61 protein-coding genes and 2 riboswitches (2 of these 63 only partly in view) are annotated in these 53,954 nt (G+C 76.7%); of the genes, 27 read left to right on the top strand and 34 right to left on the bottom strand.

From position 1 onward, the window contains the following. Both ACI79I_RS04095 and ACI79I_RS04090 read right to left on the bottom strand, forming a co-directional pair. On the bottom strand, positions 1 to 62 hold the start of the coding sequence (locus ACI79I_RS04095; RefSeq protein WP_456990991.1) for an ABC transporter permease. 820 nt of this gene lie to the left of the window's left edge; 62 of the gene's 882 nt are visible here — the first part of the coding sequence; the start codon lies at positions 60 to 62; the stop codon falls past the left edge of the window. Further along, on the bottom strand, positions 59 to 982 hold the full coding sequence (locus ACI79I_RS04090; RefSeq protein WP_456990990.1) for an ABC transporter ATP-binding protein: 924 nt from the start codon (positions 980 to 982) through the stop codon (positions 59 to 61). Before ACI79I_RS04090 ends, ACI79I_RS04095 begins: the two co-directional genes overlap by 4 nt. Positions 983 to 1,059: 77 nt before the next feature. Here ACI79I_RS04090 and ACI79I_RS04085 point away from each other — a divergent pair, with 77 nt between their 5' ends. Then, positions 1,060 to 1,644, top strand: coding sequence for a hypothetical protein (locus ACI79I_RS04085; protein ID WP_456990989.1), 585 nt, complete (start codon positions 1,060 to 1,062; stop codon positions 1,642 to 1,644). 43 nt (positions 1,645 to 1,687) lie between these two features. On the opposite strand, the gene cobA is transcribed toward ACI79I_RS04085, so the two are convergent. From cobA to ACI79I_RS04030, 11 genes are all read right to left on the bottom strand, one after another. Further along, the gene (cobA, locus tag ACI79I_RS04080) at positions 1,688 to 2,947 is read right to left on the bottom strand and encodes a uroporphyrinogen-III C-methyltransferase (protein WP_456990988.1); all 1,260 of its coding nucleotides are present in this window, start codon (positions 2,945 to 2,947) and stop codon (positions 1,688 to 1,690) included. 73 nt (positions 2,948 to 3,020) lie between these two features. Further along, entirely contained in the window at positions 3,021 to 4,073 is a 1,053-nt protein-coding gene (cobT, locus tag ACI79I_RS04075) for a nicotinate-nucleotide--dimethylbenzimidazole phosphoribosyltransferase (RefSeq protein ID WP_456991058.1), read from the bottom strand. Between the two features lie 44 nt (positions 4,074 to 4,117). Beyond that, positions 4,118 to 5,197: an Rv2231c family pyridoxal phosphate-dependent protein CobC gene (gene cobC / locus ACI79I_RS04070; RefSeq protein ID WP_456990987.1), complete on the bottom strand. Its 1,080-nt coding sequence runs from the start codon at positions 5,195 to 5,197 to the stop codon at positions 4,118 to 4,120. Further along, complete coding sequence (locus ACI79I_RS04065; protein WP_456990986.1) at positions 5,190 to 5,537, bottom strand: cobalamin biosynthesis protein; 348 nt, start codon at positions 5,535 to 5,537, stop codon at positions 5,190 to 5,192. Before ACI79I_RS04065 ends, cobC begins: the two co-directional genes overlap by 8 nt. Then, positions 5,534 to 6,373, bottom strand: coding sequence for an energy-coupling factor ABC transporter ATP-binding protein (locus ACI79I_RS04060; RefSeq protein ID WP_456990985.1), 840 nt, complete (start codon positions 6,371 to 6,373; stop codon positions 5,534 to 5,536). Before ACI79I_RS04060 ends, ACI79I_RS04065 begins: the two co-directional genes overlap by 4 nt. Beyond that, complete coding sequence (gene cbiQ, locus ACI79I_RS04055) at positions 6,370 to 7,104, bottom strand: cobalt ECF transporter T component CbiQ (RefSeq protein ID WP_456990984.1); 735 nt, start codon at positions 7,102 to 7,104, stop codon at positions 6,370 to 6,372. The genes ACI79I_RS04060 and cbiQ overlap by 4 nt, the downstream gene beginning before the upstream one ends. Further along, positions 7,101 to 7,460: an energy-coupling factor ABC transporter substrate-binding protein gene (locus tag ACI79I_RS04050; protein ID WP_456990983.1), complete on the bottom strand. Its 360-nt coding sequence runs from the start codon at positions 7,458 to 7,460 to the stop codon at positions 7,101 to 7,103. The genes cbiQ and ACI79I_RS04050 overlap by 4 nt, the downstream gene beginning before the upstream one ends. After that, the gene (locus ACI79I_RS04045) at positions 7,457 to 8,182 is read right to left on the bottom strand and encodes an energy-coupling factor ABC transporter permease (protein WP_456990982.1); all 726 of its coding nucleotides are present in this window, start codon (positions 8,180 to 8,182) and stop codon (positions 7,457 to 7,459) included. Before ACI79I_RS04045 ends, ACI79I_RS04050 begins: the two co-directional genes overlap by 4 nt. Then, the gene (locus ACI79I_RS04040) at positions 8,169 to 9,554 is read right to left on the bottom strand and encodes a cobyrinate a,c-diamide synthase (RefSeq protein WP_456990981.1); all 1,386 of its coding nucleotides are present in this window, start codon (positions 9,552 to 9,554) and stop codon (positions 8,169 to 8,171) included. The genes ACI79I_RS04045 and ACI79I_RS04040 overlap by 14 nt, the downstream gene beginning before the upstream one ends. Further along, a complete protein-coding gene (cobO, locus tag ACI79I_RS04035) occupies positions 9,551 to 10,150 on the bottom strand; it encodes a cob(I)yrinic acid a,c-diamide adenosyltransferase (RefSeq protein WP_456990980.1) in 600 nt (199 codons plus the stop codon). The genes ACI79I_RS04040 and cobO overlap by 4 nt, the downstream gene beginning before the upstream one ends. A gap of 16 nt (positions 10,151 to 10,166) precedes the next feature. Beyond that, on the bottom strand, positions 10,167 to 12,206 hold the full coding sequence (locus tag ACI79I_RS04030) for a putative cobaltochelatase (RefSeq protein WP_456990979.1): 2,040 nt from the start codon (positions 12,204 to 12,206) through the stop codon (positions 10,167 to 10,169). A 57-nt stretch (positions 12,207 to 12,263) separates the two neighbouring features. Then, positions 12,264 to 12,390: riboswitch (cobalamin riboswitch) on the bottom strand. Between the two features lie 104 nt (positions 12,391 to 12,494). On the opposite strand from ACI79I_RS04030, the gene ACI79I_RS04025 reads away from it, so the two are divergent. From ACI79I_RS04025 to ACI79I_RS04010, 4 genes are all read left to right on the top strand, one after another. Then, on the top strand, positions 12,495 to 12,941 hold the full coding sequence (locus ACI79I_RS04025) for a hypothetical protein (protein ID WP_456990978.1): 447 nt from the start codon (positions 12,495 to 12,497) through the stop codon (positions 12,939 to 12,941). Continuing rightward, positions 12,938 to 13,231, top strand: coding sequence for a transcriptional regulator (locus ACI79I_RS04020; RefSeq protein WP_456990977.1), 294 nt, complete (start codon positions 12,938 to 12,940; stop codon positions 13,229 to 13,231). The genes ACI79I_RS04025 and ACI79I_RS04020 overlap by 4 nt, the downstream gene beginning before the upstream one ends. 48 nt (positions 13,232 to 13,279) lie before the next feature. Next, positions 13,280 to 14,341, top strand: a complete 1,062-nt coding sequence (locus tag ACI79I_RS04015; protein WP_456990976.1) for an AbrB family transcriptional regulator — start codon at positions 13,280 to 13,282, stop codon at positions 14,339 to 14,341. Positions 14,342 to 14,488: 147 nt separating this feature from the next. Then, positions 14,489 to 14,731, top strand: coding sequence for a hypothetical protein (locus ACI79I_RS04010; protein ID WP_456990975.1), 243 nt, complete (start codon positions 14,489 to 14,491; stop codon positions 14,729 to 14,731). Between the two features lie 4 nt (positions 14,732 to 14,735). Here the strand turns inward: ACI79I_RS04010 and ACI79I_RS04005 are convergent, their stop codons facing one another. Both ACI79I_RS04005 and ACI79I_RS04000 read right to left on the bottom strand, forming a co-directional pair. Then, positions 14,736 to 15,467, bottom strand: coding sequence for a class I SAM-dependent methyltransferase (locus ACI79I_RS04005; RefSeq protein ID WP_456990974.1), 732 nt, complete (start codon positions 15,465 to 15,467; stop codon positions 14,736 to 14,738). A 111-nt stretch (positions 15,468 to 15,578) separates the two neighbouring features. After that, positions 15,579 to 16,115: a type II toxin-antitoxin system PemK/MazF family toxin gene (locus ACI79I_RS04000; protein WP_456990973.1), complete on the bottom strand. Its 537-nt coding sequence runs from the start codon at positions 16,113 to 16,115 to the stop codon at positions 15,579 to 15,581. A gap of 155 nt (positions 16,116 to 16,270) precedes the next feature. On the opposite strand from ACI79I_RS04000, the gene ACI79I_RS03995 reads away from it, so the two are divergent. Continuing rightward, positions 16,271 to 16,468 carry a hypothetical protein gene (locus ACI79I_RS03995; RefSeq protein WP_456990972.1) on the top strand — a complete coding sequence of 66 codons (198 nt, stop codon included), beginning with the start codon at positions 16,271 to 16,273 and terminating at the stop codon, positions 16,466 to 16,468. Positions 16,469 to 16,478: 10 nt separating this feature from the next. Here the strand turns inward: ACI79I_RS03995 and ACI79I_RS03990 are convergent, their stop codons facing one another. Next, positions 16,479 to 17,069, bottom strand: a complete 591-nt coding sequence (locus ACI79I_RS03990; RefSeq protein ID WP_456990971.1) for an MSMEG_1061 family FMN-dependent PPOX-type flavoprotein — start codon at positions 17,067 to 17,069, stop codon at positions 16,479 to 16,481. A gap of 33 nt (positions 17,070 to 17,102) precedes the next feature. Here ACI79I_RS03990 and ACI79I_RS03985 point away from each other — a divergent pair, with 33 nt between their 5' ends. After that, positions 17,103 to 17,489, top strand: a complete 387-nt coding sequence (locus ACI79I_RS03985; protein WP_456990970.1) for an acyl-CoA thioesterase — start codon at positions 17,103 to 17,105, stop codon at positions 17,487 to 17,489. Here the strand turns inward: ACI79I_RS03985 and ACI79I_RS03980 are convergent. From ACI79I_RS03980 to yczR, 4 genes are all read right to left on the bottom strand, one after another. Continuing rightward, entirely contained in the window at positions 17,486 to 18,994 is a 1,509-nt protein-coding gene (locus ACI79I_RS03980) for a cobyric acid synthase (protein WP_456990969.1), read from the bottom strand. The two genes, ACI79I_RS03985 and ACI79I_RS03980, sit on opposite strands and share 4 nt — an antisense overlap. Continuing rightward, the gene (locus ACI79I_RS03975; RefSeq protein WP_456990968.1) at positions 18,991 to 19,656 is read right to left on the bottom strand and encodes a lysophospholipid acyltransferase family protein; all 666 of its coding nucleotides are present in this window, start codon (positions 19,654 to 19,656) and stop codon (positions 18,991 to 18,993) included. The genes ACI79I_RS03980 and ACI79I_RS03975 overlap by 4 nt, the downstream gene beginning before the upstream one ends. Positions 19,657 to 19,758: 102 nt before the next feature. Next, complete coding sequence (locus tag ACI79I_RS03970) at positions 19,759 to 20,400, bottom strand: ANTAR domain-containing protein (protein ID WP_456990967.1); 642 nt, start codon at positions 20,398 to 20,400, stop codon at positions 19,759 to 19,761. Between the two features lie 370 nt (positions 20,401 to 20,770). Continuing rightward, entirely contained in the window at positions 20,771 to 22,222 is a 1,452-nt protein-coding gene (gene yczR / locus ACI79I_RS03965) for a MocR-like transcription factor YczR (RefSeq protein WP_456990966.1), read from the bottom strand. A 61-nt stretch (positions 22,223 to 22,283) separates the two neighbouring features. Between yczR and ACI79I_RS03960 the strand changes: the two genes are divergently transcribed. The 9 genes from ACI79I_RS03960 (at position 22,284) to ACI79I_RS03920 (ending at position 31,123) form a co-directional block, all read left to right on the top strand. Then, positions 22,284 to 22,493: a hypothetical protein gene (locus ACI79I_RS03960; protein WP_456990965.1), complete on the top strand. Its 210-nt coding sequence runs from the start codon at positions 22,284 to 22,286 to the stop codon at positions 22,491 to 22,493. Positions 22,494 to 22,607: 114 nt separating this feature from the next. Beyond that, positions 22,608 to 24,068 carry a glycosyltransferase gene (locus ACI79I_RS03955; protein ID WP_456990964.1) on the top strand — a complete coding sequence of 487 codons (1,461 nt, stop codon included), beginning with the start codon at positions 22,608 to 22,610 and terminating at the stop codon, positions 24,066 to 24,068. Next, positions 24,065 to 25,294 carry a hypothetical protein gene (locus ACI79I_RS03950; protein ID WP_456990963.1) on the top strand — a complete coding sequence of 410 codons (1,230 nt, stop codon included), beginning with the start codon at positions 24,065 to 24,067 and terminating at the stop codon, positions 25,292 to 25,294. The genes ACI79I_RS03955 and ACI79I_RS03950 overlap by 4 nt, the downstream gene beginning before the upstream one ends. Then, positions 25,291 to 26,355, top strand: coding sequence for an ATP-grasp domain-containing protein (locus tag ACI79I_RS03945; protein ID WP_456990962.1), 1,065 nt, complete (start codon positions 25,291 to 25,293; stop codon positions 26,353 to 26,355). The genes ACI79I_RS03950 and ACI79I_RS03945 overlap by 4 nt, the downstream gene beginning before the upstream one ends. Next, complete coding sequence (gene wecB, locus ACI79I_RS03940) at positions 26,352 to 27,503, top strand: non-hydrolyzing UDP-N-acetylglucosamine 2-epimerase (protein ID WP_456990961.1); 1,152 nt, start codon at positions 26,352 to 26,354, stop codon at positions 27,501 to 27,503. Before ACI79I_RS03945 ends, wecB begins: the two co-directional genes overlap by 4 nt. Beyond that, the gene (locus ACI79I_RS03935) at positions 27,500 to 28,234 is read left to right on the top strand and encodes an HAD family hydrolase (RefSeq protein ID WP_456990960.1); all 735 of its coding nucleotides are present in this window, start codon (positions 27,500 to 27,502) and stop codon (positions 28,232 to 28,234) included. Before wecB ends, ACI79I_RS03935 begins: the two co-directional genes overlap by 4 nt. 265 nt (positions 28,235 to 28,499) lie before the next feature. Further along, complete coding sequence (locus ACI79I_RS03930; RefSeq protein WP_456990959.1) at positions 28,500 to 29,015, top strand: hypothetical protein; 516 nt, start codon at positions 28,500 to 28,502, stop codon at positions 29,013 to 29,015. Between the two features lie 353 nt (positions 29,016 to 29,368). Further along, complete coding sequence (locus ACI79I_RS03925) at positions 29,369 to 29,935, top strand: hypothetical protein (RefSeq protein WP_456990958.1); 567 nt, start codon at positions 29,369 to 29,371, stop codon at positions 29,933 to 29,935. Positions 29,936 to 30,403: 468 nt separating this feature from the next. Further along, positions 30,404 to 31,123 (top strand): PIG-L deacetylase family protein, encoded by a 720-nt coding sequence (locus ACI79I_RS03920; protein ID WP_456990957.1) that lies wholly within the window; start codon positions 30,404 to 30,406, stop codon positions 31,121 to 31,123. Here ACI79I_RS03920 and ACI79I_RS03915 read toward each other — a convergent pair. Next, positions 31,110 to 32,174, bottom strand: coding sequence for a cobalamin biosynthesis protein (locus ACI79I_RS03915; RefSeq protein WP_456990956.1), 1,065 nt, complete (start codon positions 32,172 to 32,174; stop codon positions 31,110 to 31,112). The genes ACI79I_RS03920 and ACI79I_RS03915 overlap by 14 nt on opposite strands. Between ACI79I_RS03915 and def the strand changes: the two genes are divergently transcribed. The 3 genes from def to cobM all read left to right on the top strand — a co-directional run bounded on the left by def (position 32,173) and on the right by cobM (position 34,794). Continuing rightward, positions 32,173 to 32,730 (top strand): peptide deformylase, encoded by a 558-nt coding sequence (gene def / locus ACI79I_RS03910; protein WP_456990955.1) that lies wholly within the window; start codon positions 32,173 to 32,175, stop codon positions 32,728 to 32,730. The genes ACI79I_RS03915 and def overlap by 2 nt on opposite strands. After that, the gene (gene cbiE, locus ACI79I_RS03905) at positions 32,727 to 33,944 is read left to right on the top strand and encodes a precorrin-6y C5,15-methyltransferase (decarboxylating) subunit CbiE (RefSeq protein ID WP_456990954.1); all 1,218 of its coding nucleotides are present in this window, start codon (positions 32,727 to 32,729) and stop codon (positions 33,942 to 33,944) included. The genes def and cbiE overlap by 4 nt, the downstream gene beginning before the upstream one ends. A gap of 109 nt (positions 33,945 to 34,053) precedes the next feature. Next, positions 34,054 to 34,794, top strand: a complete 741-nt coding sequence (gene cobM / locus ACI79I_RS03900) for a precorrin-4 C(11)-methyltransferase (protein ID WP_456990953.1) — start codon at positions 34,054 to 34,056, stop codon at positions 34,792 to 34,794. Between the two features lie 43 nt (positions 34,795 to 34,837). Here the strand turns inward: cobM and ACI79I_RS03895 are convergent, their stop codons facing one another. Then, positions 34,838 to 35,932, bottom strand: coding sequence for a cobalt-precorrin-5B (C(1))-methyltransferase (locus ACI79I_RS03895; RefSeq protein WP_456990952.1), 1,095 nt, complete (start codon positions 35,930 to 35,932; stop codon positions 34,838 to 34,840). Between the two features lie 26 nt (positions 35,933 to 35,958). Here ACI79I_RS03895 and ACI79I_RS03890 point away from each other — a divergent pair, with 26 nt between their 5' ends. Further along, entirely contained in the window at positions 35,959 to 36,684 is a 726-nt protein-coding gene (locus ACI79I_RS03890; RefSeq protein WP_456990950.1) for a cobalt-precorrin-6A reductase, read from the top strand. A 3-nt stretch (positions 36,685 to 36,687) separates the two neighbouring features. On the opposite strand, the gene ACI79I_RS03885 is transcribed toward ACI79I_RS03890, so the two are convergent. Further along, complete coding sequence (locus ACI79I_RS03885) at positions 36,688 to 37,080, bottom strand: hypothetical protein (protein WP_456990949.1); 393 nt, start codon at positions 37,078 to 37,080, stop codon at positions 36,688 to 36,690. 116 nt (positions 37,081 to 37,196) lie between these two features. On the opposite strand from ACI79I_RS03885, the gene ACI79I_RS03880 reads away from it, so the two are divergent. Together ACI79I_RS03880 and ACI79I_RS03875 are read left to right on the top strand one after the other, a co-directional pair. Next, on the top strand, positions 37,197 to 37,847 hold the full coding sequence (locus ACI79I_RS03880; RefSeq protein WP_456991057.1) for an HAD hydrolase-like protein: 651 nt from the start codon (positions 37,197 to 37,199) through the stop codon (positions 37,845 to 37,847). A 65-nt stretch (positions 37,848 to 37,912) separates the two neighbouring features. Next, positions 37,913 to 38,404, top strand: coding sequence for an FBP domain-containing protein (locus tag ACI79I_RS03875; RefSeq protein WP_456990948.1), 492 nt, complete (start codon positions 37,913 to 37,915; stop codon positions 38,402 to 38,404). A gap of 328 nt (positions 38,405 to 38,732) precedes the next feature. Here ACI79I_RS03875 and ACI79I_RS03870 read toward each other — a convergent pair whose 3' ends face one another. The 6 genes from ACI79I_RS03870 to ACI79I_RS03845 all read right to left on the bottom strand — a co-directional run bounded on the left by ACI79I_RS03870 (position 38,733) and on the right by ACI79I_RS03845 (position 45,357). Next, on the bottom strand, positions 38,733 to 39,959 hold the full coding sequence (locus ACI79I_RS03870; RefSeq protein WP_456990947.1) for an MFS transporter: 1,227 nt from the start codon (positions 39,957 to 39,959) through the stop codon (positions 38,733 to 38,735). A gap of 60 nt (positions 39,960 to 40,019) precedes the next feature. Continuing rightward, positions 40,020 to 41,189 carry a pre-mycofactocin synthase MftD gene (gene mftD / locus ACI79I_RS03865; protein WP_456990946.1) on the bottom strand — a complete coding sequence of 390 codons (1,170 nt, stop codon included), beginning with the start codon at positions 41,187 to 41,189 and terminating at the stop codon, positions 40,020 to 40,022. A 94-nt stretch (positions 41,190 to 41,283) separates the two neighbouring features. Further along, complete coding sequence (locus ACI79I_RS03860) at positions 41,284 to 42,852, bottom strand: precorrin-2 C(20)-methyltransferase (protein ID WP_456990945.1); 1,569 nt, start codon at positions 42,850 to 42,852, stop codon at positions 41,284 to 41,286. Beyond that, positions 42,849 to 43,469 carry a precorrin-8X methylmutase gene (locus ACI79I_RS03855; protein WP_456990944.1) on the bottom strand — a complete coding sequence of 207 codons (621 nt, stop codon included), beginning with the start codon at positions 43,467 to 43,469 and terminating at the stop codon, positions 42,849 to 42,851. The genes ACI79I_RS03860 and ACI79I_RS03855 overlap by 4 nt, the downstream gene beginning before the upstream one ends. Further along, complete coding sequence (cobG, locus tag ACI79I_RS03850) at positions 43,469 to 44,617, bottom strand: precorrin-3B synthase (protein WP_456990943.1); 1,149 nt, start codon at positions 44,615 to 44,617, stop codon at positions 43,469 to 43,471. Before cobG ends, ACI79I_RS03855 begins: the two co-directional genes overlap by 1 nt. Positions 44,618 to 44,652: 35 nt before the next feature. Next, the gene (locus ACI79I_RS03845) at positions 44,653 to 45,357 is read right to left on the bottom strand and encodes a DUF4383 domain-containing protein (protein WP_456990942.1); all 705 of its coding nucleotides are present in this window, start codon (positions 45,355 to 45,357) and stop codon (positions 44,653 to 44,655) included. A 117-nt stretch (positions 45,358 to 45,474) separates the two neighbouring features. On the opposite strand from ACI79I_RS03845, the gene ACI79I_RS03840 reads away from it, so the two are divergent. From ACI79I_RS03840 to ACI79I_RS03830, 3 genes are all read left to right on the top strand, one after another. Then, positions 45,475 to 45,804, top strand: a complete 330-nt coding sequence (locus ACI79I_RS03840; RefSeq protein ID WP_456990941.1) for a tetratricopeptide repeat protein — start codon at positions 45,475 to 45,477, stop codon at positions 45,802 to 45,804. A 29-nt stretch (positions 45,805 to 45,833) separates the two neighbouring features. Beyond that, positions 45,834 to 46,289 carry a thioredoxin gene (trxA, locus tag ACI79I_RS03835; RefSeq protein WP_456990940.1) on the top strand — a complete coding sequence of 152 codons (456 nt, stop codon included), beginning with the start codon at positions 45,834 to 45,836 and terminating at the stop codon, positions 46,287 to 46,289. A 108-nt stretch (positions 46,290 to 46,397) separates the two neighbouring features. Then, on the top strand, positions 46,398 to 46,778 hold the full coding sequence (locus ACI79I_RS03830) for a YunG family protein (RefSeq protein ID WP_456990939.1): 381 nt from the start codon (positions 46,398 to 46,400) through the stop codon (positions 46,776 to 46,778). 2 nt (positions 46,779 to 46,780) lie between these two features. On the opposite strand, the gene ACI79I_RS03825 is transcribed toward ACI79I_RS03830, so the two are convergent. Together ACI79I_RS03825 and ACI79I_RS03820 are read right to left on the bottom strand one after the other, a co-directional pair. Continuing rightward, entirely contained in the window at positions 46,781 to 47,563 is a 783-nt protein-coding gene (locus ACI79I_RS03825) for a PIG-L deacetylase family protein (RefSeq protein ID WP_456990938.1), read from the bottom strand. Positions 47,564 to 47,670: 107 nt separating this feature from the next. After that, the gene (locus tag ACI79I_RS03820) at positions 47,671 to 48,369 is read right to left on the bottom strand and encodes a methyltransferase domain-containing protein (protein ID WP_456990937.1); all 699 of its coding nucleotides are present in this window, start codon (positions 48,367 to 48,369) and stop codon (positions 47,671 to 47,673) included. A gap of 41 nt (positions 48,370 to 48,410) precedes the next feature. Further along, positions 48,411 to 48,477, top strand: a riboswitch (cobalamin riboswitch). A gap of 52 nt (positions 48,478 to 48,529) precedes the next feature. Between ACI79I_RS03820 and cobN the strand changes: the two genes are divergently transcribed. Together cobN and ACI79I_RS03810 are read left to right on the top strand one after the other, a co-directional pair. Next, complete coding sequence (gene cobN, locus ACI79I_RS03815) at positions 48,530 to 52,135, top strand: cobaltochelatase subunit CobN (protein WP_456990936.1); 3,606 nt, start codon at positions 48,530 to 48,532, stop codon at positions 52,133 to 52,135. 61 nt (positions 52,136 to 52,196) lie between these two features. Then, positions 52,197 to 52,454 carry a hypothetical protein gene (locus tag ACI79I_RS03810; RefSeq protein WP_456990935.1) on the top strand — a complete coding sequence of 86 codons (258 nt, stop codon included), beginning with the start codon at positions 52,197 to 52,199 and terminating at the stop codon, positions 52,452 to 52,454. A 45-nt stretch (positions 52,455 to 52,499) separates the two neighbouring features. Here ACI79I_RS03810 and ACI79I_RS03805 read toward each other — a convergent pair whose 3' ends face one another. The 3 genes in view from ACI79I_RS03805 to ACI79I_RS03795 are tightly spaced (at most 24 nt apart) and all read right to left on the bottom strand, a layout consistent with a single transcriptional unit that may run on beyond the window. Next, the gene (locus ACI79I_RS03805) at positions 52,500 to 53,255 is read right to left on the bottom strand and encodes an adenosylcobinamide-GDP ribazoletransferase (protein ID WP_456990934.1); all 756 of its coding nucleotides are present in this window, start codon (positions 53,253 to 53,255) and stop codon (positions 52,500 to 52,502) included. Beyond that, entirely contained in the window at positions 53,252 to 53,773 is a 522-nt protein-coding gene (cobU, locus tag ACI79I_RS03800; protein WP_456990933.1) for a bifunctional adenosylcobinamide kinase/adenosylcobinamide-phosphate guanylyltransferase, read from the bottom strand. The genes ACI79I_RS03805 and cobU overlap by 4 nt, the downstream gene beginning before the upstream one ends. A 24-nt stretch (positions 53,774 to 53,797) precedes the next feature. After that, positions 53,798 to 53,954: the end of a histidine phosphatase family protein gene (locus ACI79I_RS03795; protein ID WP_456990932.1), read on the bottom strand. 395 nt of this gene lie beyond the right edge of the window; the window shows 157 of its 552 coding nt (coding positions 396-552); its start codon lies off the right edge, out of view — the gene reads right to left on this strand; it ends in the stop codon at positions 53,798 to 53,800.

The following is a 53,954-nucleotide window of genomic DNA, read 5'->3' as shown; positions in this document are numbered from 1 at the left end:
AGGCCGAGCCGGACCGCGTACGCGGCGCCGACCCGCCCGCTGTCCTCGACGCTCCGGGTCACCGGGTCACCTCCGCCAGCTCGGCCCGGCTGCCGGACTCGTGCCGGGCGACCATCTCGATGTAGGTGTCCTCCAGGCTGGCCCGGTGCACCTCGAGGTCGGCGATCTCGTCGCCGTACTGCTCGAACAGCCGCCGGACGAAGGCCGTGGAGTCCTCGGTGGCGTGCACGAACCGCTCGCCACCGCGGGTCCAGCGCACCTCGCTGGTACCGGCGACCTGCCGGGTCAGGGCCTCGGCGCTGCCGTCGGCGACGATCCGGCCGTCGGCGAGGATGAGGATCCGGTCGGCCAGCCGCTCGGCCTCGCCGAGGTCGTGCGTGGTCAGCAGGATGCTCGTGCCCTCCAGGTCGGAGAGCCGGTGCACCAGGTCGTGGAAGTCCCGGCGGGCCTGCGGGTCGAAGCCGGCGGTCGGCTCGTCGAGGAAGAGCAGCTCGGGGCGGCCGATGATGCCGACCGCGACGTCCAGCCGGCGCCGGCGGCCTCCGGAGAGGGTGGCGATCCGGCGGTCGGCGTCCGCGGTGAGACCGACGGTCTCCAGCAGCCAGTCGACGTCGTAGGGGCGGGGCCGTTCCGGCGTGGCGTAGGGCCGGTAGTAGCCGCCGAGCTGGGTGAGCAGCCGGCGCGGCGTCCAGCGGGCGTGGTCCCGCCAGGACTGCAGGACGACGCCGACGCGGGCCCGCCACGCGTCGTCGGCGGAGGCCGGGTCCACGCCGAGCACCTCGATGTGGCCGGCCGAGCGCAGCCGGAAGCCCTCCAGCACCTCGATCGTGGTCGTCTTGCCGGCGCCGTTGGGTCCCAGGAGGCAGACCACCTCGCCGGCGTGGACGTCGAAGTCGACGCCGGTCAGGACCTCGTGCTGGCCGTACCTCATCCGCAGGCCGCGGACCCGGACGGCGGGCCGGTCGTGCGCGTCCCCGCTCATTCGCCACTCCCTCGGGGCTAATCGGTGCGGCGATAGTAGGTCTACTACATCGACAGTACAACTGCTTACATGTCGGCATGGGGTTGCTGCAGAGCGTGGTGCGGTCGGAGGCCGGCATCGCCCGGGCGCTCGCCGACGGGGTGCGCGGTCGCGACGACGTCCGGCCCGGGGAGGTGGCGCTGCCCTACGCCGGCCGCTTCGGCCTCGTGGTGGGCGTGCTGTGCGTGCTGGGCGCGCTCGAGACCGTGGTGGTGCACGTGCTGCTGCCGTGGGAGGTCGCGCGGTGGGTGCTGCTGGCCGTGTCGGTCTACGCGCTGGTGTGGGTGCTCGGCTTCGGCCTCTCGCTGCGCCAGCACCCGCACGTCGTCCGGGACGGCGAGCTGGTGCTGCGGTTCGGCCACCTCCGGTCGGTGGCTGTGCCACTGGCCGGGCTGGCCGCGGTGCGGCGCAGCGTCGAGACGGGGCACCGGCGCACCGTCGTCCGCGACGGCGACCGGCTGGTGGTCTCGGTCATGGGTGACACGAACGTCGAGCTGCGCCTCGACCCGCCCGTGCACGTCCCGGGTCAGGACGACCCGGTCGCCCGCGTGGCCCTGTACGCCGACGACCCGGCCGCGGCCGTCCGGGAGCTGCGGACCCGCGTGGTCAGCGGGGCCGGCTGACCGCCCCGGGCGTTCCCGCGGGAACGCCGTCCCCCGGCGGCCGTCAGCGAGGGGCGCCGAGCTCCGCGGCGAGCCGCACCACCTCGCCGACGACCCAGACGGCGGGTGGCCGGATGCCCTCCTCGGCCAGCGTCCTGCCCAGACCGGCGAGGGTGGTGCGCACCGTGCGCTGGGTGGGCGTCGAGCCGTCCGCGACGACGGCGACCGGGGTCTCCGGGTCGCGGCCGTGCTCGACGAGCGCCGCGGCGATCGCGGGGGCGGTGTCCACGCCCATGAGGACGACGAGGGTGCCGCGCAGCCGCCCGAGTGCGGCCCAGTCGACCAGCGACTGCGGGTGCCCGGGCGGCACGTGCCCGGAGACGACGGCGAACTCGTGGGTGAGCCCACGGTGGGTGACCGGGATGCCGGCCAGCCCGGGGACGCCGATCGCGCTGGTCACCCCGGGGACCACCTCGACCGGGACGCCGGCCGCCGCGCAGGCCTCCAGCTCCTCCATCCCGCGGCCGAAGACGAACGGGTCGCCGCCCTTGAGCCGCACCACCCGCTTCCCGGCCCTGGCGTGCTCGACCAGCAGCGCGTTGATCTGCTCCTGGGCCATGTACCGGCCGCGGGGCAGCTTCGAGGCGTCGATGACCTCGACGTCGGGCGGCAGGGAGGCCAGCAGCGACTGCGGCGCGAGGTGGTCGGCCACGACGACGTCGGCCTGCGACACCGCCTGCTGGCCGCGCACGGTGATCAACCCCGGGTCGCCGGGGCCGCCGCCGACGAGGACGACGGTCCCCGGCCGGCCCTCGGGCACGGCGCGGGCCGCCCGGTCGCGGATGCTGCCGTCGGTCAGCCCGGCGACGACCGCGTCCCGGACGGCGACGGCCCGCTGGGGGTCCCCGCCGCCGTGGACGCCCACGACGAGGTCCCCCTGCCGGCCGACGGCGGGGGTCCAGACGCTGGACGCCGACCGGTCGTCAGCGCGGGCGCAGAAGACGCGGGCCCGTTCGGCCTCCTCGGCGACCGTGGCGTTGACCGCGGGGTCGTCGGTGGCGGCGACCGCGTACCAGGCGCCGTCGAGGTCGCCGGGCCGGTAGGAGCGGCGCACCCAGGTGACCGCCCCCGGACCCACGAGCGCCTCCAGGGCCGGGGTGACCTCGGGGCTGACCACGGTCACGCGGGCCCGGGCCTCCAGCAGGCCGGCGACGCGGCGGTGCGCGACCTGGCCACCGCCCACGACCACGACCCGGCGGTCGAGCAGTCGCAGGCCCACGGGATAGACCACCCCGGAGGCCGGGTCGACGGGGGTGGCGTTCACGGTCGCTCCTCGCCGGCGCCCGTCGCGACCGGGGACGGCGTCCCCACGATCGTGCGGCTACTCGAGGGCGCGCTCACCGGGCCTTCTCCGTCACCCCGGCGGAGTCGAACGTGGCCACGTCGCGCAGCGCCGCCGCCGCGCTGGTCACCAGCGGCAGCGCCAGCAGGGCGCCGGTGCCCTCGCCGAGGCGCAGGTCGAGCCCGAGCAGCGGCCGCAGACCGAGCGCGCGCAGGGCGATCGCGTGCCCGGGCTCGGCCGAGGTGTGCCCGGCCAGCGCGTGCTCCAGCGCGGTCGGGCACAGCGCGGCGGCGACCAGGGCGGCGGAACCCGCGATCACGCCGTCGAGCAGCACCGGCACGCGGGCGGCCGCGGCGCCGAGGACGAACCCCGCCAGCGCGGCGTGCTCCAGGCCGCCCACCTCGGCGAGGACGCCCAGCGCCGCCTCCGGGGTCGTCGGCCGGACCGGCACGCGACCGACCGCGCGGGCGACGACCGCGACCTTGCGGGCGAGCGTCGGGTCGTCGACGCCGGTGCCCCGGCCGGTCGCCTCCGCGGGGGTCGCGCCGGTGAACGCGCAGACCAGCGCGGCCGACGCGGTCGTGTTGGTGATGCCCATGTCGCCGGTGACCAGACAGCCGTGGCCGGTGGCGAGGTCGGTGGCGACCTCGATCCCGACCTCGACGGCCCGCCGGGCCTCGTCGGGGGTCATGGCGGGGCCCACGGCGAGGTCTGCGGTACCGGGACGCACATTTCGGGAGAGCAGCGCCGGGCCGGGCTCGACCGCGTAGCCGGTGGCGACCCCGACGTCCACGACCACCACGTCCGCGCCGAGCTGGGCGGCGAACGCGTTGACCACCGCACCCCCGTGGGCGAGGTTGACCACCATCTGCGCGGTGACCTCCTGCGGCCAGGGCGTCACCCCCTGGGCGTGCACGCCGTGGTCGCCGGCGAAGACCGCGACCGCGGCCGGGGTGGGCAGCGGCGGCGGGCACGCGCCGGTGGTGCCGGCCAGCTGTGCCGCGACGTCCTCGAGCACGCCCAGGGAGCCCGGTGGCTTGGTCATCCGGTCCAGCCGGTCGCGGGCGGCGCGCTCGGCCGCGGCGTCGCGCGGCGCGATCGCGGCGATCGTGTCGGCCAGCAGGGTGCCCGCGAACGGGGCCGGGTCGGTGCTCAGGGGATCTCCTCGGGCAGGCGGGGCGCGGCCCGCGGCGTCGGTGGCGCGGGAGGGATCGCCTCCAGGATCGCAGCCAGCTCGGCGGCGAACGCACGCGAGGTGGCCGGGGCGCGGACGGCGACGCGCAGGTGGTCGCCGTCCAGACCGGGGAAGGTGTCGCCCCGGCGCACCGCCCACCCCCGCGCGCGCAGCTCCGTCCGGACGCGCTCGCCGTCGGGGACCCGCAGCAGCACGAACGACGACCGGGGCTGCCCGAGCACCTCCACCCCCGGTGGCAGGGCGTGCAGCAGCACCTCGCGGTGGTCGATGAGGTGGTGGGCCGCCGCGACGGCCTCGGCGCGCGCCTCCGGGCCGGTGCACGCGACGAGCGCGGCCAGGGCCGGGGTGCCCAGCGGCCAGGGCGGCTGGGCGGCGGCGAGGGTCGCCACCAGGTCGGCCGGGGCGAGGCAGTAGCCCACCCGGAGCCCGGCCAGGCCCCAGGTCTTGGTCAGGCTGCGGACCACGAGCAGCCCCGGCAGGTCGCGGCGGCCGGCCAGCGACTCGGGCTCGCCGGGCACGGTGTCGGCGAACGCCTCGTCGACCACGAGCACCCGACCGGGCCGGGCCAGCGCGGCGACGTCCTCCGCGGCGTGCAGCACCGAGGTCGGGTTGGTCGGGTTGCCGAGCACGACCAGGTCGGCCTCGTCGGGCACGGCAGCCGGGTCCAGCCGGTACCCCGGCGTCGCCAGCAGGTGCCGCTGGACCGGGTGCCCCGCGGCGCGCAGCGCGGCCTCGGGCGCGGTGAACGACGGGTGGACGACGACCGCCCGCCGCGGCCGCAGCGCCCGGGCGACCAGCGTGAACGCCTCGGCCGCTCCCGCGGTGAGCAACACCTCCCCGGGCGGGCGGCCGTGGGCCGCGGCGACCGCGGCCCGGGCGGGGCCGGCGTCGGGATAGGCGGCGCTGGCGTCGAGCGCCTCGTGCAGCACCGCCCGCAGCCACGCCGGCGGGGTGCCGGTGCGGACGTTGACGGCGAGGTCGACCAGGCCGGGGGCGAGCTCCGCGTCGCCGTGGTGGTCGAGGTCGGGTTCACGCATCGGCCACCGCCACCGTGACCCGGCCGACCACCGTGCGCCCGACCAGCAGCGTCCCCCCGCCGAGCAGGGCCGCGGCCTCGGCGACCGACGGTGTCCCCACCGCGGCGGCCACCCGCGCCGATGGCGAGGGCACCGGGACGGCGGCCAGCGCGACGGCGGGGTGCGCCGTCAGCTCCCAGCCGCGCCCGGCCGCGGCCTCCACCAGGCCGGGCTCGCCGGCGCGGGCGTCGAGCGTGGCCAGCCGGACGCCGTCCGCGCCGGCGGGCAGGACGGCGTCGACCGCGGCCAGGACCTCCGCGGCGGCGACCCCGGGGCGCGCGCCGACGCCGACCACGATCACGGTGCGGCTCCCTGGGGCAGGGCGGCCAGCAGCTCGTCGGCGTCGCGGGGGAGGGCGCCGTCGGGGAGCAGGCCCAGCGCGCGCAGCCGGGCGCCCACCGTCAGCGCCCAGGGCCGGTCCAGCCGGGCACGGGCGAGCAGGGCGTCGTCGGCGAGCACCTCGGCGGGCGGGCCCTGCACCACCGCGCGGTCGACGACCACGGCCACCTCGTCGGCCCAGCGCAGCGCCAGGTCGACGTCGTGGGTGCTCATCACCACCGTCGAGCCGTTCTGCCGCAGCCGCTCGAGCGCGGCCAGCGCCTCGACGACCGCCGACGGGTCGAGCCCGGCGGTGGGCTCGTCGAGCAGCAGCACGCAGGGACGCATGGCGACCGCGCCGGCGATCGCCACCCGCTTGCGCTCCCCGTAGGAGAGCTGGTGGGTGGGCCGGCCGGCCAGCTGCGTCACGCCGAGCAGGTCCAGCGCCTCGGCCACCCGCGCGCGGACGGCGTCGTCCGGCAGCCCGAGGTTGAGCGGGCCGAACGAGACGTCCTGGGCCACCGAGGCGCTGAACAGCTGGTCGTCCGGGTCCTGCAGGACGAGCTGGACCTCCTGCCGGTGCGCCCGCAGGCCGCGGCGGCTGTGCTGCAGCCGCTCCCCGTCGACGGCGACCGTGCCGGCCGTCGGCACCAGCGCGCCCGACAGGCACCGCAGCAGCGTGGTCTTGCCCGAGCCGTTGGCGCCGAGCACCGCGAGCCGCCGTCCGGCCGGCACGGTCAGCGAGGCGCCGTCGAGGACGCGGCGTCCCCGCTCGTACCCGGCCACCAGTCCCGTGGCGGTCAGCGTGCGGTGGCTCATGCGAGCAGCCCGACCGAGACCAGGGCCGCGAGCCCGGCGGCCGTCCCCGCGAGGAAGGCCCGGGACGACGGGAGCGGCTCCGGGAGCACCCGCAGGCCGGTCTCCATGCCGCGGCCGGCGAGGCCCTCCTGCATGCGGCGGGCGCGGTCCCAGGAGCGGGTCAGCACGGCGGCGGCCAGCGCCCCGGAGGACCGGGAGGACCGCCGCCACGTCGAGTAGCCCATCCGTGCCGCCTGCGCCTCCCGGACCGCGCGCAGGCTCCCCAGCAGCACGAACAGCATGCGGTAGGTGACCGCGGCGACCTCGACCACCGCCGCGGGCACCCGCAGGCTCCGCAGGGCCGGCAGCAGGTCCGACACCGGCGTGGTGGTGGCCAGCAGCAGCACCGCCGCGCTCCCGGCCAGCGCGTGGCCGGCCAGGGCGCCGGCGCGCGCGGCGGCATCCGGGGCCCAGCCCAGGCCGCCGTCGCCGACCGAGACCACGGCGGTGAGGGTCCCGACGGCGGTGAAGGCCAGCGGCCAGCGCACCACCCGGCCGAAGAGGCGGGCCGGCACCCGGGCAGGGCCGAGGGCGAGGACGACCGCGGTCCCCCCGACCAGGACGCTGCCCGGCCAGGCCGGCAGGACCAGCGCGCAGACCACCAGGCCCAGCGACAGCAGCAGCTTGTCGCCGGGGGCCCGGCGGCGCCAGGCGCTGGCCCAGGCGGCGTCGTCGATCGCCAGGGAGCTCACGGCCGGGGCGTCTCCGCGGGCGCGGGTCCGGCCCCGGTCGCCGCCTCCGCCTCCTCCGCCGCCGCCGTTCGGGCCTCGCGGAGGGCGCGCCGGCCGTGCAGCCGCCCGAGCACGTACCCGAGCACCCCCGCACCGGCCGCGGCCTGCAGGGCGAACAGCCCGGACTCGAGCTCGGAGGACCCGGGGGAGAAGACCGACTCGAACCACGGGGAGTAGCCCGACTCCTCGATCAGCTCGGTGGCCCGGCCGTCGGTGCCGCCGAACTCCGAGTTGCCGACGTGCAGGACCAGCGGGACGGCGACGAGCGCCACCACGCCCAGCACGAGCAGGGCGGTGACCACGTGCCGCCGGTTCACCGCTGCCCCTCCTCGGTCGCCGGGGCGGCCGGGGGCGCCGGCGCGGCCGTCGGCTCGGCCGGACGGCGGAGGGTGCCCAGCCGCTCCAGCTCCGGCCGGGCGTTGACGGTGAGCACCCGGAACAGCAGCACGCCGAGCAGTCCCTCGGCCAGCGCGAGCGGGATCTGGGTGACGGCGAAGACGCCGAGGAACTTGGCCACGGCGCCCGCGAGGCCGCTCTCCGCGTCGGGGAACGCCAGCGCCAGCTGCAGGGACGTCGTGACGTAGGTGGCGAGGTCGGCCACCGCCACTCCGACGAACACCGCGCCGAGCAGGCTGCCGCTCACCCGGCGGGTGAGCAGGTACGCGCCGAAGCCCGCCCAGGGGCCGACGACCGCCAGCGAGAACGCGTTGGCACCCAGCGTGGTGAGCCCGCCGTGGGCCAGCAGCAGGGCCTGGAACAGCAGGACGACGGTGCCCAGCAGGGCCATCACGGGTGGTCGGAAGAGGATCGCCCCCAGGCCCGTGCCGGTCGGGTGGCTCGAGCTCCCGGTGACCGACGGCAGCTTGATCGCGCTGAGCACGAAGGTGAAGGCACCCGCGGCGCCGAGCAGCAGCGTCGACTCCGGGTTCTCGCGGACCTCCCTGACCACGGCCCGCGCGCCGTGCACCACGAACGGGGCCGCGGCGACCGTCCAGCCGATCGCGTGGGCCGGGGGCAGGAAGCCCTCAGCGATGTGCATGCGGTGCCCCTTCCGGGAGCCGCGCGGCCGCGGCGACGAGGCGGGAGGCCATCCCCGGGGAACCGGCCCAGTGCAGGTGCAGGTAGGAGGCGTGCACGCTCCCGGCGACGAACCCCTCCGGCCCGGATCCCGGCCACCGCCAGGCCGGGCTCACCCCGGCGCCCGGCGTGACGACCGTGCGGTGGAACTCGTGCCCGCGCACCCGCGTCCCGGCCGCCGCGAGCACCGAGTCGGTGAGCGCGACGGCCTCGCGGTAACCGAGGGTCAGACCCGGCGACATGGCCGCGTCGGCGGGCAGCACCCCGCACATCGGGACCCCGTCCAGGCTGCGGGCCAGGTACAGCAGCCCCGCGCACTCGGCGGCGACCGGGGCGCCGCGCCGCGCCAGCCCGGCGACCTCGGCCCGCAGCGCGGCGTTGGCCGACAGCTCCGCGGCGTGCACCTCGGGGAAGCCGCCGCCGACCACCAGCCCCGCCGTGCCCTCGGGCAGGTGCTCGTCGCGCAGCGGGTCGACGGTCACCACCGCGGCGCCCGCGGCCTCCAGCAGCTCGGCGTTCTCCGCGTAGCCGAAGGTGAACGCCGCACCCCCGGCGACGGCGATCCGCGGCCGGCCCTCGACCCGGTCCACCTCGGCGGCGGGGTCCCACGGGGCGGCGTCCAGGGCCGGGGCCGAGCGGGCCAGCCGCAGGACGGCATCCAGGTCGAGCGCGCCCGCCACCACCTCGCCGAGCCGCCGCACCGTCGTCAGCGCCTCGGCGGACCGCTCGGCTGCGGGCACCAGGCCCAGGTGCCGGGAGGGGGTGCCCAGCTCGTCGAGCCGCCGGATCGCCCCCAGCACGGGCACCCCGGACCCGCCGAGGGCATCGCGCAGGACCTCCTCGTGGCGGTCGCTGCCCACCCGGTTGAGCACGACGCCGCCCATCCGCACGGACGGGTCGAACGTGGCGAAGCCGTGCACGAGCGCCGCGACGCTCTGCGCCTGGGCCGAGGCGTCGACGACGAGCACGACCGGCGCGCGCAGCAACCGGGCGACGTGCGCGGTCGAGGCGAACCCCGGCTCGACGGTGGGGGAGGTGGCGCCGTCGAACAGGCCCATGACCCCCTCGACGACCGCGACGTCGGCGCCGCGGGCCCCGTGCAGGAACAGCGGGACCACCCGCTGCTCGCCCACGAGCACCGGGTCGAGGTTGCGCCCGGGCCGGCCCGCGGCCAGGCCGGTGTAGCCCGGGTCGATGTAGTCGGGGCCGACCTTGTGCGGGGAGACGGCCAGTCCGCGGGCGGTGAGCGCGGCGACCAGTCCGGTCGCGACCGACGTCTTGCCCGCGTTGCTCGACGGTGCGGCGACCACCACGCGCGGGACGGCGACGGTCACCACTCGATCCCCCGCTGGCCCTTCTGGCCGGCGTCCATCGGGTGCTTGACCTTGGTCATCTCCACGACGAGGTCGGCGGCCGCGACGAGGGCCGGCGGGGCGTTCCGGCCGGTGACGACGACGTGCTGGCTGCCGGGCCGGTCCACCAGCGTCCGCACCACGTCGTCGACGTCCACCCAGCCCCACGTCAGCGGGTAGGTGAACTCGTCGAGCACGTAGAACCGGTGGGCCTCGGCGGCGAGGTCGCGCTTGATCTGCGCCCAGCCCTCGGCGGCGTCGGCGGCGTGGTCGACCTCGGTCCCCTGGCGGCGCGACCAGCTCCAGCCCGAGCCCATCTTGTGCCAGACCACCGGCCCGCCCTCGCCGGTCTGCTCGTGCAGCCGGCCCAGTGCGGTGAGCGCGTTCTCCTCGCCCACCTTCCACTTGGCGCTCTTGACGAACTGGTAGACCGCGATCGGCCAGCCCTGGTTCCACGCCCGCATGGCCATGCCGAACGCGGCGGTCGACTTGCCCTTCATCTCGCCGGTGTGCACGGCGAGGATCGGCCGGTTGCGCCGGGCCCTCGTGGTCAGCCCGTCGTCCGGGGTGACCGCCACCTGCCCCCGGGGCACCTCAGGCCGCCTCGCGGACGGAGCGCACGGTCGCGGCCAGCGACTCGGCGGCCAGCTCCTCCAGCCGCAGGGTCCGTGCGCCGAGGGCGGCGCCGAGCGCGCCGGCCAGGCCGAGGCGCACCGGTCCGGACTCGCAGTCGACGACGACGCCCGCGATCCCGGCGGCGGCGAGCAGGCCGGCGGCGGCGTGCGCGTCGGCCACCGCGGCGCTGCCGCGGGCTCCCGTCGCCCGCCCGTCGGTGACGACGACCAGCAGCGGACGGCGCTGCGGGTCCCGGACCCGCTCCACCCGGAGCGTCTCGTGCGCGCGCAGCAGGCCCGCTGCCAGCGGGGTGCGCCCGCCGGTGGGCAGCTCGCGAAGCCGGGCCGCGGCAGCCTCGACCGACCACGTCGGCGGCAGCGCCAGGTCGGCGCCGGTGCCCCGGAAGGTGACCAGGCCGACCTTGTCCCGCCGCTGGTAGGCGTCGAGCAGCAGGGAGAGGACGGCGCCCTTCACCGCGCCCATCCGCGAGCGCGACCCCATCGAGCCGCTGGCGTCGACGACGAAGAGGACCAGGTTGCCCTCGCGGCCCTCGAGCGTGGCCTGGCGCAGGTCCTCACCGGCGATCCGCAGGCCCGGCCCGGTGCGGCCGCGGGCGGCCTGGTGCGGCGCGGCGGCGAGCACGGTGTCGGTCAGGTGCAGCCGCGTGACGGGGCCGCGGGGGCGGGTCGAGCCGACCACCCGGCCCCGCTCGGCGCGTGCCCGGGAGCGCCGCCCGGCGACCCCCGCACCGACGCCGGGGACCTCCAGCCGGCGCGCGCGGAACGCCTCGTCGGGGGCCACGGCGGCCCGCTCCGGCGCGGGCCCGGGACCGCCGCCCTCCTGCGGTGTCGGAGGCGACACCGGCGGTTCGGGGCCCGATCCGGCGGTGTCGCCTCCGACACCGGGGGGTGGGGACCCGGTGTCGGGGGCCGGGCCGCCGCCCGGGCCGCCGTCCCCGGGGCCGTCGTCCTCGGGGCCGCCGCCGGACGGGCCGTCGTCCTCGGGCTCGTCGGGGCGGGAGTCCTCGAGGGCCCGGTCCAGCGTCTGCTCGTCCAGGCCCGGCGCGTCGAAGGGGTTGCGCCGACGGCGGTGCGGCAGCGCCAGCCGGGCGGCCGCCCGCACGTCCTCCTCGGTCACCTCGTCGCGACCGCACCAGGCGGCGTGCGCGATCGCGGCGCGGGCGGTGACCAGGTCCGCGCGCAGCCCGTCGACGTCGAAGGCGGCGCAGACCGCGGTCACCTGGCGCAGCGCGTCGTCGGAGAGGACGACGTGCGGCAGCCGGGCCCGGGCGGCGGCGATCCGCGCGGCCAGGGCACCCTCCTCGGCCGACCACGTCACGGTGAACCCGGCCGGGTCGGCGTCGAAGGCGAACCGCCGGCGCACCACCTCGGCGCGGACCTCCGGGTCCCGCGGCGCGGCCACCTCCACCGTCAGCCCGAACCGGTCGAGCAGCTGCGGGCGGAGCTCGCCCTCCTCGGGGTTCATCGTGCCGACGAGCAGGAACCGCGCCGCGTGCCGCACCGACACGCCCTCGCGCTCGACGTAGGCGGTGCCCAGCGCGGCGGCGTCCAGCAGCAGGTCGACCAGGTGGTCGTGCAGCAGGTTGACCTCGTCGACGTAGAGCAGGCCGCGGTGCGCGGCGGCGAGCAGGCCCGGCTCGAAGGCCTTGACGCCCTCGGTGAGCGCCCGCTCCAGGTCCAGCGAGCCGACGACCCGGTCCTCGGAGGCGCCGACCGGCAGCTCGACCAGGCGCGCCGGCCGCGTCTGCCCGGGCGTCTGCGCGTCGTGCGGGCCGTCCGGGCAGGCCGGGTCCGGGGCGGCGGGGGCGCAGGCGAACCGGCAACCGGCCACGACGTCCACCGGCGGGAGGACGGCGGCCAGCGCGCGCACCGTCGTCGACTTCGCCGTCCCCTTCTCGCCCCGGACCAGCACCCCCCCGACCGCGGGGGAGACGGCGTTGAGCAGCAGTGCGAGACGCATGTCGTCCATGCCGACGACGGCGCCGAAGGGATAGGTCACCCGGGCGTCCTTCCTCCCCGGGTGTCCACGCCCGGAGGGAGCAGGGACGACGGCGGGAGTCTCCTGGCTGCCGGATCGTCGTCCGCCCCCGACCTTCCCGTCCCCGGGGGGACAGTGGCCGAGCGTGGGGGCGTACTCCCCGGTCACAGTGGCGGGACCGCGCCGGAATCTCACCGGGCTTCCTCCACTGCCGTCGCTGTGGCCCGGTCATGCAACCACGGCACGGCGCCGCGCCGACAGCCCCCCGTCTCTTGACGGATCGGAAAGTCATGGTCCACTCTTTCCGACATGGAAAACGACGCGATCGACCGGGACACCGCGGCCGCCCAGCTGGCCACCCTCCGGGCGGACCGGGTCGCGCTGGCCGACCGGGTCCGGGCACCGTGGTGGTACGACGTCACGCTCGGGTTGCTGCTGTTCGGCTTCCTGGCCTCCTACGCCGTCGACTCGCTCTGGGTGACCTTCCCGGCGCTGATCGTCTTCTGCGCCGGACTCGGCGCCCTGGTGGCGGCCTATCGCCGGATCACCGGCATCTGGGTGAACGTGACCTGGGGCGCCATGGCGGCGTGGACGGCCGTGGTGCTGCCCGTGCTCGTCGCGGCGTTCGTGCTGGCGGAGGGCTTCGACCAGCGGTGGGCGATGGTGGTCGCGGGCGCCGTGCTCGGGGTGGCCGTCGTCGTGTTCGGCCGGTACTGGGGCCGCAAGCTGGTCGCCGAGCTGCGGACGTCGCTGTGACCGTGGTCGCGCCGCACTTCGACACCGTCATCCACCCACCGCCCCGGCTGCAGATCTGCGGCCTGCTCGCCGCGGTCGACACCATGGAGTTCGCCGCCGTCCGCGACGCCGTGGGGGTCAGCGACTCGGTGCTCTCCAAGCACGTCAAGCAGCTGGAGGCGGCCGGCTACGTGAAGGTGCAGAAGGCCACGATCGCCTCGCGCCAGCGGACCAGCCTGTCGCTGACGAAGACCGGGCGCACGGCCTTCGACGCGCACGTCGCCGAGCTGCGGCGGATCACCGGCGCCTGAGAGCCCCCTGCACGCGGGGTGTCCGCGCCGACCGGCAGAGTGGGCGCCGTGGCGGGGAGGGGGCGCATCGTCCGGCTGGGGGACGCGGCGCTGGTCGTCGCGGGCGCGGTGGTCGCGACGCTCGCCTTCGACACCTTCGACCTGCCCTCGTCCTCGCTGTTCGGCGGCCTGCTGGCCGGGCTGGTCCGGGGGCTGGCCGGACGGCGGCGGCTCGCGGTGCCGCGCCCGGGGGTGCTCGCCGCCCAGGGCCTGATCGGGGTCTCCATCGGGGCGCTGGTCGACCCGGAGACGCTCGCCGCGATCGGCGAGGACTGGCTGCCGGTCCTGCTGGTCGTGGTCGGCACGCTGGTGCTGACCCTGCTGGCCGGGCTGCTGATGCGGCTGCAGCCCGGGATCAGCCCGGTGACCGGCGCCTTCGCCATGATCGCCGGTGGCGCGTCGGGCATCACCGCGATGTCCCGGGAGCTGGGCGCCGACGAGCGGATGGTCGCCGTCCTCCAGTACCTGCGGGTGCTGCTCATCGTCGTCCTCATGCCGCTGGTGGCGACCGGCGTGTTCGGCGCATCACCCGGGTCCGGGGGGACGACGGCCGGCGAGGCCGGACCCGGTTGGCCGGCCGGGCTGCTCTTCGCCGCGGTCTGCGTCCTCGTCGGCCTGCCGGCGGCCCGGCTGCTGCGGATCCCGGTGCCCTCGCTGCTCGGGCCGATGCTGGTGGCCGCCGCGCTCCACCTCAGCGGGCTGTCGCGGGGCGCTCAGGTCCCCGAGCCGCTGGAGCTGGGCGCGTTCCTCGTCATCGGCCTGATGGTCGGCCTCAACTTCACGCGGGAGAGCCTGCGCACCGTCGGCCGGGCGCTGCCCCTGGCGCTGGCGGTCATCCTGGGCCTGGTCGTCACCTGCGCGGGCCTGGGCGCGGTGCTGACCGTCACGACCGACGCGAGCGCGCTCGACGCCTACCTCGCCACCACTCCCGGCGGCCTGTACGCGGTGCTGGCCACCGCGCAGGACGGAGGGGCCGACGCCACCTTCGTGCTCGCCGTCCAGGTGCTGCGGCTGTTCGTGATGCTGCTGTCGGCGCCGCTGCTGGCACGGTGGCTGCGCCGCGCCGGCTGACCGGCGTCGGCCTCGTCACCCCTCCGAGCAGCCCCCTCGGTCGCCGGTCGGGCCTACCCTCGACCGGGCGCGAGGGAGGTGAGGACGCTGGCGGAGGACACGACGGGCACGGACGCGAGGGACACGGACGCGAGGGACGCGGACGAGATGGCCACGGCCGGGACGGGCACGGAGGACGCCGTGCTGCTCTTCGTCGGTGGCCCGCTCGACGGGCGGGTGGAGATCCGGGAGGCGCGGCACGGGCAGCCGTTGCCGACGATCACCCACGTCCACCTCCACGGCGGGCCCAAGGTCGTGCACCGCTACGACCTGACCGCGCTCACCGACACGGCCGGCGTCTACACCGTCCGGCCGCGCCAGGCCGTGCGCGACGAGTCCGTCGCCGACTGACCGCTCACCGGAGGCGGAGCACGAACCCCGCGTAGCCGAACTCGTCGCCGCGGGACCGCCGCAGGTCGATCTCCCGCCTCGCCTCGGCCAGTGCTGCGGCGGTCTCCTCGTCCGGGTCCGGCCAGGCGTCGATGGCCGCCGCGAGGGGCACGTGGTACTCCTCCGCCCAGTCGGAGTCGGGCAGCAGGCGGGTGGCGACGACGTCCCACCCGGCCGCGCGCGCCGCGGCCTCCGTCGCCGGCACGTCGCGCATCGCGGGGTACGCGGCCCAGAACGCGCGGGTGTCGGCCGAGGGCGACGTCGTCGTCCACACGGCGTCGGTGAGCACGAGCACGCCGCCGGGGACCAACAGCCGTCGCCACTCCCGCAGCGCCGCCTCCACGCCCATCAGGTAGGCGGCGCCCTCGCACCACAGCAGGTCGAACGCGCCGTCCGGGTGCGGGAGTGCGGTCATGGACGCGCGGACGACGCCGATCCGGGCGGCCTCCCCGGCGTCGGCCGCGGCCCGCCGCGCGCGGCGCAGGAACGGCTCGTGCAGGTCGACGGCGGTGACCCGGATCCCGGCCGCGGCGAGCACGAGCGAGGCCCGGCCCGGTCCGCACCCGATGTCGAGCGCGCGGGTGTCCGCCGGCAGCGGGTCGGCGAGGGCCAGCAGGGCCCGGGTGGTCGCGTCGGAGCCCACGCCCTCGCGGGGCAGGTCACGGTGCAGGGCCCAGAACACGTCGGCGGCGTCCATCGAGCGGCAGCGTGCCGGGCGGGCGGCGCCCCGGTCGACCGGTTTCCGCCGACCTCACGGTGTCGTCGCCGTCCGTGCCGCACCCCGCGAGGTCGGCGGCGACGCGGCGGGTCAGGCCCGGTGGTACCCGCGGACCGCGGTGACCACCTCGTCGAAGCGGTGGCGGTCCAGGGCGGCGCCCATGCGGCGGGCGGCGCCGGCGGGCACCACCAGCAGGCGGTCCAGCCGCACCTCGCTGGGCCGGCCCTGCGCGTCCCAGGCCCCGCGGCCGACGTCCATCCAGTACCGCCCGTGCCGGGCCTCGTCGGCCGCGTCGCGGTCGTGGTCCTGGCTGGAGAGCATCAGGCCGACCAGGTCCTCGCCACGCCGGCCGACGACGAGCACCGGGCGGTCCTTGCCGCGACCGTCCCCCTCGTCGAAGGGCACCCAGGCCCACACCACCTCGCCGGGGTCGGGCCGGTCGTCGGGGCGCGGGCGGTAGCCGAGGTCGACCCCGGCGAGGCCGCCGTCGAGGTCCCGGACGCCCGGGCCGCCCGCCCGCGGCGCCGCCGGGGCGGGGCGGCGGGTGGTGCGTGCCGCGCGGGTCGCCGGCCGGGCGACCGCGCGCAGCACGCCGGTGAGCCGTCGGACCAGCCCGCTGCGCGCCATGCGGGCACGGTACGGCGCCCCGGCCCCAGACCTCGTGTGTCCCACGTGACACACAGGCACCAATCGGTCACGTCCACGGTTGGAACTGCCGACACGGGGGCACCATGGGCGCACGGGGCGGTCAGTCGAGGCCCTCCGAGAGAGGGGGGTCCTCGATGACCTCGGCCGAGCCGGCCCGTCCGGCCGCACCGCGCACGCGAGAGGTGCAGGCCAGCGTGCTCGCCGCCTTCCAGCTCGTCGAGGACGCCCGCTACCTCGGCTCCGACCGCCGCAGCCGGCGGGGACGACGGCGCGCGCTCGCCGAGCGCACCGTCGCCTACCGCAAGCTCGCCCGGGACCTGCGCGCCAGCTGAGCCGGGGCGCTCAGAGCTCCTCGGCCAGCCCCGCCCGCATGACCGCGTCGTCGGGCAGCGGGGTGGTGAGCCGGCAGTGGTCGCCGAAGACCTCGCGCATCGGGGCGAACGCCGAGCGCTCGACCTGCCGCTGCGGGTCCCACAGGCCCGAGCGCATCACCGACTTGGCGCACTGGAAGTACGCCCGCGCGACCGTCACCACGAGCACCGAGCGCGGCGCGCGGCCGAACTCGGTGAGGTCCACCTCCAGCTCCTCGGGGCCGGTCAGCTCGGCGGTGCCGTAGACGCGCAGGGTCTCCTCGATCCCCGGGACCAGGAACAGCAGCGCCACCCGCGGGTTGCCCGCCACGTTGCGCAGGCTGTCCACGCGGTTGTTGCCCGGCCGGTCGGGGAGCGCCAGCCGGTGCTCGTCGAGGACCTTGACGAAGCCCGGGTCGCCCCCGCGCGGCGACACGTCCGGCCAGCCGTCGGGGGAGGCGGTCGACAGCGTCGCGAACGACGAGAGCGCGATGAAGGCCCGGCAGTGGCGGTCGAGGTGGTCGATCACCTTGTCCTGCACCAGCTGGGAGGGGTCGCGGTACCGGGCCAGCACGTCGTCCATGGCCGAACGGTAGCCGGGCTAGCGTCTGCTCCCGTGCCCGCGCAGTGGAGTGCCCCCGTCCGGTACGTCGAGTGCGACCAGCAGGGTGTGGTCTTCAACGCCCACTACCTGACGTGGGCCGACGAGGCCTCCACCGGCTGGTGGGCGGCGATGGGGCTGTCCTGGGACGAGCTGACCGAGCGGCGGATCGACCCGCTGGTCAAGGCCAGCACGCTGGAGTGGTCGGCCCCGGCCCGCTGGGGCGACACCGTCACCGTGGACGCCGAGACGGAGCGGGTGGGCCGCACCAGCGTGATGGCGCGGTTCACGGTCCGGGTGGGGGAGCGGGTGTGCTGCGTCGTCCGGACGACCTACGTGTGCGTGACCGACGGCGTCGCCGCGGCCTGGCCCGACGACGTCCGCGCGCGGCTGGCGCCCTAGCGCCCGGCCCCCGGCGGCAGCAGCGGCAGCCCGTCCGGCGCGCCCTCCTCGACCAGCCGCCACAGGGTGTCGGTGTCGGCGTGCTCGGCGACCAGGTCGCCCAGGGCGTCGAGCCGGCGCTCCCGGACGGCGGCGAAGTCGGTGTCCGGTGCGGGGACGAACCGCCGGCCGGCCACCCGCGCCACCTCGGTGAGGAACGCGCGGCGGAAGCCGTCGTTCTCGAACGCCCCGTGCCAGGTGGTGCCCCAGACGGCGCCGGACCGCGCGCCGTCGAGGAAGGGCTCGGCGGTGTCGTCGACGCTGACCACCCCGTGGTGGATCTCGTAGCCGCGGACCGGCTGGCCGAACGCCGTGCCCACCGGCCGGCCCAGCGTCTTCTCGCGGGCGAAGCGCACGTCGGCCGGCAGCAGCCCGAGGCCCGCCACGGCCCCGGCCCGCGACTCGACGTCGTCGGTGATGGTGCGCGCCAGCATCTGGTGGCCGCCGCAGATGCCCAGCACCGGGCGGCCCTCCGCGGCCCGCCGCGACACGGCGTCGGCCAGCCCCGTGGCGCGCAGCCAGCGCAGGTCGGGGACGGTGGCGCGGGTGCCGGGGAGGACCACCAGGTCGGCGTCGGCCAGCTCTCCCGGCGTGGTGGCGAAGCGCACCAGCACGCCCGGTTCGGCGGCCAGCGCGTCGAGGTCGGTCACGTTGGACAGCCGGGGCAGGCGGGCGACGGCGACCCGCAGCACCTCGGCCCCGTGCGGGGGGCCCGCCGCGGACCGGGGCGCCCCGATGCCGAGGGAGTCCTCGACGTCGAGGTCGAGGCCGTCGCGCCAGGGCAGCACGCCCAGGGTGGGCCGCCCGGTCAGCCCGGTGAGCGCGTCCAGGCCAGGGCGCAGCAGCCGGACGTCGCCGCGGAACTTGTTCACCAGGAACCCGGCGACCAGCCGCTGGTCGGCCGGCGGCATGAGCGCGACCGTGCCGTAGAGGGCGGGGAACAGCCCGCCCCGGTCGATGTCGCCGACGACGACGACCGGCAGCCCGGCCGCGGTGGCCAGGCCCATGTTGGCGATGTCGTCGGCCCGCAGGTTGATCTCGGTGGGCGACCCCGCGCCCTCGCAGACCACCACGTCGAACCGGGCGCGCAGGTCGGCCAGGCTGGCCAGCACCTGCTCGAGCAGGGCCGCCTTCATCGGCCGGTAGGACAGCGCGGTCACCTCGGCGACCGGCCTCCCGAGGACGACGACCTGGCTGGAGTCCTCGCCGCCGGGCTTGAGCAGCACCGGGTTCATCGCCGCCTCGGGCTCGACCCGGGCGGCGGCGGCCTGCACCACCTGCGCCCGGCCGATCTCGGCGCCGTCGGGGGTGACCATCGAGTTGTTGCTCATGTTCTGCGCCTTGAACGGGGCCACCGAGACCCCCTGGCGCACCAGCCAGCGGCAGATGCCGGCCGTGACGACCGACTTGCCGGCGTCCGACGTCGTCCCGGCGACCAGCAGGGCGCCGGAGCGGCGCCGGGTCACGCCGCCTCGCGGGGCGGGCCCCACCCGGCCTTCTCCTGACCCGACAGCTCGGCGATCGCCTCCATGATCCGGTCGGTCACCGCCCGGCGGGCCCGGCCGTTCCCGGCCATGCCGCGGTACTCGGGGAAGGTGAGCGGCTCGCCGAAGGTGACCGAGACCTTGTGGGGCCGCGGCCATCGGGAGTCCACCGGCTGCACCTTGTCGGTGCCGGCCACCGCGACCGGGACGACGGGGCAGTCGGCGGTCAGGGCCAGCCAGGCCACGCCGGTCTTGCCGCGGGCCAGCCGGCCGTCGCGCGAGCGGGTGCCCTCCGGGTAGATGCCGAACCCCTCCTCGCGGCGGAGGACGCCGAGCGCGGTGTCCAGCGCCTCCTGCGCGGCCCGGGAGGTCTGCCGTTCCACGGGCATCGCGCCGAGCGCGGTGAACAGCTGCTTGGACAGCCACCCGCCGATCCCGGGCGCGGTGAAGTACTCGGCCTTGGCGAGGTAGTGCACCCGCCGGGGGGCGGAGAGGGGGATGACCATGCTGTCGATGAACGACAGGTGGTTGCTGGCCAGGATCACCGGCCCGGTGGGCGGGACGTTCTCCTTCCCGGTCACGTGCATGCGGAACACCGCGTGGAACAGCGGACGCAGCAGGAACCGGGCGACGAGGTAGAGCACGCCGCGCTTCCCCTCTCGACTCGGGGACCGCCGGCGGGTGCCGACGACAGCGGGCATTCTCCCGTGCCGCTCCGCCCCGGTCGCTCCAGGGGCGGCGGGACCTCAGTGCATGCGCGGCATGGGCGGGCACACGTCCCGGATCAGGGCGCGCACGTCAGCGGGCAGGGACGACCGGCCGGCCGCGGACTCGGCGATCGCCACGGCCACGTCGCGGACCTTGCGGTGGCAGTTGCTGGAGATGTGCGCCAGCAGGTCGAAGGCCACCTGGTCACCGCAGCTGGTGAGCAGCATCAGGATCCCCTTGGCCTGTTCGATCGCCGCCCGGCTGGCCATCGCGGTGCGCAGCTGGGCCACCTCGGTCTCCAGCTCGCGCACCCGGTCGTCGCCGGACCCGTGGGCGCACGACGACACGTCGCCGTCCGCCTCCTCGGGAAGCCGGACGAGCAGGCCCTCCAGGGCGTCCACCGCCCCGGCGTGGTCCAGCACCGGCTCCCCGACGAGGACGGCGGGAGCCCCGGGTCCGCTGCGGCTGCCGAGCCGGACGCGCAGGGAGAAGGGCTGCCCGTCGGAGCAGGCGGCGGTGATCGCCTCGACGGTCCGCGGCCGGTCGCCCGGGTGCAGGGACCGCACCAGCAGCTCCGTGCAGGGGTGCGCGCCGCCGCGCGGGAGCCCGAGCAGCGTGGCCATCTCGGCCGACCACGCCCAGGCGCCGGTGCGCCGGTCGTACCGGAACCGTCCGGCCACCCGGCGCCCCGCGGGGACCGGCCGGGACGCCGGTGTGCCGGAACGGGTCCCCGGTGTGGGGTGGGCGGCCGCCGTGCGGGGGAGTGTGGGGGAAGGCGTCGCTGTCATGTGGACTCCAGCGGGTGCCGCCGGGCACGGCCCGGCGTCGAGCGCCGCAGGCCGCTGCTCGACCACCGCGGTACGCCGGCGGGGGACGCCGCCGGCCGCTCCGTTGCTTGAGGACGGTACGACGGGTCCGGGCGTTCCGCACGCGCAGCGACCGTCCCGTTGCAGCCCGCGCCGCGTCGCCACGGGCTGTCCGCGGGCGGACTCCCGGAGGCGTCGGACGTGCGTTCCCCGAGGCGTCCCCGCGTGAGGACGGGGTCCCTCCTCAGACGACCGTCGCCGGGCGGGCGGGGGAGCGGTTCCCGGCGGACCGCGCGGGCAGGCTCGCTGCCACCTCCGCGAGCAGCTCCACCGCGGCCCGCAGCCGCTCCGGGGGGAGGGTGAACGGCAGCCGGAGGTGGTCGTCGAAGGCGTGGCCGGTGCCGAACGCCCGCCCCTGGGCGAGCACCAGCCCGCGCCCGGCCGCCGCCGCGGTGAGCGCGGCCGAGCTGGTGCCTGCCGGCAGCCGGCACCACACCGACAGCCCGCCGGCCGGCCGGGGCGCGGTCCAGTCGGGCAGGTGCCGGGCCAGCTCGGTCAGCAGCACCTCGCGCCGTTCCCGCAGGGCCTCCCGGCGCCGCTCGAGGATCCCGTCCAGCTGCCGGACGAGGACGGTGGCGGCCAGCTGGTCGACGACGCCGACCGACAGCTGCCGGCGTCCCAGCGCGGCGCCCAGCTGGTCGGCGAGCGCGGCGTCGGTCCGCAGCCAGCCGATGCGCAGCCCGCCCCAGACGGCCTTGGCCAGCCCGCCCACCGTGACGGTCGCGGCGTCCGGCAGCCCGGCGGCGAACGGGGGCAGCGGCCCGTCGTCCAGGAAGAGCTCGGCGGTCACCTCGTCGACGACGGCCAGGACGCCGTGCTGCCACAGGGTCGCCGACAGCCGGCGTCGTCCGGCCGCCGACAGTCGCGCGCCCGAGGGGTTGGAGAAGTCCGGCATCAGGTAGGCCATCCGCGGGCTGCTCTGCCGGGCGACGATCGCGGCCGCGCCCACCAGGGCGTCGGGGTCGGCGGCGTCGACCGGCGCGGGGACGCAGCGGCCCCCGGCCGCGCCCACCATCCCGATCGCGCCGGGATAGGTGGGGTGCTCGACCAGCACGCGGTCGCCGGGCTGCAGCAGCGTCTGGACGGCGATCGCCGTGGCGTCCCCGGTGCCGGCCGTGACCACCACCTGGTCGGGGTCGGTGGGCAGGCCCCGGGCGGTGAACCGGTCGGCGATCGCCGCCCGCAGCTCGGGCAGGCCGCTGGGCGCGTAGCCGTGCCCGGCGGTGTACCCGGGCAGCGCCGCGACCGCCTGCTCGTAGGCGGCGAGCACCTCGGGCACCGCCTCCGGCGCGGCGTGGGCCAGGTCGAGCACCTCCGGGTCGGTGCTGGGTGCCCGCCAGCCGCTGCCGGCCGTCGGCAGCTCGGTGACCGTGCCCGAGCCGTGTCGGGTGACGGCGAACCCCTCGGCGCGCAGCAGCCGGTAGGCCGAGGCGATGGTGACGCGGCTGGCCTCGAGCGCGGTGGCGAGCTCGCGTTCGGCGGGCAGCCGGGTGCCCACGGGCAGCGACCCGGTGGTGACCAGCTCGCGGATCCGCCGGGCCAGCGCCCCGTACCGGGGACCGGGGAGCGCGTCCAGTGGTCCGACGAGCGTGGCCAGCTCGTTCGCCGAAGTGGACTGGCCGATGGCGGATGGCATGCGGTCCACCATGCCGGAGTGGACTGGTCCACGCCACTGTCGACGGTGCCAATCTCAGGCCATGACCTCAAGTGGTGTCGTCGTCCTGCTCGTCCTGCTGGGGCTGGTCGCCCTGTCTCTGACCACCCTCGTCATCGCCGTCCGCGGTGGTCGCGGTCCGGCCGACCCGCCGGCCAGCCACCTCCGGACCGACCCGGCCGGCTTCCCGGCGCTGCCCCCGCCGCGGCCGGCCCTGACCCTGCGCCGTCCCCGGCTGCGCGCCCCTGTCTGACCCGGCCGGACGGCCCTGCCTGCACCTTCGCCTTCAGGTCGGCCACCCGGGTGCCGATGCAGGGACGTGGTGAGGCGTCCGCCCACCTCGTCCCTGCGCCCGGAGGAGGAGCCGGTGGCCCACAGCAGCGATCGGCCCGAAGGGCGGCCACTCAGCCTCCTCGCGTACGCCGTCGCGCTGGTCGCTGCCTGCGCACTCTGGGGGGTCGACCACACCCTCGGCGTCCTCGCCGGCGCGCTGAACGTCGTCTTCGGTGTCTACTTCTGCCGGCACCTGGCCTTCGCCGTCGCCGCCGCCCGGTGGGCCGAGCGGGACCTGCTCGCCGCTGATGTCGGCCTGGAGGGCTACACCCCCCAGGTCGCCGTCTTCGTCGGTTGCAAGAACGAGGAGCTGGTGGTCGACGGCATGGTGACGGCGCTGCTCGCGCTGGACTACCCCGCCGACCGGCTGACCCTCGTCGTCGTGGACGACGGCTCGGACGACGCCACCGGCGCCAAGCTCGACGCCTGGGCCGCCGTCGAGCCGCGGCTGCGCGTGCTGCACCGGGCGACGGGCTCGGGCGGGGGCAAGTCCGGCGCCCTCAACGACGCACTGGGCCTGGTGGACGCCGAGATCGTGCTGGTCTTCGACGCCGACCACGAACCGGAGCCGACGGCGCTGCGCCGCCTCGTCCGCCACTTCCGCGACCCCGTCGTCGGCGCGGTGATGGGCCGCTGCGTCATCCGCAACGGCAAGGACTCGACGATGGCCGGCACGGTCTTCGTCGACTACCTGTCCGGCTACCTGGTCAACGAGTACGGCCGCCAGGCCCTGTTCGAGCTGCCCGCCTACGGCGGCGCCAACTGCGCCGTCCGGATGTCGACCCTGCGGGCCCTCGGGGGCTGGAACCCGACGACCGTCACCGAGGACACCGACCTCACCCTGCGGATCCTCATGGCCGGGCAACGGGTGCGCTACGACGTCTCGGCCATCGACTACGAGGAAGCGGTCGTCACGCCGCAGCGCTTCTGGAAGCAGCGCTACCGCTGGGCCCGCGGGCACCAGAAGTGCCTGCGCGACTACTGGCGGCCGCTGATGCGCTCGCCGTACCTGTCCCTGCTGGAGAAGGTGGAGACGACGCTCTTCCTGCTCGTCTACCACGTGCCCGTCCTCAGCGGCCTCGGCCTGCTCCTCACGGTCCTGCGCGCCTTCGGCATCGGCGACCTGCCGGTGGTCTCGATCCTCCCGCTGTCGATGCTGCTGTTCGTGGGCCCGCTGGCCGAGCTGTGCGTGGGCCTGCTCATCGGCCGCGTGGAGCGGCGCTCGGCCTGGCGGCTGCTGGGTTTCCTGCCGGCGTTCGCGCTGTCGATCTGGATCACCAGCCGGGCCTACGTCGACGGCATGCTCGGCCGCCCCTACACCTGGGTGAAGACCTCACGCTCCGGCGCCACCTCCACCGTCCGCGCGGAGGTGGTGGCGCCCACGTCGACCGTCGCCTCGGTCGTGGCCCGGCCCGCTGTGCCGGAGGTGGCCGCGGGCAGGCCGCGGTCCTTCGCCGCTCCGGTGGCGAGCCCGGCAGTCGGGGAGTCACGGTGACCGCGATCCCCATGACGACCCAGGAGGCCGCGGCGCTCCGCGGCCTCCGCAGGTCCACGTCCGGCATGACCCGGCGCATCGGGTCGGTGCTGGTCGACCTGGTCCTGGCCGCCGCCATCTGCGTCCTGGGGTTCGAGTACCTGGCCGAGCCGATGCAGCGGCTGGAGGCGGCGGGCCTCGCGCGCGTGCTCGGCTGGATCGCCCCGGGGCAGACCTCGGGCGCCCTGCCGACCCACGTCCTGCTCTTCCGGGAGAACGGCGAGATCATCGACGCCGTCGTCACGGCGTCCTGCTCCTCGGTGCTCTCTGTCCTGGGACTCACCGCGCTCACCGCGGCGATCCTGCGCGGCCGCAAGCTGCACGCCCTCGGCGGCCTGCTGTTCGCCGTCCTCGCGCTGCTGGCACTCAACCACGTGCGGCTGCTCCTCTCGGCCCTCGCCGGTCTGTGGTGGGGAGACGGCGCGCTGGTCCTGTTCCACGACTGGGTCGGCAGCGTGTGGAACCTCGTCGCGACCCTGGGCGGCTTCCTGCTGATGGTGTGGGTCGCCCTCCCTCCGTTGGAGCGGGCCGAGCAAGACGTGGAGGGTCGGCACTCGGCCCGCCGACCCAACAGCTGGGCGCGCCCGGGTCTCGGCTACCGCGCCCCGGAGGACGAGGTCCGGCATGCCTCCGGTCGGCACACGACCATCACCGGGCTGCTGCACCGGCACGTCTACCCCCGCCGGTTGTCCCAGTGGCTGTCCGCCCGCCGAGAGAGCGGCCGCATCGACTACCGGATAGGGCACCTGCCGGTGCACCGGCGTGTCGAGCGCATCCGTGACCTGGCCGCCGCCGGGTTGGGCGTGCACACGGCCTCACTCCTGGCCGTCGCCTCCTACGAGCGCGACGCCGCCGTCCTCGACTGCCTGGCCGAGTCCGTGGCCGCCCGCCAGTGGGAGCCGGTGACCAGCCACCGGGTCGCCGCACTGCGGCTGTGGGCCCGCGGCTGGCTCCAGGCGCGGCAACCGGTCCTGGCCGCCCTCGACCCGTCACCGACCGTCGGTTCCCCCGAGGAGCCGCTGCACACGGTCCCGGTCGCGCGGATCCCCGTCCCACCCCGTCCCGCCCCGACCTCGCCGGCAGGCTCCGCTCCCGGACGGCATGCCTCCACGGCCGGCGGCTCCCGCCGCCCGCCCAGTTTCGCCCGCCCATCCCTCCCACCAGACCCTCAGGAGGCGTTCCGGTGACCTCCACCCTGCCGGACCGGCTGCTCGCGACCACCTCGGCCCCACTGCCGCCGCAGCCGGCCGATCCCCGCTCACCGGCGGTCATCGTCACCGGGGCGGGCGGACCGGCCGGCGTCGCCGTGGTCCGCCGGCTGCTGGCCCTCGGTCACCGGGTGGTGGGTGTGGACGCCGACCCCACCGCCGCGGGCAGCGCGCTGGCCACGGCCGGCGCCATCGTGCCGCGCGCCGACCACGCCCGCTTCATCGACGCCCTGACCGGCGTCGCGATGGCGTATGGCGCGGACGCCCTCATCGGCACCGTGGCCGAGGAACTACCCGCTCTCGCCGCGGGCGCCCAGCAGTTGGCCGCTGCGGGCGTGTCCACATGGATCCCCGAACCGGCCGCCGTCGAGCTCTGCTGCGACAAGGCCGCCTTCGCCCGCACGCTGTGGGACGCAGGGGTTGCCCACCCGGCCACGACCGCGAGTCCGGCCGGGCTGGCCGAGGTACCCGGGCCCTGGGTGGTCAAGCCCCGCACCGGCCGGGGCAGTCGCGGTGTGCGTCTGCTCGACCAGCGGTCCGCCGTGGTGGAGGCGCTGCGGCTCGACGGGTCCATGATCGCCCAGACCCGCCTGACCGGCCGGGAGTTCACCGCCGACGCCCTGGTCGCCCGCACCGGGGAGCTGCTCACCGTGGTCCCGCGCTGGCGCGACGAGACGAAGGCCGGGATCTCGGTGAAGGGCACGACGTTCGAGTCCACCCCGGTGACCGACGTCGTGGCCGACGCCTTGGCGGCCGTCGGGCTCACCGGGCCCGCCAACGTGCAGGGCTTCGTCGCCGACGACGGCGGCGCCACCGTCGTGGAGATCAACCCCCGCTTCTCCGGCGGGCTGCCGCTGACCCTGGCGGCCGGTGCCGACGTGGTCAGCGCCCACCTGACCGGGATCCGCGACCCGGGTGCCCGCCTGCCGTACCTGTGGTTCACGCCCGGGGTGCGGATGAGCCGGTACTTCGCAGAGACGTACACGGCCGATGACGGCAGCCCCGTGGCCGACCCCTGTGCCGCCGGCGTGCGCGCATGAGCCGCACCCGGCGGGTCCTGGTGCCGTTCGGCACCCGGCCCGAGGTGGTCAAGCTGGCCCCCGTCGTCTCGGCGCTGATCGCGGCCGGGCACTCCGTCGACATCGTGGACACCGGTCAGCACACCGACCCGGCACTGTCCACGCAGTTGCAGCAGGCGCTCGGACTGGAGCCGACGCGCCGGTTCGAGCTCCCGACGGACGACCCGGAGGCCCGCCTCGGTGCCCTCCACGCCGACGCCGCTCGCGCGGTGGGCGGGTTCCGGCCCGACGTCGTCCTCGCCCTCGGCGACACCAACACCGTGCCCGCCTACGCCCTCGCCGCCCGCGCTGCAGGCGTGCCCTTCGCGCACGTGGAGGCGGGGCTGCGCAGCCTCAACCCGCGCAGCGTGGAGGAGGTCAACCGGCGCGTCGCCGCGGCGGTCGCGGCGCTCCACTTCGCCCCGACCCGGCGCGCGGCGGACTTCCTCGCCCGCGAGGGGGTCCCGGCCGAGCGGGTCTTCGTCGTCGGCAACCCGGTCGTGGACACCCTCGTCGCCCGCGGGGTGCGGCGGGTGCCGGTCGCCGAGCGCCGCGGCGTGCTGGTGACGGCCCACCGGCCCACCAACGTCGACGACCCGGCGCGGCTGGCCCGCCTGGTGGGCGTCATCCGGGCACTGGCCGACCGGGTCGGGCCGGTCACCTTCCCGGTGCACCCCCGGACGGCGGCCCGGCTCGACGCGGCCGGGCTGACCGGCGAGCTGGACCACCCGGGGATCACGCTGAGCGGCCCGATCGGGTACGACGACCTGCTGACGGCCCTCGGCCGGGCGCGGCTCGCGGTGACCGACTCCGGGGGCATCCAGGAGGAGGCCGCCTACCTCGGCGTCCCCGTCGTGGTGCTGCGCCGCTCCACCCCGCGCTGGGAGGGGGTGGAGGCGGGGACGACGACCCTCGCCGGCCTGACCGACGACCGCGCGGCTGCCGCCGTCCTCGCCGCGGCCACGGCGCACACCACCCCCGAGCGGCAGGCCCGGGCGGCGGCGCTGCCCTGTCCCTACGGCGACGGGACCACCGGGCCGCGGGTCGCGGCGGTCCTCGCGGACCCACGCACCGACACCCTCCTGGCCCTCGAGGAGCCCGACCACACCGACGGCCGGCTGCCGTGGTGACCCCGCCGTCGTCGGGCCTGCCGCCCCTGGGGGTCGTGGTCGACCTCGACGACACCCTCTTCCCGCAGGCGGACTACCTCACCGGTGCCGCGGCGGCCGTGGGCCGCGCCGCGGGGGAGCGGGGGCTCGACGGCGACGCGGTGCACGCCGCGCTCGGGGTTGAGCTGGCCGCGGGCTCGGACACCGGGGGGACGATCGACCGGGCCCTGCTGGCCGCCGGCGTCCCCGCCGCCCGGGTGGCCGACCACGTCCCGGCACTCGTCGCGGCCTTCACCGACCACCGGCCGGACCGGCTGGCCCCCTACCCGGGGGCGGAGGAGGCGCTGCGGGCGCTGGCCGCCGCCGCCCCGCTCGGCTGCCTGACCGACGGCAACCCCGTGATCCAGGAGGCCAAGCTCGCCGCGACCGGGCTGGCTCCGCTGCTGACCCACGTGGTCGTCACCGACCGCCTCGGTGGCCGGGGGGCGCGCAAGCCGCAGGCGGTCGGCCTGCTGGCGCTCGCCGCGGACCTCGGCGTACCCGCCCACCGGCTGCTCGTCATCGGGGACCGTCCCGGCAAGGACGTCGCGGTCGCCGCCGCCGTGGGGGCCCGGGCCATCCGGATCCGGCAGGGGGAGCATGCGACCGCCCCCGACCAGCCGGCCGCCTGGGCGGTGACCGATTCGTTCCCGGCCGCGGCCGCGATCGCGCTCGACGTACTGGGTCGCAGCGCCGCCCCGTCCCCGGTCTGAGCGCCGGCGGACCACGTCGCCGGGTCGCTCCCGCGAGGGCGGGCCTCTCGACGGTCGCCGGGGCCGCCGGCGCGACCGGGTCACCCTCCGGGGGCAGGGGAGGGCCGGGGTCCTCAAGGGCCTGCGGGCTGGGTCGATCACCTCGTGAGGGAGTCCACCGCAATCGACCCGAGGAGCACTGATGACCGCGACCCGCAGGGGAGCCGCCCCACGACGGCCGAGCCGCAGCCGCAGGCCCCGCGCCGGATGGGCGGCGCTGGTTGCCGTGGCAGCAGCCGTCCTGGTCTCGGTCGCTCCCGGCGTCGCCTCGGCAGCCCCGACGTACAGGGTCACGCCGCTGTTGAGCTGCTACTCCCAGAACAGCGACGGCAGCTGGACCCTGGTCCTGGGCTACCGGAACAGCGCGAGCACGCAGCTCAGCATCCCGCACGGCCCGGACAACCACGCGACGACGAACGGCTCCACGAAGTCCACCGCCTACACGAACCTGCTGCCGGGGGCGTTCAACAGTGGGACCCAACAGGCGGTGCTCTGGCTCACCGTCTCCAACACCGACTTCATGTCCGGCGCCGACTGGTACCTCGACGGGACGCACCTGGTCTTCCTGACCGCGGCCAAGGCGGGCAGTGCGTGCCCCGGCTCGACCCCCCTGCCGGCCGACGGCAACGAGACGGGTGCGGTGACTGCGCTGGTGGTCGCCGGTGCCGTGGGCGCAGTCCTCCTGCGCCGGTCCTACCGCAGGACGTCCGGTGCCTCCGGAGCGGACGGCACCGCTACCTAGGGCTCGCCATCGGCGCGCACACTGACGACCACGAGCCGCACCCGGCACGGCCGGTGCCTCTCGGGACCGGGCCCGAGTTGGTCGAGCTCGCGCCGGTGGTCGCCGGGCTGACCACTGCCGGACACGGGTCGACACCGGCCCGTGCACGGACCCGCGCCGTCCAAGCGCTGGAGGAGACGCTCTGGCCGGCGCCCGCGCACCGCTCCGCGGTGTCGACCGACGACCCGGCGACCCGCCGCAGTGCTCCCCTGATCGAGTGAGATCCGCACCCGAGCCGTCCAGTCGGGGCTGTGACCGGTCGATACCACCCCGGTGGAGCGGAGAGGCCGCTCCGGGAGACACGAGGGACGCCCATGGCACGGACCACCAGGACGACCGGCTCACGCATCCGCACGCGGGTCGCGCGGATCGCGGCGATCGGGCTGCTCGCGGCGCTGGCCGTGCTGTTCGCCCCGGGCGTGGCCTCGGCGGCCGGTGTCACGCCGAGCATCGACTGCTACAGGGACAACGGCGATGGCACGTACGACGTCGTGCTCGCGGTCAACAACCCCTACGGAGCGCCGAAGACCATCGCCTACGGGCAGGAGAACCAGGCGTTCCCCTCCCGGTTGCAGGGAACGCAGCCCACGACGTTCCCTGCCGGCACGGTGCGCGGTGCCTGGACCGTGAGGCTGACCTACGCCGAGCTCTACCAGCAGGCCGCCCGCTGGACCCTGGACGGCATGACCTTCCAGTACTCGTCCTACGTGCAGCGCGCGGCGACCTGCCCGACGGGCACGCAGCTACCGGCCGACGGCAACGGCACGGGGACGGTGGTGGCGCTCGGTGCGGCCGGTGCGGTCGGCGCTCTGGCCCTGTTCCGGTCCCGCCGCCGGCCGGCACGCCTCACGGAGGGGACGACCTCGACCGAGGCGGCCTGACCGGACGCACGACGTCCCCGCCATCGACGCGCACCCCGTGACGTCGAAATCGGCTGCGGCGCCACGCTCCTCGCCCGCGCCGCGGCCGGCGGCTCGGTGACCGTGCCCGTCATGACCGGCGGGGGGACGGGCAGGGCGGTCCGAGCCGGGGAGCCGGCCGCCGGGTCGAGCCGAGGCCGCGGCGTGCAGCCTCGGCACCCGGCTCGTGTGCGACGGCACCCACGGCTGCACGCCGACGCCGACGGCGCCTCCGCCCGGCACCGGCGCGCCCGGGCGCGGATCGGCCACTGGGCCGGGGCGCCCACCCGCACCCCGCCCCGACGCGCGGGCTGGCGTCGGGGGCCTCACGACCCGGGTTCACCCCCTTGGGGGAGGCCCCGGGTCGTTGCCGTGGAGCGACCCCTCCGCGGTGCCGATGGGGAAGACGACGGGCGGTAGGGCCGCCCCCGGACGAGAAGGACACCAGCCATGGACGGCATGGGGACGGGGAGCGCGGGACTGAGCGTCCTGGCCATCGGCGCACACCCCGACGACATCGAGCTGGGCTGCGGCGGTGCGCTGCTGGCCCACGTCGCGGCGGGCCACCAGGTCACGATGTTGGTGGTCACCGGAGGCGAGAACGGTCCGGGCGACGGCGCCCGCGGTGCCGGCCGCCACGCGGAGCAGGAGCGGGCCGCCGCCCTCATCGGCGCCCAACTGGTGTGGGGAGGGTTGCGCGACTGCGAGGTCGTCCCGGACTCGGCGACCGTCCGCCTCGTCGAGCAGGTCATCCGTGCCACCCGCGCCGACCTCGTCTACGTGCACGCACCGGAGGACAGCCACCAGGACCACCGGGCCGTGGCCGCAGCCACCCAGGGGGCTGCCCGGCGGCTGTCGCGGGTGCTGCACTACCAGAGCCCCTCGACGCTGTCGTTCACCCCGACGGTCTACGTCGACGTCACCGCCCACCTCACCGGCAAGGTCGCGGCGCTGGCCACGCACGTGTCGCAGGTCGAGCAGTCGGCCATGGTGGAGCCCGACGCCGTCGTGGCCTCGGCCCGTCACTGGGGCGCGCAGGCCCGGATCGGCTACGCCGAGGCGTTCCAGCCCACCCGGATGGTGCTCGACCTGACCCCGCTCCGCAGCGCCGGTGCGGAGGCCATCCCGGCGGCGTGGCAGCTCACGCCGTCGGCCGTCACCGGCGTCTGAGCGCCCGGGCCGCCACCGCCAGCCCGGCGGCGGCGGTCCACACCACTCGCGAGAGCCGCACCGCGCGCGGGATGTCCCCGGGTACGGGCGCCCGCCCGCTGCCCAGTGCCGGGCGGTCCTCCACCCGGCTGCCGTAGACGTTGCGGCCGCCCAGCCGCAGTCCCAGGGCGCCGGCGAGCGCGGCCTCGCAGTGCCCGGCGTTGGGGCTCGGGTGGGCGGCCCCGTCGCGGCGCCAGGCGGTCCAGGCGCCGCGCGCCGACCCCCCGGCCCACGGGGCGAGGACGACGGTGAGCGCCGCCGTGGTCCGCGCGGGCAGCCAGTTGGCGACGTCGTCCGTGCGGGCGGCGGCCCAGCCGAACCGCGCGTACCGCGGCGAGCGGTGACCGACCATCGCGTCGAGGGTGTTCACCGCCCGGTAGGCCAGCAGCCCGGGCAGCCCGGCGACCGCGCCCCAGAACAGCGGGGCGACGGCGGCGTCGGAGGTGTTCTCGGCGACCGACTCGACCGTGGCCCGGGCCAGTTCGCGCTCGTCGAGCGAGCGGGGGTCCCGGCCGGCGAGGGTGGGCAGCAGCGCGCGGGCGGCGGGCAGGTCCCCGGCGTCCAGCTCCCCGCCCATCGCGGTCGCGGCCCGGCCCAGCGACGTGCCGCCGAGCACCGCCCAGGTGGCCGCGGCCGTGGCGAGGGCGCGCGCGGCGGGGCGGCCGCGGGTGGCCCGGCCGGCGGCGGCGCCGAGACCGGCCGCCGCGGCGACGAGCCCGGCGGCGTACCCCGCGCCGGCGGCGCGGGAGTCGCGCCAGACCCGGCGCTCCAGTGCCCCGGCGACCCGGCCGAACCCCGCGACGGGGTGGCCGCGGCGCGGATCGGCCAGCAGCAGGTCGGCGGCGGCGCCGAGGGCGAGACCGACGGCGGTGGGCGTGGTCAGCAGGTCCTCCTGCGGGTGCTCGTGCTCTGCGTGCCGTGTGCAAGCAGAGCACGAGCACGCGGAGGGACACCCGCGGCCCACCGCGGGGGTCACCTGCGCGCCGGAGCCGTCCCTAGGATCGGCGTCCATGCGCCTGCCCGGCCGGTACTCCGGCACTGCCCGGCCGATCGTCACCTACGGCAGCGACCCCGTGCTGCACCGTCCGTGCGCGCCGGTCACCGAGTTCGGCAAGGACCTGCGCCGCCTGGTCCTCGACATGTTCGCCTCGATGGAGGCCGCCGACGGCGTGGGCCTGGCGGCCAACCAGATCGGCGTGGACGCGCGGGTCTTCGTCATCGACTGCCCCGACGCGGCCGGGGAGGACGTCGTGGGCTACGTGGTCAACCCCCGGCTGACCGTCCTCGAGCCGCACGGGGGCGAGCCGGCCGAGGAGGTCACCGAGGAGGGCTGCCTGTCCGTGCCCGGGCCCTACGCCGAGCTGCCGCGGGCCTTCCGGGCCCGGGTGGACGGCGTCGATGCGGCGGGTGCGCCGGTGTCCATCGAGGCCACCGGGATGGCCGCGCGCTGCCTGCAGCACGAGGTCGACCACCTGGAGGGGACCGTCTACGTCGACCGGCTGCCGGAGGAGCTGCGGGAACGGCTGCTCGCCGAGGCGGCGGGGCCCGGCGGGGAGCTGCCGGCGTGACCGTGGCGACCTCGCCGCTGGTGGTCGTCGGCATCGGGGCCGACGGCTGGGACGGGCTCGCGCCCGCGTCCCGCGCCGAGGTGGAGCGCGCCGAGGTGCTGCTGGGCAGCGCCCGCCAGCTCGCCCTCGTCCCGCCCGCGGTGGGCGCGCAGCGGGTGCCCTGGCCCTCGCCGCTGAGCGAGGCGCTGCCGGGGCTGCTGGAGGAGCACGCCGGCCGGGTGGTGGTCGTGCTGGCCAGCGGCGACCCGATGCTGTCGGGCATCGGCACCACACTGACCCGGCTGCTCGGGCCCGACCGGGTGCGGGTGCTCCCGGCGCCGTCCTCGGTGTCGCTGGCGTGTGCCCGCCTGGGGTGGGCGGTGGAGGACACCGAGGTGGTGACCCTGGTCGGCCGCCCGATCGAGCTGCTGCACCCGCACGTGCAGCCCGGGCGGCGGCTGCTGGTCCTCGGGTCCGACGGCCGGACCCCGGCGCGGATCGCCGAGCTGCTCGCCGCCCGGGGCTACGGCACCAGCCGGCTCACCGTGCTCGGTGGGCTCGGCGGCCCGGAGGAGGAGGTGCGCACCGGGACCGCGGCCACCTGGTCGCAGCCGGCGCCGCCGCTGGTGGTCACCGCGGTCGAGTGCCGGGCCGACCGGGGGACCACGCCCCTGCCGACCACGCCCGGGCTGCCCGACGCCGCGTACGAGCACGACGGGCAGCTCACCAAGTCCGAGGTGCGCGCGATCACCCTGGCCCGCCTCGCCCCCGTGCCCGGGCAGCTGCTGTGGGACGTCGGGGCGGGGGCGGGCTCGATCGGCATCGAGTGGATGCGGGCGCACCCCACCTGCCGGGCCGTCGCCGTCGAGGCCTCGGCCGAGCGGGCCGAGCGGATCGCCCGCAACGCCGCCCGGCTCGGCGTCCCGTACATGCAGGTCGTGCACGGCGCCGCGCCCGAGGTGCTGTCCCGGCTGCCGGCGCCGGACGCGGTGTTCGTCGGCGGCGGGCTCACCACCTCGCGACTGCTGGAGGCCTGCTGGGAGGCGCTGGTGTCCGGCGGCCGGCTGGTGGCCAACGCGGTCACCGTGGAGAGCGAGGCGGTGCTGGCCGGCTGGCACGGGCGCGTCGGCGGCGAGCTGGTGCGGGTCGCCGTCGCGCGGGCCGAGCCGGTGGGCTCCTTCACCGGCTGGAGGCCCGCGATGCCCGTGACGATCTGGACCACGGCGAAGCCGTGACCGCGAGGAGTGGGGCCCGCAGGGTCCCCGACGAGCGGTCGGACGGGCTCGGTGCAGGTCGGGGACGGCACCTGGTCGCCGTGTCGTGCGGGAGCACGACGATGTCATCGTGACGGTGCACTTCATCGGGGCCGGGCCGGGAGCCGCCGACCTGGTCACCCTCCGCGCGGCGCGGCTGATCGCCACCGCCCCCGTCTGCCTCTACGCCGGCGCGCTCGTGCCGCGCGAGCTGCTCGACACCGCGCCACCCGGCGCCCGGCTGGTCGACACCGCCGACCTCGACCTCGACCAGATCACCGCCGAGCTGGTCGCGGCGCACGCGGCCGGCCTCGACGTCGCCCGCCTGCACTCCGGGGACCCGTCGGTCTACAGCGCGATGGCCGAGCAGATGCGCCGCCTGGACGCCGCCGGGGTGCCCTACGAGGTCGTGCCCGGCGTGCCGGCGTTCGCGGCGGCGGCCGCGGCGCTCAAGCGGGAGCTCACCGTGCCGGGGGTGGGGCAGACCGTCGTCCTCACGCGGACGTCGGCCCGGTCCACGCCCATGCCGCCGGGGGAGGAGCTGGCCGCCTACGCCGCCACGGGGGCGACCCTGGTGCTGCACCTGGCGGTGCAGCGGATCGCCGAGCTCGCGCCGCAGCTGGCCGAGCACTACGGCGTCGACGGGCCGGTGGCCGTGGTGGCCCGCGCCAGCCGGGACGACGAGCTGGTGCTGCGGGGCACGCTGGCCGACATCGCGCAGCAGGTCGAGGACGCCGGCGTGCGGCGGACGGCGGTCGTCGTGGTCGGCCCGGTGCTGACCGCCGAGCAGTTCCCCGACAGCCACCTCTACTCGACGACCCGCCCCCGCTGAGCGGAGGAGGACTGTGCGCGTGACGCGAACCGGTGCCCGTCGCTCAGGCGCGGCCCACCACGGCGCCGGCCCGGTCGATCACCACGACGTCGACCGCCACCGGAGCGCCGCGCAGCACCCCGAGCGCGGTCCTGCGGGCGCCGGCGGCCACCAGGTCGCCCAGCGGCAGCCCCGCCGCCTGGCACTGCTGCAGCGCGTGGAGCGCGGTGTTCGCCCGCCGGACACCCTCGACCAGGTCCGGGGGACCGCCCGCGTCCCGGACCATCGCCGCCAGCGAACCGGTCGACACCTGGGAGCGGCCCGAGTGCAGGTCCAGGTGGCCGTCGGCGAGCTTGGCCAGCTTCCCGATGCCACCGGCGACGGTCAGCCGCGGCACCGGGTGGCGCCGCAGGTACTTGAGGACGGCGCCGGCGAAGTCCCCCATGTCCAGCAGCGCGTCCTCGGGCAGCCCGTAGAGCTGGGTGACCACCCGCTCGCTGGTCGACCCGGTGCAGCCGGCCACGTGCTGGTGCCCGGCCGCGCGGGCGACGTCGATGCCCCGCCGGATCGAGTCGATCCACGACGAGCACGAGTAGGGGACGACGACGCCGGTCGTGCCGAGGACGGACAGGCCGCCGAGGATCCCCAGCCGCGGGTTCCAGGTCCTGCGGGCCAGCTCCTCGCCGTTCTCCACCGAGACCTCGACGACGACGTCCCCGCTGCCGCCGTGCCGGGCCGCGACCGCGGCCACGTGCTCGCGGATGAACTGCCGCGGCATCGGGTTGATCGCCGGCTCGCCGACCGGCAGCGGCAGGCCCGGCTTGGTGACCGTGCCGACGCCGGGCCCGGCGCGGAAGAGGACGCCGTTGCCGGGCTCGCCGTGGGTGACGCGCACGGACACCAGGGCGCCGTGGGTGACGTCGGGGTCGTCGCCGGCGTCCTTGACCACGCCGGCGCAGGCCTCGACGCCCGGCGACAGCGACTCGGTGGCCAGCGCGAAGGTGGGGTGCCGGTCGTTCGGGAGGTCGATGCCCACCGGGTCGGGGAACTCGCCGGTGAGCAGCGCGGTGTAGGCGGCCGTCGTCGCGGCGGTCGCGCAGGCGCCCGTCGTCCAGCCGGAGCGCAGCCCCGTGGTGCGCTCCCGTCCGGCCTCCGTCACGGCCTCAGCATGCACGGGCGGCGGGCGTGACCGGGCGGGTGCTGGTGCTCGGCGGCACGGGTGAGGCCCGGCGGCTGGCCGAGCGGCTGGTCGCCGAGGGCGTCGACGTGCTCAGCTCGCTGGCCGGCCGGGTCGCCGAGCCGGTGCTGCCCCCCGGGGAGGTCCGCATCGGTGGGTTCGGGGGCGCCGAGGGCCTGGCCGCGGCGCTGGACGGGGTCACCGCGCTGGTCGACGCCACCCACCCCTTCGCGGCCACGATGACCGCGAACGCCGCAGCGGCCGCGGCCGCGACGGGGACGGCGCTGCTGCGGCTGCAGCGGCCCGGGTGGACGCCCGGGCCCGGGGACGACTGGCGCTGGGTGGACTCGCTGGAGCAGGCCGCGGAGAGCGTGGCCGGGGCCGGGTCGGTGTTCGTCACCACCGGCCGGCGGGGCCTGGCCGCCTTCGCCGGACTGCGCGGCTCCTGCCTGGTGCGCGCGGTCGACCCGCCTGCGCCGCCGTTGCCGGCACGCACGACCGTGCTGCTGGCCCGGGGGCCGTTCACGGTGGAGGAGGAGCTCGCGCTGCTGCGCGAGCACGCCGTCGAGGTCGTCGTCACCAAGGACAGCGGGGGCGGGATGACCGCCGCCAAGCTCACCGCGGCGCGGGAGCTGCGCCTGCCGGTGGTCGTCGTCCGCCGGCCACCGGTGCCCCCCGGAGTGCCCGTGGTGGCCACCGTGGAGGAGGCGCTGGCCTGGCTGCGCTCCCGGTGACGACTACGAGTTCGCGGGCCAGAACGCCCAGGCCGTCACCCACACGATCCCGACGGTCACCAGCAGGGCGACCGGGACGTGGGCGGCGATCTGCCCGGAGCTGCCGAGCCAGGCCTGGAGGAAGGTGAGCAGGAAGGTCGCGCCGCTCAATGCGGCCGGCCACCACACGCCGGTGCGCCGCCCGTGCAGCCCGGTGGCCAGCAGGAGGAGGCCGGTGGACAGGTGCAGGGCGATCGCGCCCGCGCCGTGCCCGCCACCGCCGGTGCCGCCGGTCATCAACTGGCCGGCGGAGAAGAACTGCCAGAGCAGCACGACCACCGAGAGCGCGGCGGCTGCCTGCACCGGCCGGATCGTGGACGTGGGCGCTGCGACGGTGGTGTCACGGGTCCGGGTCATCGGGTCCTCCGGTGCGGGTGAGGAGAAGTGTTTGAAGATTGGAGCACCATCGGCAGCGCAGCGCCAGAGCCCGGGACCGGACGGTCACTCCCCGAACCGGGGGGGGGACGCGACCGCTGACCCGCCTGGTCCTCTTCGACCTCGACGGCACCCTCGTCGACTCCTCGCCGGGGACCCACGCGTCGGTGCGGGTGGCCGCCGCCGCGCTGGGCCTGCCCGACCCCACGCCCGAGCAGCTGCGGGCGATGGTCGGCCCGCCCCTGCAGGACGGGTTCGCGCTCGTCCTCGGCGTCCCGCCGGCCGACGTCCCGCGTGCGGTGGCCGCCTACCGGGCGCACTACGCCGCGGGCGCGCTGCTCGACGTGACCGTCCACGACGGCATCCCCGAGCTGCTGACCGCGCTGCGGGCTGGCGGCGCCACGCTGGCGGTGGCCACCAGCAAGCCGGAGACCTCCGCCGTCCGGGTGCTCCGGCACACCGGCCTGCTCGACGCCTTCGCCGGCGTGCACGGAGCCACCCTGGACGGCGCCGTCCGGCACGAGGACCAGGTCGTGGCCGCGGCGCTGGCAGCCCACCCCGGAGGGCGCGACCCGGTGCTGGTCGGCGACCGCGCCCACGACGTCCTCGGCGCCGCGGCGCACGGGCTGCCCTGCATCGGCGCCGGCTGGGGGCCGGCCGAGGACGGCGAGCTGGAGGCGGCCGGCGCGGCCGTGGTGGTGGCCACCCCGGCGGAGGTGCTGGCCGCGCTGGATCGGAAAATGGGCTGACCCGCCGGCCGTGTACCCGCAAGATGTGCGCCGGCAGTCGGACGGTGAACAGAGGAGAACGCACGGTGAACGCGCTGACCGAGAAGCAGGTACGGCGCTCGTTCGTCAACTGCTCGCGCGGGGAGGCCAACGGCCTGACCCTGCCGCCGGGCTTCGACGAGGTCGACTGGGCCGAGCTGGAGGTGCTCGGCTGGCGGGACCCCAAGGCACCGCTGCGCGGCTACCTGGTCCTCGAGGTCGACGAGGAGCCGCTGGGCATCGCGGTCCGTGCCGCCGAGAGCCGTATGTCCAGCCGGACGGCGGCCATATGCCTGCTGTGCCAGACGGCGCAGCCCGGGGACGGCGTCTCGCTGTTCACCGCTCGGCGGGTGGGCGAGGCCGGGCGCAACGGCAACACCGTCGGCACCTACATGTGCGCGGACCTCGCCTGCTCGCACCGGGTCCGGACCGACATCCCGCCGTGGCTGCAGGACCGCGACCCGGCCGAGGTGGTGGCCGAGCGGGCCGCGGAGCTGAACGAGCGGGTGCGCGCGTTCGTCGCCGCCGTCCGCCGCTGAGCGGCGTCCACGGCGTGACTCCGCGCCGCGGTCCGCTCCTCGCTCGCTGGCGCTCGCTGCGATGCTCCCGCGGCTGTCGTCACGCGGCGTCCACGGCGTGACTCCGCGCCGCGGTCCGCTCCTTGCTCGCTGGCGCTCGCTGCGATGCTCCCGCGGCTGTCGTCACGCGGCGTCCACGGCGTGACTCCGCGCCGCGGTCCGCTCCTTGCTCGCTGGCGCTCGCTGCGATGCTCCCGCGGCTGTCGTCACGCGGCGTCCACGGCGTGACTCCGCGCCGCGGTCCGCTCCTCGCTCGCTGGCGCTCGCTGCGATGCTCCCGCGGCTGTCGTCACGCGGCGACCGGCTCGGCCTGCTGCACCGGCTCCGCCCGCCGCAGGGTGCGCCGCCGGCGCAGCAGGCCGGCCACCGCGACCAGCGCCAGCACGATCACCGCGCCGCCGTAGACCTCCGCGGTCGGCTGCAGGCCGACCTCCCCGGCGGCCAGCCCGGCGACGACCGCCGGCACGCTGAAGCCCAGGTAGCCGACGACGAAGATGCTGGCGAACAGCCCCGCCCGCTGGCCCGGGGCGACGCCGGCGGTGACCGTGGCGACCGCGCCGAGGAACGCCGACCCGAAGCCGAAGCCCGACACCGCGGCGGCGACGAAGAACAGCGCCACGCTGCCGGTGAGCAGCGAGCCGATCGTGCCCGCGACGCCGGCGGCGAACACCAGGCACCCGAGGAGCATCGCCGTGTGCGGCGCCGCGGCGCGCATGCCCACGCCACCGACGGCGCCCATGCCCTGCATCGCCAGGATCAGCAGGCTGCCCACGAGGTGGTCCTCGATGCCGAAGACGCCGGCCGTGAGGGAGGGGCCGAGGGAGAGGTACAGCCCGCCCAGCGCCCACATCGCGACCAGACAGGGCAGCGCGACGAGGAAGGCCCCCCGCTGGGCACGGGGCACGTGCACCTGCGGCCGGAGCGAGGCCAGCGCGCCGGGCAGCCGCGGCGAGGACTCCGGCAGCAGCAGGGCCACGCCCGCGGCGAGGACGAAGAGCGTGGTGAGCGTGCCGAACACCCAGTCCGTGGGTGCGGGGACGAACTCCACCGCCAGGCCCGCGCCCACGGCCCCGAGGGCCAGGGCGAAGCCGGGCGACGCGCTGTTGACCAGGGCGCCCAGGGGGCGGTCGGTGCGCTGCAGGTCCAGCAGGGTCGCGCCGAGGGCCCCGGTCAGGGCGCCCACGGACAGGCCCTGCACGACCCGCGCGGCCAGCAGCCAGCCGACGCCGTCCGCCGCGAGGAACAGCACGCTGGCGACGACCTGGAGGAGCAGGCCGGCGACGATCACCGGACGGCGCCCGACGTGGTCCGACAGCGCGCCGACCACCAGCAGGGCGAGCAGGAGGGCGATCGCGTAGATGCCGAAGACCATGGTGAGGACGCCAGGGGAGAACCCGAACCGCTCCTGGTAGACGCGGTAGAGCGGGGAGGGCACCCCCGAGGCGGCGAGCACCAGGACCAGCAGCGTCGCGACCGACCAGAACGCGGTCCTCGGGGGCAGGCGACGGGAGGGCACGACAACGAGCAAGCCCTCCCGCCGCGACCGCATTCCCGGGCCGGCGGCGGTCGCCCCCGGTCAGCGCCGCTCGAAGCCCGGCGGCAGGACGACGTCGTCGCGGGTGAGGTCGTGGACCGAGGACCGGCCCAGGCCCAGCAGCGCCTCGTCGATGCCCTGCCGGATGATCGACAGCACGTTCTGCACACCGCGCTCGCCGTTCGCGGCCATGCCCCACAGGTAGGCGCGGCCGATCATCACGGCCCTGGCGCCCAGGGCCATCGCCTTGACCACGTCGGCGCCGCGCCGCACGCCGCCGTCCATGAGCACCTCGACCCGGTCGCCGACGGCGTCGACGATCGCCGGCAGCGAGCGGATCGCGCCGGGGGTGCTGTCGAGGTTGTTGCCGCCGTGCGTGGAGACCGAGATCGCGCTCACGCCGGCGTCCACCGCGCGGCGGGCGTCGTCAACCCGGGTGACGCCCTTGAGCATGAACGGCCCGCCCCACTGCTCACGCAGCCAGGCGACGTCCTCCCACGTCGGGAGGGGGGTGCCCATCCACTCGCCGTACGCGCCGAAGAAGTTCGGCGGCTCCTGGCCGCCCAGGGCCAGGTTGGGCACGCGCAGCTCGGGGATCGAGCCGGTGCGCAGGTAGGTGGCCAGCCAGCGCGGCTTGCGCAGCACCTCGGGGGCGAACTTGACCGCGTTCCGCAGGTCGATCTTCTCGGGGATCGGGGGGCTGCCCCAGTCGCGGCGCGAGGCGAACGACCAGTCGAGGGTCATGATCAGACCCTTGGCGCCGGCGGCGCGGGCGCGCTCGGCGCGGGCGAGGATGGTCTCGCGCGAGCCCACCCAGTACATCTGGAAGAACAGTTTCTCGTGCGCGGCACCGCACTCCTCGACCGGCTTGCTCGCGAAGGAGGACAGCCCCATCGCGACGTCCTCGGCAGCGGCGGCACGGGCCACGGCGACCTCCCCGTCGGGGTGCACCGCCTGCACGCCGGTGGGCGAGATGAGCACCGGCATGGACACCTGCTGGCCCATGACCGTGGTCGCCGTCTCCCGCTTGGCCGAGAGGCCGGCCACGTGCGGGCGCCAGGTGATCTCGTCGAAGGCGGCGACGTTGTCGCTGGCCGTCAGGCCCTTCTCGGTGCCGGCGACCAGCGCCAGGTAGACCGACCGCGGCAGCCGCTTCCTCGCGCGGTGCTGGGCCTCCTCGACGGTCTCGAACCAGTCCTTGGTGCTCGCCATGGGTCCCTCCGCGGTCGGCAGCCGGGTGGCGGGACCGGGGCAACGGTGACGCCCGCCACGTCCCGCGACATGGTGCCAGGGGTGGCACTGAGTGTCACGGGGCTCGTGCCGGGTCCGGGCCCGGAGGCCGGGGGGCCCGCTCCTGGTCCTGGTGGGACGGGTGCGAGCGGGGGCTGTAGACGGCGCCGGTCGGGCTGACCCGGGTCTGCGAGGAGCCCACGAGCACCAGGCAGCGCATGTCGACCGTCTCCGGGTCGAGCGCGCCGAGCGTGGTGACCGTGACCCGCTCCCCGGGCCCGCCGACGTCCCGGCCCACGACGACGACCGTGCCGGGGTCCCGGACCTCCAGCAGGACCTCCCGGGCGAGGCCCAGCTGCGCGGGGCGGGCCTTCGACCGGGGGTTGTAGAGGGCGATGACCAGGTCCGCGGCGGCGGCGTGGCGCAGCCGGTCGACGACGACGTCCCACGGCTTGCGGACGTCGGAGAGGCTCAGGACGGCGAAGTCGTGGCCCAGCGGGGCGCCCACCCGGGCGGCGACGGCCTGGGCGGCGGTCAGCCCCGGGAGCACCCGCACCGGGACACCGGCGAACTCCGGCCGCGCCGCCACCTCGAGGACGGCCGCGGCCATCGCGAAGACGCCGGGGTCGCCGCTGGAGACGACGGCCACGCGCCGTCCGCCCCTCGCCAGCTCCAGGGCGTGCGCCGCCCGCTCGGCCTCCACTCGGTTGTCGCTGGGGTACCGGGTCTGCCGCGGGTTGACCGGCACGCGGTCCAGGTAGGGCCCGTAGCCCACCAGGTCGTCCGCGGCGGCGAGCGCCTCGGCCGCCTCGGGCGTGGTCCACGACCGCCGGCCCGGACCCAGCCCGACCACGACCACCTCGCCGGTGCGGGGGGCGGACTCGTCGTGCTGCTCGGGCCCCGGCACCGGGCCGGTCAGCGGGCTGGGCAGGAGGGCGAGGGAGAAGTAGGGGACCGTCGCCGGGTCGACGTCGGCCAGCGGCAGGCAGCGCTGGCGATCGGTGGTCGCCCGCTCCACGTACAGCGCGCGGTCGAGGACTCCGGCGCGGTCGAACGCCTCCCGCACCTGCGGGAACGTGCGGCCCAGCTTGAGGACCGCGGCCGAGTCGGTGGAGGCCAGCTCCTCGGCCAGGCGCTCGGCGCCGAGGGTCCCCGGCAGCACGGTCAGGACCTCGTCGCGCTCGACCAGCGGCCGGCCGACCGCTGCGGCGGCTCCGCTCACGCTGGTCACGCCGGGCACGACCTCGGTGGGGTAGCGGTGCGCCAGCCGCTTGTGCATGTGCATGTAGGAGCCGTAGAAGAACGGGTCCCCCTCGGCCAGGACGACGACGTCGCGCCCGGCGTCCAGGTGGGCGGCCAGCCGGGCCGCGGCCGCCTCGTAGAACTCGTCGATCGCGCCCTGGTAGCCCCCGGGGTGGGCGGTGGTCTCGGTCGTGACCGGGTAGACCAGCAGCTCCTCGACCTGCCCCTCGCGCAGGTAGGGCGCGGCCACGGCGCGGGCCACCGACCGGCCGTGCTGGGCGGCGTGGAAGGCGACCACGTCGGCGGCGGCGATGAGCCGGGCGGCCTTGACGGTGACCAGTTCCGGGTCGCCCGGCCCGAGGCCCACCCCGTACAGACGGCCGGTGGTGTGCTGGCCGCTCACTCGACCTCGCTCGCGATCGCGTTGACCGCGGCGGCGGTGATCGCGCTGCCCCCGCGACGGCCGCGGACGACGAGGAACTCCAGGTCGCTCGCCGCCAGCGCCTCCTTGGACTCCGCGGCGCCGATGAACCCGACCGGCACGCCGACGACCGCGGCCGGTCGGGGTGCTCCGGCGGCGACCATCTCCAGCAGGTGGAACAGCGCGGTGGGCGCGTTGCCGATCGCCACGACCGCGCCGTCCAGCCGGTCGCGCCAGAGCTCGAGCGCCGCGGCCGTGCGGGTGGTGCCCAGCTCCGCGGCGAGGCCGGGGGTGCGCGGGTCGTCCAGCGTGCAGACCACGTCGTTGTCCGCGGGCAGCCGGCGGCGGGTGATGCCGGAGGCGACCATCTGCGCGTCGCAGAGCACCGGGGCGCCGGCGTCGAGCGCCGCCCGGGCCCGCGCGACGACGCCAGGGGAGAAGGCGAGGTCCTCGACGAGGTCGACCTGCCCGCAGGCGTGGATCATCCGCACCGCCACGCGGGCGACGTCCCCCGGCAGGCCGGCCAGGTCGGCCTCGGCGCGGATCGTCGCGAACGAGCGCCGGTAGATCTCGGCGCCGTCCTTCACGTACTCGAACATCACGCCTTCCCGATCCGGTACCCGGTCCCTGTCGCCACCACGTCCACGACCGTCCCCTGCGGGCGGCCGCAGCGGCGCTCGCAGCCGGCCCAGTGCTGCCGGGCGCCGCCCCCCGGCAGGACGCCGGTCGCGACGGCGTGCGCCGCGTCGGCCCGGACGTCGGCGCGGCTCTTCGCGCACCCCGGCCGCCCGGCGCAGGCGGTGACCCGCACCCAGGCACTGTCCGGGTCGAGCACCAGCCCGGCGGCGGTGAGCGCGGGGGCGGCGGCGTCGTCGGGGAGGTCGGGCAGGACGACGCTGCGCCACGGGGTGAGCTGCAGGTCGCCGGCCGTGGCGGACACCAGCGCGGCCTGGTCGGCGGTCAGCCGGCCCAGCGGGACGACGGCGACCAGTGCCACGCGCCCGTCGTCCTGCCGCACGGGCCCCGCCGGGACGGAGCCCCCGGAGCCGGCCTCGGCGCGGCCCGCGGAGCCACCCAGGCGGGCGGCGACGCGGGCGGGGCCCTCGTCGAGCTCGGCCAGCCGCCAGGCCGGGGAGCCCTGCGCGGCGCGCTCGTCGAGGAAGGCCCGCGTGGCGGCGAGGGCGAGCGCCACCGCGTCGTCTGGGGCCACCCGCAGGCCGGTGTCGGCGCCGGCGAGGGTGAGGGCGACGGTGCCGGGGCACAGGGCGCGCAGTCCGACGTCCCCACCGAGGCCGGCGACGTCGCCGCGGCCGTCGTCGAGGGTCAGCAGGAAGCGGCCCGGCAGGGCGGCGTACCCCGGGTCCGCGCACAGGCCGGCGTCGAGTGCGGCCACCCACGGCCGGACGTCGAGCCGCCCGCCGGCCCGGCCGGTGAGCGCGCTGGCCAGCACGTTGCGCACCCGCTCGTGCGTGGCGCTGGGCAGCAGCCCGGCGGCGGCGAGCCGGTCACCGAGCGCGGCCTCCGTGCCCGGCGCCAGGCCGCGCAGCTGCACGTTGCCGCGGCTGGTCAGCTCCAGGGCGCCGTCCCCGAGGTCACGCGCCGCGCCGGCGAGGACCCGCAGCTGGGCCGCGGTGAGCAGCCCCCCGGGCACCCGCACCCGCGCCAGCGCCCCGTCGGCCGCGGCGTGGGTCTGCAGCGCGCCGGGACAGGCGTCGCCGCGGACGCGGGCGGCGGGGGTGGTGGTCATGGCGCTGGCGAGATTACGTCCCGCCCGCGCCGGCGCTATCGGCGCAGTTCGCGCCCGCTGTCGTCGAAGGACATCCACACCCGCCGGCGGTCGGCCCGCGAGTGCACCCGGGCCATCGCCTCGACCCGGCGTCGCTGGTCCTCGGTGGCGACGTGCTGGACGACGGCGACCTCGGCGTCGCGCATCGCCCGCTCGGCGGCGACCTCCGCCGGCGTGGACGGGAGGTCCTCGTCGTACTCGTCCTCGACCGCCCGCGGGTGCGCGTACGGGCTGTCGTCGGGCAGGTGCCCGCCGATCCGGCCGTAGGCACCGAGCACCAGGAGCAACAGGCCGACGACGACGGAGAAGGCGACGTTCTCGAACTCGAACGCCAGGAAGTTGAACGAGGTGCGCAGCACCGCCAGGTTGACCAGGGCGGAGAGCAGGAACAGCGCGCCGATGACGATCATCACGGTCGAGGCGGTGCGGGGGCTGCGCGCGGCGGCCACCAGGAGCACGAGCGCCACGACGACCGAGATGGTCGACAGCAGGCCGTTGGACGACAGGCCGAGGACGCGCTCGCCCTCGGTCGAGAAGAAGTCAAGCCGGTCGGCGAAGCCGAGCAGGCCGAAGACCAGGAGGAACAGCGCCACCAGGACGGCGCCGATGCGCTGGACCACGAACACGCGGGCGCCCAGGTGCCTCTCCTCGGCCGTGGGGCGCGGTGTCGTGCGGTGCGGGAGGTGCAGACGAAGTGCCATGACGACTCCCCTGAGGAGTGGGACGGTGACCATTGTTCGCCTCGCGGACGCCTCCGGGATGCGATCGGGTCGAGGAATCCGGGGAAGGCCGGGGCGCCCGGGGTTGTTGCGCGGGACATGACCCAGCCGTTCGAGGTCGACCTGCACTCGGAGTTCCTCCGCGCGGACCTGTTCCTCGCGATGGGGCAGCCGATCGAGGCGGCGAAGGTGCTCGCGGCCGTCGTCGAGGCCGAGCCGGGCAACCAGGCGGCCCTCGAGCTGCTCGCCCGCGCCTACTTCGGCTCGGCCCAGCTCGGCCGCGCCGAGGAGACGCTGTCCCGGCTGGTCGCGCTCGCCCCGGCCAACGGGTGGGCGCGCCGGGCCCTCGCCCGCACCCTGGAGCGGCAGAGCCGGCCCGGCGAGGCGGTGGCGCACCACCGCGTGGCCGACGCCCTCGGCGCCGACTGAGGCCCGGGCCCGACGAGGGAGGAGCAGCCGTGACCACCAGCCGGATCACCACGTGCGGCACCTGCGGCCGCCGCAACCGCGTGCCCGCGGCCGCGGCGGGCACCCCCCGCTGCGGACAGTGCCGCACGCCTCTGCCGTGGGTGGCCGACGCCGGGGACGAGGACTTCGCGGAGGTCGCCGAGCGGTCCCCGGTCCCCGTGCTCGTCGACCTGTGGGCGACGTGGTGCGGACCGTGCCGGGCGGTCAGTCCCGTCCTCGAGCGGCTGGCCGCGGCCTCGGCCGGCCGGGTGAAGCTGGTGCGGGTCGACGTCGACCGCGCACCGCGGCTGGCCCGGCGGTTCGCCGTCCAGGCCGTGCCCACGCTGCTCGTCCTGGACCGGGGGGAGGTCCTGGCCCGCCAGGCCGGCGCCGCACCGGAGCCGGCGCTGCGCGCCTGGCTCGACGAGGCCCTCGCCTCGCGCACCGGCGGCCCGGGGCGTCCGTGACCCGCAGGGGCCGCTGACCGCACCCCTCATCGGCCGGGCTGTGCGGCCCGGCTGCTGACCCCGACGCGCCGGCCGGGTGCTGTCGGTCGACCCTGGCAGCCTGTGCCCGTGCCCACCCTGGACGACGTCGCCGCGGCGGTGCGCGCGGCCTGGTGCATCGAGACCTGCGACGACGTGGACGTCGCGGACTGGACTCCGGAGGACCCCGCCCGCGGCCAGTGCGGCGCCACCGCCCTGACGGTGCACGACCTGCTCGGCGGGGAGCTGCTGCTGGCCGAGGTGCGCCGGCCGGACGGCTCCCTGCAGGGCGTGCACTGGTGGAACCGGCTGCCCGACGGCACCGAGGTCGACCTCACCCGCGAGCAGTTCGCGCCCTCCGAGGTCGTGCAGGCCCCGCGGGTCGTCGAGCGCCCGCCGGGCCCGCCGCGCCGCTGCGCCGAGCAGTACCGGCGCCTGCGGGAGGACGTGTCCGCCGCTCTGGCGGGCTGACCTCAGCCGACCCGCTCGGCGGCCGCGCGCATCGCCTCCCGGGCGATCGCCGGCGGCGCGGCGAAGTCGAAGGCCCGGAACAGCACCGCGTGCTCCACCCCCAGCGCGGGACCCTGCAGCGCGGTGATCCCCGGGATCATCACGCGGGGCGGCGGGTGGCCCGGGATCCCCGCCAGGTACTGGCCGTGGGCCTCCAGCGAGGCGACGCCGCGCTCCAGCGGCTCGCCGGTCACGTCGACGCCGTGGGTGGGGCGGGGGTCGCCGCCCACCAGCAGCCAGCGCACCGCGACCGGCTCGAGCCCCTCGTCGAGCAGGTCGGGGAAGACCCAGCGGTTGCCGGCGTCGCGCAGCGCGTCCAGCGCCGCGAGGCCGGCGACCCGGTGGTCGGCCTGGTTGAGCCCGGCGACGAACTCGACGTCCCACGACCCCACGAGCACGGCGTCGGGCCGGTACCCGCGGATCACCCGCGCGATGTCCCGGCGCAGGCCCAGGCCGTACTCCAGGACCCCGTCGGGGTGGTCGAGGAACCGGACGTCGGTCACGCCGACCACGTCGGCCGCCGCCACCTGCTCCGCCGTCCGCAGCCGCGCGGTCTCCTCGGGCCGGAGCGCGTCCATGCCGGCCTCGCCCCGGGTGAGCAGGAGGTACGCGACGTCGATCCCGCGCGCGGTCCAGGCCGCGACCGCCGAGGAGGTGCCGTACTCCACGTCGTCGGGGTGGGCCACCACGCACAGCACGCGGGAGAACGCGTCGGCGGGGAACGGTGCCACCGGGGGTGGGCCCATGCGCGGCAGGCTAGGGGCGCGGCGACGGCCACCGGCCCCCGGTCCGGTCCGGCCGTTCCCGGGTGCCGGAGCGTCGCCACCCGCAGGAGCCGGACGGGTGACCGCCGTCAGCCCCGGGTCAGCTGCAACAGCGAGCGTGCTCCGCGCTGGAACTCGTAGCCGACGTCCCGGACCTCCGCTGCCACCCCGGCCGCGGCGAGGTCGGCGACGAGCCCGTCGAGCAGGTCCGGCAGCGGACGGCCCGCCTGGTCGACCAGCGGGTAGACCCGCACCTGACCGCGGCTGACCCGGAGCAGCTCCAGGGCCGCCGCCCGGTGGAAGGCGCGGTCGAGCCGGTCGGCGTAGGTGAACAGCAGGTGGGAGGAGAGGACGAGGTCGAACGCGCCGTCGCGGAAGGGCAGCGCGGGCAGGGCCGCGCAGACGTAGCGGCCGGGGGTCGCGGCGCGGTCGGCGGCGAAGGCCCGTGCCGACTCCACCCGCAGCCGGGCGTGGCCGGCCGGGTCGCCGTGGGAGTCCCAGACGTAGCGGTCGGCGTGCGCCTGCGTCCAGGCCCGGCCCCGCTCCAGCTCGCCGGCCAGTCGCGCCTCGAGCGCGGCCGGCGGGGTGGCGTAGACCGGGTCGACGGCGACCGCGTCGGCCCCGCGGGCCCGGGCGACCGCGGTGAAGCCCGCGCCGCCGCCGGGACAGTCCAGGACGCGGCCGGCGAGGTCGGCGTCGGTGAGGCCGAACATCGCCCGGTACTCCTCGAACGAGCGGGCGCTGACCAGGTACTCCCCGATGCTCAGGTCGCCGACGGGCTCGCGCACCGCCGGACGGTAGCGTCTGCGCACCTGACGCGGCAGTCGACGAGGAAGCCGGTGCGAACCCGGCGCGGTCCCGCCACTGTGAGCCCGGCCCGGGCGAGCCAGACACTCCGGCTGCCGTGACCGACGACCCGGGGCGCGGACCCCGAGTGAGGACCTGCCCGTGTTCACGCTGCTCTCCACCAGCGACACCGACCTGCTCTCCGCCCGCGCGAGCGGCGCGCCGTGGCGGCTGGGCAACCCTGCCCGGCTGGACGCCGACGGGGTCGCCGACCTGGTCGAGGGCGCGCAGCTGGTCGTCGTCCGGCTGCTGGGGGTGCGGCGGCAGTTCGAGGAGCTCCTGGCGCCGCTGCTGGCCGGGCCGGCGCCGGTCGTCGTCCTCGGCGGGGAGCTGCTGCCCGACGCCGAGCTGATGGAGCTGTCCACCGTCCCGATGGGCGTGGCGACCGAGGCGCACGGCTACCTCGCGCAGGGCGGGCCGGGCAACCTGGTCCAGCTGCACCGGTTCCTCTCCGACACGGTGCTGCTGACCGGGGAGGGGTTCGAGCCGCCGGAGGTCGCACCGGACTGGGGTGTGCTGGAGCGGGAGAGCCGGGGGAGCGGCCCGACGATCGCCGTCCTCTACTACCGGGCGCACCACCTGGCCGGGAACACCGCCTTCGTCGAGGCACTGTGCACCGCGGTCGAGCACGCCGGCGGCCGCCCGCTGCCGGTGTTCGTCAGCTCGTTGCGCAGCGTGCCCGACGACCTGCTGGAGCTGCTCCGGACCGCCGACGCGCTGGTGGTGACCGTGCTGGCCGCCGGCGGGTCGAGGCCCGCGACCGCGCAGGCCGGCGGGGACGACGGCGCCTGGGACGTCGGCGCGCTCGCCTCGCTGGACGTGCCGGTGCTGCAGGGGCTGTGCCTGACCCGCTCCCGCGAGGAGTGGCTGGCCGACGACGACGGGCTCTCGCCGCTGGACGTCGGCAACCAGGTCGCGATCCCCGAGTTCGACGGCCGGCTGGTCAGCGTGCCGTTCTCCTTCAAGGAGACCGACGCCGACGGGCTGACCAGCTACGTCGCCGACCCCGAGCGCGCCGCGCGGGTGGCCGGGACGGCGGTCGCGCACGCGCGGCTGCGGTCGGTGCCGCCGGCCGAGCGGCGGATCGTCGTGATGCTGTCGGCCTACCCCACCAAGCACGCGCGGATCGGCAACGCCGTCGGGCTGGACACCCCGGCGTCGGTCGTCCGGCTGCTGGCGGCGATGCAGGGGGCCGGCTACGACCTCGGCCCCTTCGACGGGCCCGCCGCGCTGCCCGGCGTCGCCGACCTCGACGGCGACGCGCTGGTGCACGCGCTGATCGCCGCGGGCGGCCAGGACGCCGACTGGCTCACCGAGGAGCAGCTGTCGGGCAACCCGGTCCGCATCCCGGCCGCCGACTACCGCACCTTCTTCGACACGCTCCCGGACGACCTGCGCGCGGCGATGGTCGAGCACTGGGGCCAGCCGCCGGGCTCGCTGTTCGTGGACGGGGACGAGATCGTCTTCGCCGCGTTGCGCGCCGGGAACGTCGTGGTGATGGTCCAGCCGCCGCGCGGCTTCGGGGAGAACCCGATCGCGATCTACCACGACCCGGACCTGCCGCCGTCCCACCACTACCTGGCCGCCTACTGGTGGCTGCGGTCGGTGTTCGGCGCGCACGCCCTGGTGCACGTCGGCAAGCACGGCAACCTGGAGTGGCTGCCCGGGAAGACGGTCGGGCTGTCGGCCTCCTGCGCGCCGGACGCCGCGATCGGGGACCTGCCGCTGGTCTACCCGTTCCTGGTCAACGACCCGGGCGAGGGCTCGCAGGCCAAGCGGCGGGCGCACGCCACGCTGGTCGACCACATGGTCCCGCCGATGGCCCGCGCCGAGTCCTACGGCGACATCGCCCGGCTCGAGCAGCTGCTCGACGAGCACGCCAACGTCGCGGCGATGGACCCGGCGAAGCTGCTGGCGGTGCGGGCGCAGATCTGGACGCTGCTGCAGGCGGCCAAGCTCGACTCCGACCTGGGGCTGGCGGAGCGGCCGGAGGACGACCACTTCGACGAGATGATCCTGCACGTCGACGGCTGGCTCTGTGAGATCAAGGACTCGCAGATCCGCGACGGACTGCACGTGCTGGGCGTGCCCCCGACCGGCTCCGACCGCGTGGACCTCGTGCTGGCGGTGCTGCGCGCCCGGCAGGTCTGGGGCGGCGCGGTGGCCCTGCCGGGGCTGCGGGAGGCGCTGGGGCTGGCCGAGGGGGCGTCCCGCACGGACACCGACGCCGTGGAGTCGCTCGCCGCCGCGCTGGTGTCGGGCATGGAGGAGGCCGGCTGGACGGCCTCGGCGGTGCCCGCGGTGGTGGCCGCCGTCCTCGGGGCGCCGTCCGAGCCGGTCGAGACGGTGCTCCGGTTCGCCGTCGACGAGGTCGTCCCGCGGCTGGAGCGGACCACCGACGAGATGGACGCCGTCCTGCACGCGCTCGACGGCGGCTACGTGCCGGCCGGCCCGTCCGGGTCGCCGCTGCGCGGGCTGGTCAACGTGCTGCCGACCGGCCGGAACTTCTACTCGGTGGACCCGCGCGCGATCCCGTCGCGGCTGGCCTGGGAGACCGGGCAGGCGATGGCCGAGTCGCTGGTCGAGCGCTACCGGGCCGACACCGGGTCCTGGCCGCGCTCGGTGGGCCTGTCGGTGTGGGGCACCTCGGCGATGCGCACCTCCGGGGACGACGTCGCCGAGGTGCTCGCCCTGCTCGGCGTCCGGCCGCTGTGGGACGACGCGTCGCGGCGGGTGACCGGTCTCGAGCCGATCCCGCTGGAGGAGCTCGGCCGGCCGCGGATCGACGTCACGGTGCGCATCTCGGGGTTCTTCCGGGACGCCTTCCCGCACGTGGTCACCATGCTGGACGACGCGGTGACGCTGGCGGCGGGGCTCGACGAGGCGGCGTCGGACAACTTCGTGCGTGCCCACGTCGACGCGGACGTGGCCGCCCACGGCGACCGCCGGCGGGCGACGACCCGGGTGTTCGGCTCCAAGCCGGGCGCCTACGGGGCCGGGCTGCTGCCGCTCATCGACAGCCGCGACTGGCGCGGGGACGCCGACCTCGCCGAGGTCTACGCGGTGTGGGGTGGCTACGCCTACGGGCGCGGACTGGACGGCGTGGCGGCCCGGCCGGACATGGAGTCGGCCTACCGGCGGATCGCGGTCGCGGCGAAGAACGTCGACACCCGCGAGCACGACCTCGCCGACTCCGACGACTACTTCCAGTACCACGGCGGGATGGTGGCGACCGTCCGGGCGCTGACCGGCCGGGCGCCGGCCGCCTACATCGGGGACTCGACCCGCCCGGAGTCGGTGCGCACCCGCTCGTTGACCGAGGAGACCGCCCGGGTGTTCCGCGCGCGGGTCGTGAACCCGAAGTGGCTGGAGGCCATGCGCCGGCACGGCTACAAGGGCGCCTTCGAGTTGGCCGCCACGGTCGACTACCTGTTCGGCTACGACGCCACCACCGGCGTGGTGGCCGACTGGATGTACGAGAAGCTCACCGAGACCTACGTGCTCGACCCGCAGAACCGGGAGTTCCTCGAGCGGTCCAACCCGTGGGCCCTGCACGGCATCGCTGAGCGGCTGCTGGAGGCGGTCGACCGGCAGATGTGGAGTGCTCCGGACCCCGCGCTCCTGGCCGCGCTGCAGCAGGCCTACCTCGACACCGAGGGCGACCTGGAGGGCGGCGACACCCCTGCCCAGCAGGGCGCGGGAGGCTGATGCCCGGCCCGGACCTGCCGACTCCGTGCATCGACCGGGTCCGGCGGGGTACCCACCGGGCATGAGCATCCTCGGACGACTGATGGGCACCGCTGAGAACACCGCGCGCTCCGCGACCCGCGGGGGTCGCGCCACCGGACGGGGGATGGCACGGTCGACCGGCCGCGGCATGTCGACCGGCCGCGGGATGGGGCGTGGGACGACGACGAGCGGCCGTGGCATGGGCCGGAAGACGATGTCCACCGGCCGGGGCCGGCCGACGACCGCCGCCTCCGGTGGCCTGAGCCGGCTGGTGGGCGGCCTGCTCCACCGGCACTGAGGACCGACCCCCTCCCACGCTCAGGGCGGCGCCCGGGAGGGGGCCTCAGGCCAGGGCCGCGGCCACCAGGAGGGTGACCGCGGCCGACGTCTCGCCCATGGCCCCCATGACGTCGCCGGTGACGCCGCCCAGCCGGGCGCGCGCCCGGCGCAGCAGGAGCTCGGCCGCGGCCAGGCCCGCGGCCGAGCTCGCGGCGAGCTGACCGGCCCGGGCGAGGTCACCGCGCACGGCGACGACCAGCAGCACCGCGGTGGCGAGGACACACGCGGCCAGCCACGCCCGTGACACCGTGCCCGCGACCGCCCGCCCGAGCGACGAGCCCTCGGCCATGGGGACGCCGGGCAGCCCGGTGCGGGCCATCGCCAGGCGGGCGGTGACGACCGCCGTCCAGAGGGCCGCCCAGCCGCCGTCCCCGGCCAGGAGGGCCGTGGCGCACGCGACCTGCAGCAGGACGGTCAGCACCAGCGTCACGACGCCGAACGGGCCGACGTCGCCCTGGTGCATGACCTGCAGGGCCCGCTCGCGGCCCCGCAGCGGCCCGAGCCCGTCGGCGGTGTCGGCCAGCCCGTCGAGGTGCAGGCCGCGGGTCAGCACGGCCAGGACGGCGATCCCGAGCACGGCGCCGACGAGCGGTGACACCAGCCGCGCGCCGGCCACCGCGACGCCGGTGGCCACGCCGCCGAGCACCAGCCCGATCAGCGGAGCCCACGGGAGGACGCCGCGGGTGGAGGCCGCCGCGCGGGCCGGGACCCGCAGGACGGTGAGCAGCGCGGCGGACTCCAGGGGGCCGGTCCACCTCATCGCAACTGCAGGGGGAGGCCGGCGACGACGAACCAGACCTCGTCGGCGGTGCCGGCCAGCCGCTGGTTGACCGCACCGAGAGTGTCGCGAAACAGCCGGCCCGACCGGGTCTCCGGGACCACCCCGAGCCCCACCTCGTCGGAGACGGCCACCACGTGTGCGGGGGTCATGGCCCAGGCGTTGACGAGGGCGTCGCAGCGCTCGGCGAGCCGGGCCGCCGCGCCCGCGTCGTCGGTCCACACGCCCGTCTCGTCCATGAGCGCGGCGACCCAGGTGGTGACGCTGTCGACCAGCACCGTGCCGCGGCGCAGGAGGTCGCTGGGGGCCGTCGTCTCCACGGTCGTCCACGTGGCCGGACGGCGGGCCCGGTGGGCGGCCACGCGGGCGGCCCACTCGGCGTCGTCCTGCACGGGGGGAGAGGTGGCCAGGTAGGTGACGGCGTCCGCTCCCGCCACCAGGTGCTCCGCGTGCGCGGACTTCCCGGACCGGGAGCCGCCCAGCACGAGCACCTTGCTCACCGGACGGCGCTCACCGGGCGGCGCTCACAGCACGAGCTCCAACCTCGTGATCGTGCCGTTGTGCGGTGTCACGACCGGCATCGCGTCGGCGCCCAGCCCGGCGGCGACCGCCTGCGCGGCCCGGATCGTGTCGCCGTGCGTGACCAACCCGATCACCGCGGCGGGCGGTTCGGCGCACAGG

The sequence above is a fragment of the Geodermatophilus sp. SYSU D01105 genome, from assembly GCF_054050095.1.
Note: the sequence above shows the minus strand (reverse complement) of the source record. Positions and strands in the feature narration are given on the sequence as shown.

Bases quoted from the DNA above. Each gene is read 5' to 3' on its own strand.
- wecB (WP_456990961.1), top strand. From the start codon at position 26,352: ATGAGCCGCACCCGGCGGGTCCTGGTGCCGTTCGGCACCCGGCCCGAG.
- ACI79I_RS03840 (WP_456990941.1), top strand. From the start codon at position 45,475: ATGACCCAGCCGTTCGAGGTCGACCTGCACTCGGAGTTCCTCCGCGCG.
- ACI79I_RS04060 (WP_456990985.1), bottom strand. From the start codon at position 6,373: ATGAGCCACCGCACGCTGACCGCCACGGGACTGGTGGCCGGGTACGAG.
- ACI79I_RS03960 (WP_456990965.1), top strand. From the start codon at position 22,284: ATGACCTCAAGTGGTGTCGTCGTCCTGCTCGTCCTGCTGGGGCTGGTC.
- ACI79I_RS03915 (WP_456990956.1), bottom strand. From the start codon at position 32,174: ATGGACGCCGATCCTAGGGACGGCTCCGGCGCGCAGGTGACCCCCGCG.
- ACI79I_RS04025 (WP_456990978.1), top strand. From the start codon at position 12,495: ATGGAAAACGACGCGATCGACCGGGACACCGCGGCCGCCCAGCTGGCC.
- ACI79I_RS04005 (WP_456990974.1), bottom strand. From the start codon at position 15,467: ATGGACGCCGCCGACGTGTTCTGGGCCCTGCACCGTGACCTGCCCCGC.
- ACI79I_RS03825 (WP_456990938.1), bottom strand. From the start codon at position 47,563: ATGGGCCCACCCCCGGTGGCACCGTTCCCCGCCGACGCGTTCTCCCGC.
- cobC (WP_456990987.1), bottom strand. From the start codon at position 5,197: ATGCGTGAACCCGACCTCGACCACCACGGCGACGCGGAGCTCGCCCCC.
- ACI79I_RS03990 (WP_456990971.1), bottom strand. From the start codon at position 17,069: ATGGACGACGTGCTGGCCCGGTACCGCGACCCCTCCCAGCTGGTGCAG.
- ACI79I_RS04000 (WP_456990973.1), bottom strand. From the start codon at position 16,115: ATGGCGCGCAGCGGGCTGGTCCGACGGCTCACCGGCGTGCTGCGCGCG.
- def (WP_456990955.1), top strand. From the start codon at position 32,173: ATGCGCCTGCCCGGCCGGTACTCCGGCACTGCCCGGCCGATCGTCACC.
- ACI79I_RS04085 (WP_456990989.1), top strand. From the start codon at position 1,060: ATGGGGTTGCTGCAGAGCGTGGTGCGGTCGGAGGCCGGCATCGCCCGG.
- ACI79I_RS03885 (WP_456990949.1), bottom strand. From the start codon at position 37,080: ATGACCCGGACCCGTGACACCACCGTCGCAGCGCCCACGTCCACGATC.
- ACI79I_RS03855 (WP_456990944.1), bottom strand. From the start codon at position 43,469: ATGTTCGAGTACGTGAAGGACGGCGCCGAGATCTACCGGCGCTCGTTC.
- ACI79I_RS03995 (WP_456990972.1), top strand. From the start codon at position 16,271: ATGACCTCGGCCGAGCCGGCCCGTCCGGCCGCACCGCGCACGCGAGAG.
- ACI79I_RS04045 (WP_456990982.1), bottom strand. From the start codon at position 8,182: ATGCACATCGCTGAGGGCTTCCTGCCCCCGGCCCACGCGATCGGCTGG.
- ACI79I_RS04010 (WP_456990975.1), top strand. From the start codon at position 14,489: ATGGCCACGGCCGGGACGGGCACGGAGGACGCCGTGCTGCTCTTCGTC.
- ACI79I_RS03845 (WP_456990942.1), bottom strand. From the start codon at position 45,357: ATGGCACTTCGTCTGCACCTCCCGCACCGCACGACACCGCGCCCCACG.
- ACI79I_RS03805 (WP_456990934.1), bottom strand. From the start codon at position 53,255: ATGAGGTGGACCGGCCCCCTGGAGTCCGCCGCGCTGCTCACCGTCCTG.
- mftD (WP_456990946.1), bottom strand. From the start codon at position 41,189: ATGGCGAGCACCAAGGACTGGTTCGAGACCGTCGAGGAGGCCCAGCAC.
- yczR (WP_456990966.1), bottom strand. From the start codon at position 22,222: ATGCCATCCGCCATCGGCCAGTCCACTTCGGCGAACGAGCTGGCCACG.
- ACI79I_RS03925 (WP_456990958.1), top strand. From the start codon at position 29,369: ATGGCACGGACCACCAGGACGACCGGCTCACGCATCCGCACGCGGGTC.
- ACI79I_RS04090 (WP_456990990.1), bottom strand. From the start codon at position 982: ATGAGCGGGGACGCGCACGACCGGCCCGCCGTCCGGGTCCGCGGCCTG.
- cobG (WP_456990943.1), bottom strand. From the start codon at position 44,617: ATGACCACCACCCCCGCCGCCCGCGTCCGCGGCGACGCCTGTCCCGGC.
- ACI79I_RS03920 (WP_456990957.1), top strand. From the start codon at position 30,404: ATGGACGGCATGGGGACGGGGAGCGCGGGACTGAGCGTCCTGGCCATC.
- ACI79I_RS03810 (WP_456990935.1), top strand. From the start codon at position 52,197: ATGAGCATCCTCGGACGACTGATGGGCACCGCTGAGAACACCGCGCGC.